This window comes from Roseobacter fucihabitans, from assembly GCF_014337925.2.
In the GTDB taxonomy this organism is placed as follows: domain Bacteria; phylum Pseudomonadota; class Alphaproteobacteria; order Rhodobacterales; family Rhodobacteraceae; genus Roseobacter; species Roseobacter fucihabitans.
In genome coordinates this window covers 1-57,671 of sequence record NZ_CP143426.1, presented here as the reverse complement: position 1 = coordinate 57,671, position 57,671 = coordinate 1, and the positions used below count along the sequence as shown (strand labels likewise).

Sequence of the window (57,671 nt, the reverse complement as noted above, 5' to 3'; positions counted from 1 at the left end):
TTCCATCCAGTCGCGCGCGGCCGGACTCTGGCACTTGGGACAGTGCCGGTTCTTGCAGCTATTGTACGCAATGTGCATGTGGTTGCATTTGGTACAGGCCGCCACATGCCCGCCGAGCGCCTCAGTTCGGCAGGCTTCGATTGAGGACATCACTTTGAGCTGGGACAGGTTGACATGGCCCTTATTGACCTGCCGCCACGCAGGACCAAACTTTCGGAAAATATCCGCAATCTCCAGTTCTGGCCGGGGCACCCGGCCTCGGTTATTCCCGTCTGCGCTTGCGGGTCTGTACGTTCAGCCTTTTGAGAGCTTCAAACGGGCTGGGCGTATCCCGGATTGTTTTAGTCGCAACATGGGTATAACGCGCTGTCGTGCTCAGCTTGGCGTGACCCAGTAAGACCTGAATCACCCGCACATCCGTTCCAGCCTCCATAAGATGGGTGGCAAAGCTGTGCCGCAAGGTATGCAGCGTGGCTGGCTTTGAAATACCAACCAGATGTTTGGCCGAGTTGAACGCCCGACCCAATTGCCTCGACGTGACCGGATTGATCTTCGGCTTGCCCGGAAAGAGCCATCCCTCGGGGCGCGCTTCGCACCAATAGTCACGCAACAAGTCCAAGAGATCGGGTGACAGCATGACCTTGCGGTCCTTGCGCCCCTTGCCTTCATCGACATGGATTAACATCCGGTCACTATCGATATCGCTGACCTTGAGATTGCAAACCTCAGATGCCCGCAGACCCGCACCATAGGAAATACTTAGCGCCGCCCGATACTTCAGACCCGGGCCGGGTGCCGCAGCAAGAAGCTCCGAAACATCTTCGATACTCAGCACTGTTGGCAGCCTGCGTGGCTGCGTGCGGAACTGCATGTACTTCTTCATGTCTTCACGGTTGCAGGTTGTACCGAACAGGAACCGCAGCGCCATGATCCGCGCGTTGAATGTGGGCGGTGTCACTTCCGTATCGGTCATATGCAACTGATACGCCCGAAGATCATCTGGCGTGGCGGTATCGGGCGAGCGCCCAAGAAAACCAGAAAAGTGTTTGATCGCCCGAATGTGCGCCTTCTGAGCCTTGTCGCCCATCCCGTGGATGCGCATGTCTTCCATCATCCGCTCCCGAAGCGGGGTCATCTTCTCATGTGTCATGGGGAACTCCTGTCCGTTGATTGAGAAGCCTCAATCGTCAGACAGGTTCGTTAAATCTCAAAATCCACACGGCTAAAGTCAGCGCACAACACCCGCAACAATCGCCATTGCCGCGGCAGCGGCTTCGTCCAAGTCCCGCACTCTGTAAGTTAATGGCTGTCGCAGCGAACGGCAGCGCCTTGCTCTTATGCGAGTCGGGTTCTTAAAAAGCGACGCCTATCCCTGCAAAGCTGGTGTCGTGGTCATCCTATTCATAGGACTCGCGGTTGATTTTATTGTTTAATTACAATTGGCCATTGGTAACGTCATTCATAGGATGGTAACCTAATTCGTGAGATGGTAACGTAATTCGTCGGACTGTCCGACTTGTGGATAACATTTGACGGTGTGAAGTTTGGAAGATGATGCCCAAGGAGTTGCAATAAAAAGGGCGGAGGTTCTTCGACCTTTGTTATTATTGCAGACTGAAGGGAAAGAGATTGGGCTGCCATTGGAGTCCGCCGCGGCGCAACTTGGCGTTTCCAGGAGTACGGCCTGGCGCCTTTTGGGTCTTTTGCGTGAGAACGACGGGCGCGTGAGTGCATTGTTGCCCAAACGCAGCGGGCCCAAGCGCGGAATGTCGTGTCTGGATCAGCAAGTTGAAGATGTGATCGATCAAGTCCTCCGCAAGCGCTACCTCGTCTTGGAGAGGCCTAGCTTTAGGAGGATCGTGGGCGAGATTCGCGTGGAATGCCATGCCAAGGGTTTTCAGCCTCCATCACGACAGACCGTCAAAGCAAGGCTCGATGCAATGGATCAGCGTGAGGTGCTGCGGAAACGGAAGGGCGCGAAAGCAGCGAGGCAGGTATTCGAGGCGAGGGCAGGGGGCTTGGACGTGGAGCGTCCTTTGGGGATCGTCCAGATAGACCACACCTTGGCCGATATCATTCTTGTAGACCAGGCGGACCGCAAACCGCTAGCACGACCATGGTTAACGCTTGCGGTTGATATCGCAACCCGGGTCGTACTAGGTGTTTACGTCAGTTTTGACGCCCCAACGGTTCTATCCATTGGTCTGTGTCTAGATCATTGCGTGAGACCGAAGTCGATCCGCACGCCAGAGTCAATGGAAGCCCTGTATTGGCCAGCATCCGGCATCCCGCAGGCTATTCACGTTGATAATGGGCGAGACTTTCGTAGCGACGCCTTCCAGTCGGCCTGTGCTGAATGGGGTATTGTGATTGAGTACCGGCCACCAGGTCGTGTGCATTATGGGGGCCATATTGAGCGCCTGATTGGGACGACCATGGGAGCGGTTCATGTGCTTCCAGGAACAACGCAGTCCTCGCCAAAAGACAAGGGTGAGTATGACAGCACGGGCAAGGCAGCGTTGACGCTTGAGGAGTTCGAGGACTGGCTGCATTTGGAGATTTGCCGATATCACAATACCCGGCACAGTGGGCTAGGGCGGGTGCCGTTGGCCGCTTGGGCCGATCTCGGCGGTGACGTCGCTGGCAGACAAGTTGTGGACACTGACGCGTTCCGGATCAGTTTTCTTCCCTCCGAGCGTCGGCAGTTGGCGCGCACGGGGATCAATTTGTTTTCGATTGGCTATTGGAGCGACGCGTTCGGTCCGATGATCGGTCGCGGGGCAGGGAAAGTCTTGGTCAAATATGATCCCCGCGACATGTCTCAGATTTGGGTCATCACGGATGATGGTCGCGCCGTTGCTGCGCGATACAAGGATCTGTCACGGCCCCGGATTTCACTTTGGGAATCGCGACGCGCCAGAGCTATTTTTCACGAACGACATGGAGGAACGATTCCGGAGGCGATGCTGTTTCGGATTATCGAAGAACAGCGCCGTATCGCATACGCGGCACGGCAACAAACGTTGACGGCCCGGCTGGAAGGTGAACGCCAGGCCCGGCTTCCGAGCGACAAGCCAAAGCGTGATCCCTCACGCGAGATGTTTGCAATTGATACTAACAACCCTGACCTTCCCACTTACCCGATTGATGACTTTGATGGATATAAACGAAAGAATTGACCTCATTCGTAGCGATCGTTGGATTGCATTTGATCGCGCGACAATTGTTCTCAATAGATTGATTTCTCTTATGGAAATGCCTAGGCAATCCCGGATGCCAGGGCTCATGGTTTATGGCAGTTCCGGGATCGGCAAGACCATGGTCGCAAAGCGGATGGAGAGTCTGTATCCGTCACAATATGCATCCGAGATAGGTGTCACGCGAACGCCAATCTTGCTGTTGCAAGCACCACCTGCGCCAGATGAACGACGGTTCTATCAGCACATTCTCGCGTCGATTGGGGCCCCGATGTGGGGCAGGCACACTGTGTCCGAACTAGAGGTGCGCGCCCTTAGTCATTTGCGGGACATGGGCCTCAAGATGATTATGATCGACGAGGTTCATAACTTGCTGGCGGGCAGTTATCGGGAACAGCGGCGCTTCCTCAACATGCTCCGTTTCCTCGCCAACGATCTTTGCGTGGCTCTCGTCGTGTTCGGCGTCAACGAGGCCGTCGATGCCATTCGTGGCGACGAGCAACTGGCCCGTAGGCTTGATGAACATTTTCTACCGTTCTGGGAAGATGACGTTGAGTTTTCACGTCTTGTCCAGACTCTGATTTCAGCCATGCAGTTGGAACGCGGATCTGGGCTCAACGTCCAATCACTCCGAACTATCCTGGGTGTTACAGGCGGCGTCACGTCACGCGTGTTCACCATGATCAAGGCGTTGGCCATCGAGGCAATCGAGACTGGCGAGGAACGGATTACCGATGAGGCCATCCAAACTTGGCAGCCGGTCTGGGCTAAACATAGCTGGACCATCCGGCGGCAACCACTGCCGGCTTTTCAGTGACCATCCGACCGCTGCCGAAGCGCCCGGCTCCGCTTCGAGATGAATTGCTTTCAAGTTGGATTGCCCGCCTTGCAGTTGCCAACTACTGTTCCGTGCAGGAGTTCTGCGGTTACTTGGGCCTGGCTGACGAGCGTCTGCCGGAAACGAGAAGCGAACTGCAGGGCGTGAACCTTGAACGGTTCGGCACAATAACGCGGCTGTCGCCGAGTGCTATGAACAGCATGCTGATCAGGCGCTGCCCAAGGTTTCCCGTAGAGTGCATTTCCCGGTCGGACTTTCAGGTTTGCTCGACATGCAACAACGAAACGCCTGGGGTTTCGTTGCGCCATTGGCGCTATGCTTGGTCTACTATATGCAATTCATGCGGTCTCGAGTTGCGTAAGCGTCCGGTCTGACCGCCCTATGAGGCAGTTTTCCATGGCAGCAGGTCATCGACGCGGTTGATTTTGTAGTCTGGGATGCGTGCCAAGGTGTCGGCCAGCCAAGCCTGCGGATCGATGCGGTTCAGTTTGGCCGTTTCGATCAAGGTGTAGGCGATGGCGGCAGCGCGGCCGCCGGTTTGTGATCCAACGAACAGGTAGTTTTTGCGCCCGATTGCAACAGACCGCATGGCCCGTTCGGCGGTGTTGTTGTCCAACTCCAGGATGCCGTGGTCGAGATATGGCCGGAGCCGCGCCATGCGCGTCAGAGCGTAGCGGATCGCACCCGCAAGCGGCGATTTGCCAGAGATACTTGGGAGTTGGGTGTGTAGCCAGACTTCCAGATCATCGAAGATCGGTTTTGCATGCGCCTGTCGGAGACCGGCGCGTCGATCTGGTGGTGACCCGCGTGCCTCTTTCTCGACCGCGTAGAGCTGCGCGATGCGCTGGATGGCCTCATTGGCGATGGCAGAGCCTTGGGCGCGATGAACATCTACGAACTTGCGTCTGACATGCGCCATACAGGCGACCTCGTGGATGTCGCCGGAACGATAGAGATCTTCGAACCCGGCATAGCCGTCCGCGTGCATCCAGCCCCGATATTTTGCGAGATGATCCTTGGGGTGCTGCCCTTTGCGATCCGGCGAGAACTGATACCAACTGGCGGGAGGGGCATCGCCGCCCCAGGGCCGTTCATCTCGACCGTAAGCCCACAAACGCGCTGTCGCTGTTTTGCCAGTGCCGGGGGCCAACATCTTTACCGGCGTGTCGTCTGCAAAGATAGCCTGTCCAGCCAACACATGCCGCCCGATGGCATCAGCCAGTGGTTCCAACAGAGCTGTGGATTTGCCAACCCAGTCGGCCAGCGTTGAACGGTCAATGTCGATCCCGTCGCGCTCGAAGATGCCGCTTTGGCGATACAGCGGCAGGTGGTCAGCGTATTTGTTGACCAGAACATGGGCCAGCAGGCCCGGGCCGGGACGGCCCCGTTCGATTGGGCGCGAAGGTAACGCTGCTTGTGTGAAGGCCTCACAGCCAGAACATGCAAAGCGTGGACGCACAATGCGGTTCACGATGAAGCGTCCAGGAACATACTCAAGCTCTTCGGTCACATCCTCGCCCAGACGGCGCAAGCCACCACCGCACTGAGCGCAATCATCATCACCGGTGGTCAGCTCAACTTCCATGCGCGGGATGTGATCGGGGATCGGGCGGCGTTTTGGTTTGTCTCTTGGCTCCTCATCGGGAAGGCGTAGCTTCACGGTCATCTTGGCAACCGCGATCTCGCTTGTTTCCAAGGCCAGTTGTAGTTGTTCAATGCTTTCTGATGACGACCCAAAGCGGCATTGGCGTTGACCGGCCAATTGATGCCGCAACTTCTCGATCAAAACAGCCTGCGACCTCACCTCGGCCAGCAAAATCGCCGTGAACTGCCTGAGTTCATCAGGGTCTTTCGGCAGTGATTTATCGACGTCCAGCATGGCCAGACTATAGCAAAACAACGATCCGGCGGGAATCCCACACGCGCATTTATCCTGCCTTGAGCGGTGTCCAGCTGCGTTGTGGTAAACGCCAATCGATCCCTTCGAGCAGCATCGCCAACTGGGCCGCGGTCAGAGCGATCTTGCCCTCTTTCGCCGACGGCCAAACAAACCGACCTTTCTCCAGGCGCTTGCTGAACAGACATGCACCTTGCCCGTCCCACCAGATAATCTTGATCAGATCACCTCGCCGTCCACGAAAGACAAACAGATGCCCGGTAAACGGATCTTGCTTCAATGTCTGTTCAGCCTGCGCAGCCAACGTCGTGAACCCACGACGCATGTCGGTCACACCGGCAGCCAGCCAGACGCGCGTGTTCGCCGGGACAGGGATCATGCAGAAAGACCTCGGATGAGCCGAGCCAATGCTTCGGGATCGTAGCTACCGACAATCCTCAGCTGATGACCGCCCGCGATGTCGATCTCAATCGCGCTATGGCCGGATGTGGCATTTGCCGCAAGCGCGGGAACCGGTTCTTCAGCACCTGGCCGGTCAACAATCTCCACAGGCAGAAAACATGGCGCTTCACCAACCTCGTCTTCGATGATCTCCGGATCAGGTGCAAACTTGGGATCACGTAGCCATTTGTGGATCAGGTTGGTGTTCATCGCGTACCGCCGCGCGACCTGCGCTACCGATACCCCCGGCGCACATGTTTGCGCACAGATCGACACCTTCTCCTCATCAGACCAAAACCGCTTCTTTTGACCCTTCTTACCCGCCATATCTGCCCTCAAGATGTCCACTATCGTTAGTGGACACTATCAACCCACTCTATGAGGCGTCAGAGCAGCGTGGCCGCACGCTTACCGAGTTGCTGCCTGTAAGCACCGACCAAAAAGACACAATCAGATTTCCTCCTCGGTCAAGAACACGCGCGCTCTTGGGAGCCGCGCGACTGACGCAAGCCTATCAGCGAGGACACCAACAATCCGGTCGGCGCGTTGATTTGACCATACAGGTTGTCCAAATTCTCGCACCAGAACTTCGTCACGCTACGCTGTTTTCAAGAGACCTCAGTCAGCGCTTTGCAATGCTGGAAGCTCTGCATCTTGGATTGTTCCGTCCCATGCTCGGGGTTGCATTCGCCGTGCGCAATGATCTGACTGCTGGAACAAGACTTCACATTGCCTTTCCATATAAGCGGAAACTTCTGGCTCAAGTGATACGGCTCGCTGGCAGCTTGCCTAACTATCAGAGCCAAGATGCCGGGAAAAAGAGCGATCAATCCCCCGCGTACAAGTCTGCCAGTCCCAACGTCGCAAGGTCCGAATATCTGGCTGCAGCGAAGCAGGCGATTAGCCAACTCGGCGAAACCGCGGACCGAGGGGAACTACTGCGATGCGCAGAAATGATCTTGGAAACCACCCGTCTGCAGTCTGTGAGTATCTCATGAATGGCGTTACCAAGTCGACCAAAATAGTAGTCAACACGAAAGAGTCCGGCGAATAACGTTACCATGACAGGTTGAAAGACATCTTTGGCAAGGAGATCAGCCGTGATTTGATTGGGCGGCTGCATGCGCGGGATCTCATTGCTACCGGGCCGCGCAGTCCCCGCAGAGGTGCGCCGTATACCTTCGTGACGACGGAGAAGTTCCTCGTTGTGTTTGATCTCGAAAGCTTGCGCGATCTGCCGGACAGAGAGCAGTTGGAGGATGCGGGGGTAAGCGGCATAGAGGATTAAAGCTCGCTCGATAATAAGGCACTTGACCTTGAAAGAGGTTCAGTGAGGCAGTGGAAGCGCAATATTGATTGACAGAGATTACGTGTTCTTGCGCAGCGCAAAAAACGTATATTTGTACATCAGTGATGACATGTTGGTGCAGTCTTTTGCTTGATGTAGCTTAATACCCTATAAGCCACACAACGTAAAAACCTAAAAATTGATCGACATCAAAACCTAAATACGCTACAGCTTCAAACCCTAGAGGTCGAACGGGCGAGGAGTTTGCCACATGGTGATCGCAGCGGAGAAGCTAGCGCAATCTTTAGAGGTCCTGCATGTTCTACAGTCAAAAGGTGTCATAGCTATTCGATCTAGTGACTTAACCCGGACCCATAGGGAACGGCTTCTTAAGGCTGGATTTATCAAGGAAGTGATCAAGGGCTGGTACATCATGTCCCGGCCTGACGAACGCGTTGGTGAAAGCACCGCTTGGTACACTTCTTTCTGGGCGTTCTGTGCCCAATATCTCTCGGATCGGTTTGGCGAAGATTGGTCGTTGTCACCCGAGCAATCCCTGAAGTTGCATGCAGGCGATACGGCAGTCCCGGTGCAGCTGCTCGTCCGCGCACCCAAGGCAGGGAACATGAAGACGGACTTCCCACACAAGACCTCTATCTTCGAGACCCGTGCGACGTTTGCGAAGGGAGACGCGCTTGTCGTCAAAGATGGGTTACGCCTGTTCTCAATAGAAGAGGCATTGATCCTCGTTCCTGAAAACTTCTTCAAACAGAACGCGACAGATGCGCGGACGATCCTAGCGATTATACCAGATGCTTCTGCCCTCCTGGCCCGGCTTCTGGAGGGCGGGCACACGAGCGCAGCAGGTCGATTGGCAGGGGCGTTTCGAAGTATTGGCAAGACGAGAATTGCCGACGAAATCGTCTCATCTATGAAAGCGGCGTCACATGATGTGCGGATGAGCGATCCGTTTTCGGAAAGCGTGACTGTCCTCAATGCCGGGCGGGAAACGTCACCGCATGTACACCGCATCCGGTTGAAGTGGGAAGCGATGCGCGAAACAGTGATTGCGCATTTTCCTGCTGCTCAGCCGGTCACAAATGATGCCGAAGCCTATCTGACAGCGATGGATGAAATCTATGTGACCGATGCCTATCATTCGCTGTCCATCGAGGGCTATCGGGTCTCACCCGAACTGATTGAGAAAGTGCGCTCAGGAGGTTGGGACCCGGATGGGGACAAAGAAGATCTTGCGATGAAAGATGCACTTGCGGCACGCGGCTATTGGGAGGCGTTTCAAAGCGTACGTGAGAGCGTGCGCGCCGTTCTCGAAGGTGAAGATGTTGGGGACGTCGCAGAGCGTGATCTGACAGCATGGTACCGGGCGTTGTTCACACCATCTGTGGGGGCGGGCATATTGAAGGCGGCGCAGCTTGCGGGCTATCGAAACGCGCCAGTCTACATTCGCGGCTCTCAGCATGTGCCGATGAACGTCGAAGCCGTCCGCGAATGTATGCCTGTGTTTTTCGAACTTCTGCAGGCAGAAACCAATCCCGCGGTTCGTGTGGTGCTTGGTCATTTCATCTTTGTATTCATACATCCGTTCTTAGATGGGAACGGCCGTACGGCTCGGTTCTTGATGAATGTGATGTTGGCTGCAGCAGGACAACCATGGACGGTGATCAAAGTCGACAATCGCGCCGCTTACATGGCTGCGCTGGAAGCTGCGAGCGTTCGTGAGGACATCGTGCCATTTGCCAAGTTTCTGGCAGATGCGTTGAAGGACCAAGAATAGCTTCGATAAGATACCAAGGGCGAAGTAGGCCGTCCACATTATGTAATTCCCAGAAATATAGCATCGTTGCTGCGGCTAGAGACTGGTCTGAAGACTTGCCTGCGCCAGTTTTCGAGATGGCTCAACGCGTGGGACAAGATATCGAAGAGCTTACAAACAAGGTGGCAACGATTACCAAGAAGGGGCAGCGTGACGTCCGACGATTACCTATGACTGACGCATACCAGTGATCAGTGCTTCAGAACAAAAAGAACATTGGCTTGCCAATATGCTGATCTACAGAACTAAGTCATCCGCGTAGAGATCGAGTACCCAATCGGGAAGCTGCGGCAAGGCAAAGGTGAGGGTTCCGTTTGTGAATGACAACGCCCGCACCGGAGGTTGGTTCAGCTGGGAATTGTCAAAGACGTGACCGATATCGCTGGCCAGAATGGCTTGGCGGATCAGGGGGCCGGAGCGATCATATCGATTTCTGATTTTCTCTTCGGGTACGGGATGACCGCCCTCAATGACCCGCTCACCAACACGGGCGACGGATAGGTCAGGATGCGCGACGGAGATATGAAACATCATGACGCGATACCCAAGGGTTTTGGCTTGGGTGATCAACTCAAGCTTTGAGGGATGAGAGAACACGGTTTCCGTGGCAAAGCTCTTGCGATCCACCATCAGGGATGCACGGCGCTCGGTGGCGATTTGTGCCGCTTTATAAGCAGCATTCACATCACCGTCCTTCAGTTCATCGCGCTGGATGATGTCCGCGTTGATGAACGGGACGGCAAAATTTTGCGCGATCCGCGTCTCATAAAGCGTGGATTTGCCTGATCCGTTTGGACCTGCCAGCATCACAAGGGTTGGACGCGGGGCAGGGGCCACGCTCAGGCTGCGGCCTCAGGGTAAACCAATTCGCCTTTGTCATTCAGCCCAACACCACGGCCCAGCTGACGACGTTGCGCAAAAAACGCTTCTTCTTGATCAGACGGCGCGGTCATTTCGTCAGCAAACTGCGCAAACCAGACTTCTTGCTCTTCAGCGCCCAACTCATCCGGAGACAACTCCCCTGCAAGAGCGGCATTAATATGTTGATAGTCAAACGCGCTCGATTGCTCGATGGCGCGACCGATGTTGATCCAATGGGTGATTTGCCCCGCAACGGACCGGCTCTGCAAACCGGACTCACGGCGCACGACTGACATAACATCATCGGACAGCTTGATAGATTGGGCCATAACAACTCCATCCTTCGAAAAGGTAGCAAAATGCCACCAACAACATATATATGGCGATAAACTTGTAAATGTCCAGTTATTAGACTGCGCTACACATTAGTTTTCGCTTCAATAAATGTTAAACTGGCCGTTCGCCCCATACGCCGCAAAGGTCCTCGTCCGCTTGCCAGTCCTCAAGGCATAGGGCTTCACAGGCCACCTAGGAGTAAGGAAGGGATTTTCAGCCTATTCGGCTTTCAGCATTGGAATGGAAGCTGAAGACCAAATTGAGCCATGGCGACGATATTAATTCGCATAAGTGATGGATTGGATGCCCCTCCTGCCGGTTCACAATTGAACCGATCGGGCCAAGACTGGTCAGGAACCAAAGGAGGACGACATGGAAGAACTTCACATCATCGGGGTCGACTTGGCCAAACGTGTGTTTCAAATACACGGATCGGACAGGGCAGGGCATGTTCTGTTTCGCATGAAACTTAGCCGGCCCCAGTTCATCAAATTCCTAGGCGAGACACCAAAGTGCACGATTGCTATGGAAGCTTGTGCGACGGCCCATCATTGGGGGCGTGAGGCGGAAGAAGCCGGTCACACAGTTCGCCTTATCCCACCAAACTATGTGAAACCCTTCGTGAAACGGCACAAGAACGATGCGGTGGACGCTGAAGCTATCGTCGAGGCAGCCTTGCGGCCGTCCATGAGCTGTGTCGCTGTGAAAACGAAGCAGCAGCAAGCGCAGGCGGTTATGTTTCGAAGCCGCGACCTTTACCTGCGTCAACGCACACAGCTCATCAATGCGATGCATGGCCACCTCGCCGAGTACGGTGTCCTTTTGCCCTCATCTCGAGCGAGCGTGGCGCGAATGGTTGCGGCTGCAGTGCAGTGCTCAGAAGACTTGCCTGGGCCAGTTTTCCAAATGGTTCAGCTCATGGCAGAGGATATTTAAACCCTAACAGATAAAGTGGCCACGATTGATAAGACCTTGAAAAAGATTGCTCAGGCGTCGCCTGACGCTAAACGTTTGCGAACGATGCCAGGTGTGGGTCCCATTACAGCAGTAGCAATCGAAGCCTTCTGCCCACCTGCCAAAAGTTTCGACCATGGCCGTGGTTTTGCGGCTTGGCTGGGGCTTGTGCCGCGACAGAATTCGACCGGAGGCAAAGAGCGCCTCGGCAGGATTACAAAGATGGGGCAGCGTGACATCCGGCGATTACTCGTGACGGGCGCAATGTCCGTGATCAGCGCGTCCGAGCGAAAAGGCCGTTGCGATGATCCCTGGCTTGCCAATATGCTGAAGAGGAAACCACGCATGCTTTTTGCTGTGGCGCTTGCAAATCGGATGGCGCGACAACTGTGGGCCATGATGGTAACAGAGAAGAATTACGAAATTCGAGCTGCCGTGTGAGTTAACGGCATCGGATACCGGCAGGACTGAAAGGACGACGGAAAGTTACGGAACACGGATCAAGAGATTGACTCGGAATACCCAGAATATGCGCGTGGCCATGAATGAGGCCGCATAAGTGATTGGGACCCGGATCGCGTATCTCCATAAAGGCCCGCCGCCATGTGTTGCGGCAACGATGAGGCCGGACACCTGACTGCACCTGATCAGTCGTTCCAAGACCAACCGACGCTCAACTCAGCCCCGGGGCATCCACACCCGCGCATATGTAATATTAGCGGTGCATGCGTATCAGGGGACCTAAGCCGCACGACCGGGAATACAATTTCGAATTTCGATAGAGAAAACTGGTGCCCCAAAGACCAGCGCAAAAAAAAGCCTGCCACATCTAGCAGATGTGGCAGGCCATCAGCTTCCGGAAGTTCCAGAATTGAGACAGGGACAATAGTCTCTATGCAAAATTGACGCCAAGCAAAGCGAGATGGTTCCCGAGAACTACAGCAATTTTGGTCCAACTAACGCAGGCAGTCCGAAAACAACTAAGGTGTGGGCTTGATCCGGGAACTATTCAGTCGGTCGAGGCGTTACTCATTATCGGCAATCAATGTTTCTCGCAAAGGAGCCGTCATGGCTGCGTCCTCACAAACGATCGTTGTCATCGGGTTAGGTAATTTTGGCGGAAGTGTCGCGCAAGAATTGGCCCGGTTTGGAAACCATGTCATTGGGATTGATATCGATGAACAGCGCGTTGCGCGCTATGCCGATGACTTGCATCAGGCGATGATCCTTGATGTGCGCGATGAGCAAGCGCTCCGCGAGGCTGCTTTGGGTGACTGCGATATTGCGATGATCGCGATCGGCAGTGAAATTGAAGCAAGCAGTGTCGCGGCCATCAACCTGAAGGTCATTGGTGTGCCCAAAATCTGGGCCAAAGCGACGTCTAAAAACCATCATCGTATCTTGTCACGACTAGGCGTTGACCGCGTTGTGCATCCCGAAAAAGAAGTAGGGCAGCACGTAGCACAGGTGCTGCACAATCCGCTCGTGCGCGATTACATCAGCCTTGGCAACGGTTATCACATCGTCAACTTTACGATCCCCGAACAGCTTGAGGGCAAGACACTCGAATCCTTGCCCTATAAATCGCAGTATAATCTGCGCTGCGTCGGTGTGATGCGCGGCTCAGAGTTTCTGGGCCATGATGGCGCGTCTTGCGAACTGCGCAAAGATGATCTTTTGCTGCTCTTGGGCAAACGCCAAGACCTGCGCGATTTTGCCGGACGGTTTTGATGGCAAGGCTGCGTCGATCTTTCCGGCTGTCAGTCGATAGCCGGCTTCTGAGCCCCCCCGCGATACTGGCGTTTGTTTACGGGATCTTCATTCTGCTAGGCGCAGCTTTGCTGTGGCTCCCGATCAGCAACAACGGCACTGTTACATTCGGCGACGCTTTGTTCACAGCCGCGTCTGCGGTCACTGTCACAGGATTGGTGGTGGTTGATACGGGCAGCGCTTACGCGCTTTTGGGACAGATCATCATAGCGGTTCTGATCCAGTTGGGCGGCTTGGGGTTGATGACCTTTGCGGTGCTGTTGCTGTCGATGCTGGGCATCGCTGTCGCACTGCCGCAACGCATTGTTCTGCGTGACGAGGTGGGGCAAGTTTCCTTGTCCGAGTTGGGGGCACTGGTGCGGATCGTTTTTATCGTCGCCGCAATCTGCCAGACGCTTGGTACAGCCGTCCTTATGTTTGTTTTTGTTCCCGAATTCGGGTGGTCACATGGTTTCTGGCAGGCGCTTTTCCATGCGATCTCCGCCTTTAACAATGCCGGATTTTCCCTGTTCAGCGATAGCTTAAGCGGCTATGTTTGCAGTCCCACGATAAACATCACGATCAGCCTGATGTTTATCATCGGTGGGCTTGGTTTCATTGTCCTGATCGATCTGTTTCGCGTCAGGTCGTGGCACAGGCTGGCCCTGCACAGCAAACTGATGCTGGTAGGGACGGGCGCCCTGATTTTGGCCGGATGGATTGGGTTCGCCCTGATGGAGTGGTCAAACCCCAACACTTTGGCTGGTTTGGACAGCTTTGGCGCGAAACTGCTTGCCAGCTGGTTTCAGGCGGTGACACCGCGTACCGCCGGTTTCAACACGCTTGATTATGCCCAAATGCACGACGGCACCACCATCATGACGATGACTTTGATGATCATTGGCGGTGGTCCCACATCCACCGCTGGTGGAATCAAGGTTACGACATTGATCGTGCTTGCGTTGGCCACAGTGGCGTTCCTGCAGCAAAGAGACCGCTTGCATATCTTCGGGCGCAGCCTTGCGATGGAAGAGATCATCAAGGTTCTGGCCCTGGTGGCGCTGAGCCTGTTCATCATCCTGACGGGCCTGTTCCTGATGTCGCTGACGTATCAGGGCGATTTCCTTGATCTGCTGTTTGAAGTGGCCTCTGCCTTTGGCACGGTCGGCCTGTCGCGGGGTGCGACAGCCGAATTGGATACCTTTGGGCGCATGGTCATCATCATGATCATGTTCATCGGCCGATTGGGGCCGCTCACGCTTGGCTTTCTGTTGGCGACACGCGCATCGCCGCGTGTCCGCTATCCGGAGGGCAAGGTCTTACTTGGGTAATCACAGGAACTATTGCGCGCGTCTCGCGTTGATCGTTGTACCTCTGCGCTTTGCAGGTACATCCCACCGGAGAACGAACAGATGACCAAACAAGCCATTATTTTCGGATCAATCGGCACGATTGTGGAAACGTCAGAAATGCAGCGTCAGGCCTTTAACCGCGCCTTTGCAGAGGCTGAACTGGACTGGGAATGGACCCGCGACATCTACGCGCAAATGCTCAAGCAATCGGGCGGGCGCCAGCGCATCAGTGACTACGCCGACAAGGTGGGCGGTGAAGTCAGCGCAAAGGCACTGCACGACCGCAAAACCGAGATTTTCGGTGAGATGATGATCGCAGATGGCTTAGCCCCGCGGCCCGGTGTCTTGCCCCTGATCCGGTTTGCAAAGGACAACGGCATCAAGATCGGCTTTGCGACCAGTACATCGCGCAATAACATTGAGGCAGTCTTTGGCGCACTGAACGGCGCCCTACACCGCAGCACTTTTGACTTCGTTGGCGACAACGAGAATGTGACCGCCACAAAGCCCGATCCGGAAATTTACCACCGCACTATGATAGCACTTGGTGTGTCAGCGGCTAGAAGTCTGGCGATTGAGGACACAGCCGTTTCAATGCAAGCGGCCTTGGCTGCCGGGATCGACTGCGTCGGTTTTCCGGGCGCTTATGGTGACGAGAGCCAAATCGAAGGTGCTATACGGATCGTGGACAGCGTTGAGCCGTCCAAGTTGCCTTTTCTCTGCGAAGAATAAAGCACCGGCATGCCAACCAAATCGAAATCTCTGTGCGAGGATACCATGCTGACACGCCGCCACTTCATTCAAACCTCAACTGCTCTATTTGCTTCGACTGCCATTGCAACCGGACCCGCCTACGCAGCACGTGACCAATGGGATCGGTGGGACGCACAGGTGACGCCAGCGGGCTATATTCCGGCGATCAGCAATCCGTGGGGTATCCACGCGCGGTTTTTGCCGCGCCGGGTCGCGGTGAACGCGGGGCTTGTTGCCGGTGATATCCATGTCGATCCCGTCGCCCGCTACCTTTACCACATCGAGGCTGGCGGCACTGCTATGCGCTACGGCGTAGCGATTGCGCGGGGCAATTTGTACGAACCCGGGGTTTACCGCATTCATCGCAAGGCACGCTGGCCACGTTGGACACCAACGGCAGATATGATCAAGCGTGATCCGCATTTGTACGAACAATTCAGCGATGGCATGCCAGGTGGCCCAAGCAATCCGCTGGGATCGCGCGCGCTGTATTTGTTCGAAGGCAATCGCGACACATACCTACGTATCCACGGCACGCCGTCACCGCGGTCAATCGGTGGGCGGGCAAGTTCGGGTTGTGTGCGGATGATTATGGCGCATATCAACGACCTGTATGGGGATGTGCGCACCGGTCAGCGAGCCCATTTGTACAGCACCAACGATCTTGTTTCGGCAACAAGCTGACTAGCTTGCGCAAATCGGCCGCCCGTCAATAGCGCGTAAGGGCAGGAGGGTCACTTCAAGTGGGTTCGTATGCTGGTACCAATAGCAGTTGTCTTGCTCGCGCAGTCTTGCGGTCGTCAATTTCTGTCGCGGATCCGCAATGTTAACAACAGCTTGCGGGATCATGACCGTAGCTTCTTGCGGCGAGGTGGGCTGCACTGACGTACACCCAGCTATTCCCAACAAGATTGTTGCGCGCAGGATATGTTCCAGTGTCCTTGAAACGGTTTTATCAATCATATTTTGGGTCTTTCTCATTGACGCTAGTTGCGCTGCGGTTCGCCTAGATTGTCAGCCTTGGCAGCGTCACGTTCACCCATCGGAAGGTCGCGTCCGACGGTTGTATCGTGACGTGTCTGCGCTTCCATCTCAGCATTCAATTCTGCGCCAAGCATCACGATAAAGGCGGAAATCCAAAGCCACATGAGCAGGACGATGACACCGCCCAACGCGCCAAAGCTTTCGTTGTACGACCCGAAATTCGCGACATAAAAGGCGAAACCGGCGGATCCGATCAGCCAGATGATGCAGGCTGCAATCGCGCCGGGGCTGACCCACTTGAATTCAGGCGCATCGCGCGACGGTCCGTACCTGTAAAGGACAGCCAAACCAACCAGAGACAGGGCAAGTATGATTGCAATGATCGCAATGCCCGCAGCGGTTTCGGCGAATGCACCAAAGCTCAGCGCATTCAAAAGTATTGGAATCCCGATCATCGCCGAAAACGCCACCAGCAGCCCAAAGATCAAAAACAGTGTCAGGCCAAGGGTTTCAAGCTTAAGGCGAATGAAACCGCGCTCTTCCTTTTCGTCATAGGCAACGTTCATGCCGTCCATGAGGCTTCCCATGCCTTTCGACGCCGAATAGATGGCGAGGGCGATACCGATCAGTGCGGCCAGCCCCAGTCCACCTTCGCGCGAACCGGCGACTTCGGTTGCTTGTTCGGTGATGATGTTCATGACCGCCTCTGGCACGATGCCTGAAAGGGCGGACAGTTGGTTGATGATCTGGTTCGGCTCGACCAACAGACCGCCAATGGCAAGAACAGCGGTGATGGCCGGAAATAGCGCCAGGAGCCCGTAGAACGCAACGCCTGCCGCGATAAGACCGACCCTGTCTTCGCTGATTTCATCCTTGAGACGAAATGCGATGTCTTTCCAGCCTTTGGCGGGAATATCGGTCGGGCTGTCCGCTTGGCGTCCGCGTGTCATATCCGGGCTCCTGTCTGTCATGGTTTAGGCGGCCGCTTTGTTAATGCCGCCAGTCGCAAGCGCCGTCATCGTGCGGTCGCCGCTATAGGTATTATCGAGGCATTCCTGCAGGATCGCGCCGTCTTCGTCGTGGTCCAAGCGGTTGGCGAATGCGACAAGGCAGCCGTATCCCGCCAGTGCGTAATGCACCATGCGCTGGTACTGTGTGATGATCATGGCATCGCGCACATCATCGTCGGCAAACTCGGCGTCCAGCACATGTGCATGCGCCTCTGCCACAAGCCCTTCCATGCCTTTACAGTGTTCGCCATTTGGCGCGATGTCGTGGCGGTTACAAATTTCGGCGATCTTTTGCAGGCCGTCATTCATTCCGTTTACGCCTGCGATCAGGGCCTCAGATAAATCCTTGTCCTGCGCGGCGCGTCCCAGCTTGGTGACAGCGTCTACTGCTTGGGTGTTCGCGCTCCAAAGATCCTGAAGTTGGTCGTGATAGACGTCTTCGAGATGTGACATCGTCATAATGGTGTCTCCCTTCATTGAGAATGGTTACTTCACCTATCCAACGTCTGCGCGCCCTGTTCGTTCCACAGTGCGCATTGGAACTTACCGGAAACTCGTGCGTTCCATCCCCAACGCAATCTTGAAAAGGAGAAGCCCCATGGAGAGCGGATTTATCGTTATCATGCTCGCGCTGTTTACGCTGTTGGCCTTCGTCGTGATGGCGATCATCAGCAAGCGCAAAACCGAAGAGCGCATGGATGATCCATCAACGACCAAATCGACACTGGCCGCCGATAAGTCATCCACTGGCAAACCAGCCGACGTCTGAAACAAAGGACACTCAACGGCTGTAAAGCTTACCTTAGCCCGCGTTGCTCACACTTTTGAACGGGGGTTTGAGAAAATAAGGCGCGGCCTTGCGCGCGACGATCCGATCATTGACTGCTATGGCGGTTACACTACCCCCGATCACATCGTCCTACGGGGCCGCGTCCTTGCCAAGGCCCGAGCGATCAGCGCGGCAGGTCCACAATCAAACTGGCGCAATTTCAGAGACTTCCTAAGCTTGTTTGCCACAGACGAACTGCGTGATCTTACGATCACAGCACCTTACTACGATCTAACAACACAGTCCGATGAAGAAGGGTTCTTTATCTTGCGCGTTCCGGTCACCGGTGATGTGCCCGCTTTTGTGAATGTCCAAGCAGCGGGCGCAGATGAGGTGCATCCAACACCAATTTTCGACGCTCGCGATGCCACGTTTGGCGTCATTTCCGATATTGATGACACGCTCTTGCGGACCGGTGCTTTTTCACTGGTGCGCAACCTCTGGACCTCTGCGACAGGCAACGTCCATGAGCGCGAGATTTTTGATGACGCGGTGGCCTTGCTGCAGGATCTGAAGGGCAGGGGGGCCGCGTGTTTTTACGTCAGCTCGTCGCCATGGAACCTTTTTGATTACTTGCAGTCGGTCTTCCCGCGTCACTGGGCAATGCCGTCAATCCCATCGGGATCGCGATTGTCACGGCACTAATAGCGGCGTTTGGCGAAGTGGTTGTTGCGGGCTTTGGCGTAGCCACGCGGGTTGAATCACTGGCTGTCATCCCCATGCTTGCCTTGTCGTCTGCCATTGGCCCTTTTGCGGGTCAGAATTGGGGGGCTGGCAAATGCGACCGTGTCGCAGAAGCTTTGCGCTTTAGCTATGCGGTCTGTGCCTTTTGGGCAGCGATCTTGGGCCTGTTTTTTTGGTTTGCAGCCGAACCAATTGTCGGCGTCTTCTCACAAGATGAAAAGGTCATCGGTGCAGCCACGACCTATCTGACGATTGTCCCGCTCAGCATCTGGGGATACGGCGTCGTGATCATCAGCGCTGGTGCATTCAATGCTTTGGGCCGGTCGCACTATGGCCTGGGTCTTTATCTGGTGCGCACAGCCCTCCTTTACGTACCGCTGTCGTTTATTGCCGCCCAGTTCGCAACATCGGACGCCGTTTTCTATGCTATCGCCGTGGCGAACGCTGTAGCAGGCATCGCGGTGGGCAGTTTCGCGCTTTACTGGCTATCACACCACACGGCACCGCAACCGGCCGCTGCCTGAACCGATGGAACCATTTGGTCCGGTGTTTGTTTGTCTTGCAACAATCAGGAGAAGAGCAATGGCGACTGAGATCAAGAACATCTGGTACAATCCGGCAAACAGCGCATTTGAGGGCCGCATCGACATCAGACGCAACGGCAAGTCGTTTCGTTATCCGTGTGCGGTGCAGGGACCCATGGATATGTCGCCCGCAGAAGTACGCGCACGGATGGAAGTGCAAGCGAAACGCATGTCGGACAGCGACCATGATATTTTTTCCTACCTTTAATCACGAATACACAATGACAGGACAATGACCATGGAGACGATCATCTCTTGGGGTGAAACCCTCATGACAACTGAAATTTACGGCGGCAAATCGTTTGCCGACTACGTGACGCTTGATGCTTTGATTGCCTTGGTTGGTAACACGCTCGCGGCGGTTTTCATTATTATCGTGGGCTTCGTGATTGCAGGTTTTGTAAGTCGGCGGATTCATGGCATCGGTGAAAATCATGTCAGCCTTGATAACACATTGTTCGGGTTTCTCGGCAACATCGCCCGCTATGTCGTGCTGGCCTTTACGGGTCTTTTTGTTCTGAACACCTTTGGCGTCGAAACAACATCCGTGATTGCCGTGATCGGTGCCGCCGGTCTGGCAGTCGGTCTAGCATTGCAAGGCACCCTGTCCAACCTCGCCGCCGGGATCATGATCGTTCTCTTTCGCCCCCTCAAGCTTGGCGATTTTGTTGAGATCAACGACACCGTTGGCACCGTTAAAGACATTACGCTGAACTATACGGAGCTTGCGAACCTGACGAACGTCAAGGTCATTGTTCCCAACTCCGAAGTGTGGGGAAACACCATCAAGAACTTTTCCGAATACCCCAAGCGACGCGCCCAGTGGACCTTTGGTGTGGGATACGGCGTGAACCTGAGCGATGCTGAGACTGTCATCCGTGACGCCATTATGGCCGACGCACGGTCCCACAGCGATCCGGAGCCGTTTATTCAGGTCAACAACCTGAACAGCAGCAGCGTCGATTTTCTGGTGCGTGTCTGGTGCGATAGCGATGTCTATTTTCAGTATCAGGCTGACATGAAGCGCAAGGTGAAAGAGGCGCTGGACGCAGCTGACATCAACATACCGTTCCCGACACGTACCTTGGTGCACGAGAACCCAATGCTGGATGTTGCCCAAGATGACGGTGACGACAACCAGCGCTTTGCGGCGGAATAACACCCGCTGCCTAAACCCAAACAGGAGGACCATCCCCATGGCCACACCAGAACGCCCACAATACCCCGAACTTGACGGTTCAGAGCAGCACCATGATCTGAAAAACGATCCTGGCAAAAAAGGTGATCCGGATCATACCAAAGACACTGATCTGAACGACGACGGCGCTAAAAAACCTGATGCTGACTAGCATATGACACACAATGCATATGACAGCATCGTCATCGGCGGCGGGTCCGCCGGCATGGCGTTTGCTACCGCAGCCGCCAAGCTTGGCGCGCGCATCCTAGTGATCGAGCGCGCCGAACTTGGCGGCACGTGTGTTAATCGTGGCTGTGTGCCCAAGAAAATTCTTTGGTCTGCTGGCCAGATCGCGCGCACGACACGGGCCGCAGCGGCACAGAATATCGCGACTAAAACAGTGATCGACTATCAAGCGCTGATCGCGAAACGCGATGCCCATATTGCAGATATTCGCGACATCTACGCGGGTAACCTTGACGATGCGGGCGTAGCGCTTTTACGCGGTCAGGCCGCGATAATCGATGCGCGCACTGTGGACGTAGGCGATACGACATATACAGCCAATCAGATCATCCTTGCCTGTGGCGGACGCCCCGCCGAGATGAATATTCCTGGCGCAGCCTTGCTCAGCAACAGTAACGACGTGCTTGGTTGGACAACGCGGCCGGATAGGATCACCATTATCGGCGGCGGCTATATCGGCTGCGAATTTGCCGCGATCTTTCACGCACTAGGGTCGGACGTGACGTTGATCCATAATGGGCCACATCTGCTAGATACCTTTCCCAAAAATCTGGCGCTTCATGTCCAAAACGGGCTTGCGTCATCAGGCATCCGCATTCGAACAGAAGACGGCGTAACAGCAGTAAAGCAAACCGGTACATCGCTGGGATATACCTGCGCGTCAGGCTTGACCGATACGGCGGATGCCGTTGTCGCGGCCGCGGGTCGGACGCCCAACATTGACCAGCTGGGCCAATTTGCTGAGACGCTTGTCGTTGCTGATACTGGGGCGCTTGCGATTTCTGATCAGTTTGAGACCAGCCAGCCTGGCGTTTATGCCATCGGTGATATCGCTGATCGGCTACCGCTAACACCTGTGGCCACGGCTGATGGGACAGCGCTTGCGCATATGCTGTACGGCAATGGCGCCGAAGCGGTCGATCTTGATCTTGTCGCGACCACGACATTTGTATACCCGCCTGCCGCTTTCGTTGGTGAGACCAGTATAGAAACACTTCGCAGTGGCGATCTAACGCCGTTGGCGCAAAACGTGCTGTCGGACGTAGATCACAACGAGGCTTTTTATCAGATCAACGCTGAGCGTGACATTCTCAGAGGGGCCGCGATCGCAGCCCACGGTGCAGAGGACATCATCGCGATGGCGGCGGCCCTGATTGCCGCCAAAGCGCCTGTGACGTCGTTGACCAAAGCGACACCTGTGCATCCATCATTCGCGGAAGAATATTTCACTGAACAACCAAGGCGGCGCCGGTGAGCCGTGCCTAGTTGGATGATTGATAAAGCGGGATCGTGGAAATAGCCATTTTTGCACTGCCGTCCTGCACCTCGCGCGCGTGCGATACGTAGATCAAAGTGCTGTTTGCCTCATCAAAGATGCGTTTGACGGACAGTGACTTCCAGATGATTGAGCGACGTTCAGAAAAGATGCTTTCGCCTTCGTCACTGCGATCAATATCACCGATGGCAATGGGCCCTATCTGACGGCATGAAATGGCAGAGTTTGATGGATCCTCAAACCAGTTTCCCTTCTTCAGCCGGTCGATTAGCCCACGCTCAAAATAGGATACGTGACAGGTGACACCTTCCACATCAGGATCTGAGAACGCCTCGATCACGATGTCATTGCCCAACCAATCAACATCGACATTCCCGACCTCTTCGGCAGGCGCTGTTGTCGCGAGCAGCGTGGCACAAAACATTGCAGCGAGGCGGTGTGTGATTGTCATGACATTTATCCTCGTGAAATACGAAAAGCGGCCAACAAAGGACCGCATTGGAGTGGGGCAAGGCAAGCTACCTCGCCCCATGAAGTGAGATTAGCCTTCGTATTCTGGCTGCTGTTCCAACGCCTCTTGAGATGCGTCGATATAGACACGCACGTCGTCACCGTCATCCATGCGCATGATCGTCAGCTCGTCCAAGGATACGGCAACTTCACGTTCGCCCAGACCTAGGAAACCACCTACATCGATCACGGCACGATCAAGTGTGCCATTATCGGTGACCAGCAGTTCCCCAATCTCGCCGACTTCTTCATCATTTGCACCAAAGACCGGCGCACCTGTAAGATCTTCAGTCGTCAAGTTTTCGGGCGTGATGCGGGCAAAACCGTCCATTGCGATGTCTGGACCAGTCCACGCACCCATTTCCTCACCGTCGTCCATCGTGTTGGTCAACTGGTTGTATTCGTAAGCTGGCGCATCTTGCACGCCGACTGCCGTTGCTTCGATCACCAAGAAAAAGTCGTCTGTTTCACCCTCTTCTCCTACAAAACGCAGTTCGGACATATTGATTGCGACATCTTTTTCACCGATCCCCAGGAAACCACCGACACCGACAATGACGGATTGTACTTCACCATCGCGGGTCAGCAAAATCTCGTTGATTTCACCGATGTCGTCCCACTCAGTTTCGCCATTCGCAACGATCATCATGTCATTTTCGATGCTGGCCTCTGATGCATAGACACGCATGCCGACCATTTCGGTGGCATTGATGTTCATTGCTTCGTCAAACTGCATGTCCGAAAATACGGCCGTATGTCCGTCCGCATATGCGGCTGTTGAAAGTGCCAGTACGGCGGCTGTTGTGTTCAGAAAGTTCTTCATTGTTTCCTCCTGTTTGAGTGATGGTTGGACGCGCCAACCTTGATGCTGGGTCAACACCAAGCTGTGCGGATCGTTCCGTCAGTTTTTCCTGAATGCCCCGACGGAAAGTCCAAAGGGAACAGATCGACCCCGTAAACGTTGGGATGCCACAAAGCGCAAAGAGGGGAAGAAATCGTGGATGCTATTGATTTCGACAGAACATGGCGCAGCCAACTACAGCCCGATCTGGTTCGGTATCTCAGCTATGCCGCGATTGCAGGCTGCATCATTTTTGCTGTTTCAATCCTGGTTGCGGATTTTGTTGTGCCCGATCATGACTGGCTGGCCGACACAATCAGTGATCTTGGCGCCGGACGATATGAATTCATCGTAGATATCGGCATTTACGCCCTTGCAGGGTCTTTGTTGGCGACTGCGTTATGCGCCGCGCACATCCATCTGGGTGGTCCACGCTGGAGCATTGGCTTAATCGGAGTTGGACTTATGGCGTTGATCGTTTTCCTGATCGGTGCACGCAACGAATATGGCGACAACGATGACGAAGGGGTCGTGATACACGTCTACCTTGTTTACGCGCTTGGGCTCATCATGACCCTTGCGCCTTGGTTTATGTCGGGCGGCGCATACCGGGTCGGGCGCGTGTACGGTCACAGCCTAGTTGCAGTGTCGATCATCTGGACGATATCAGCGCCATTCTTCTTTTTCTTACCGACAGGGATAGACGGAATTTATGAACGCTATCTTGGCTTAATCGCATTTGCATTTCTGGGTGTGCTGGCTCGGATGTATCTTTCGTTGGCCCAAAAAATAGCGTGAACTAAATCGGTTGGTAAACGTTGGGGTTCAACACGCATCATAAGATGGAGAGTTCTGTTGGAGCCAGTCGGCATTTTAATGGATCAATTGCGCGAAATTGGTCGATCTGCGATTGAATTGACGCCTCAGATTCTGGTGGCGCTTGTCGTCCTCACTTTGACAGCGCTTGTCAGTAAAATTATCAAATCCGGTATTTCTAACCTCATGGCGCGGACCAATCTCCGGCAAAGTCTACGGGAACTGGCAACGCTTCTGGCATCGATTTTGACTTGGGTTCTAGGGCTGATGATCGCGGCTGTTATTGTTTTTCCCGGACTGACCCCTGCAAGTATTCTTGCGGGTTTGGGTCTTGGCTCTGTTGCCATCGGATTTGCATTCAAAGATGTGTTTGAAAACTTCCTCGCAGGCATAATTATCCTGTTCCGCCGCGAAATGCGCATTGGCGACCACATTGAATGTCTGGGTATCGAAGGTGAAGTAACGCATATCGCCATTCGCGAAAGCCATATTTCGCGCACTGATGGCCAGCTGGTCATTGTTCCAAATTCAATGCTGTTCAAGAACCCTGTCATTATCCGCACCGACAAGCCGAAACGCCGTGTGACCATTATTTGCGGCGTGGCGTATGACGTCGATGTAGATGAGGCCCGCAGTGTTATCGCAGGCGCCGTTGAGAAGTGCGAAACGGTTGGAAAAGACGATAAACCAATTCAGGTTTTCGCGCAGGAATTTGCTTCTTCTTCGATCAATTTTGAGGTGACCTGGTGGACCGGATCAAAGCCCGTCGAGGTCCGCACATCGCGCGACGAAGTTGTCGCCAATGTAAAGCGCGCGCTCGATGAAGCTGGTATCGAAATCCCGTTCCCTTACCGTACGCTGACATTCAAACAACCTTTGCCAATCGCACATCAGGAAACGGATTAGCGTTGTTTTTTTTGAACGCAATTGGAGCGACATAATCTCTTTGGCAGATGATCTTAGCAACGATGATTGGGCCGTGGCTAAGCTTAGCCAATGTTCCATAGTTCCTGTTTTGACCACTCAGCCATAAGAAGCTTCGAGAACTCGCGAACCCGAAAGGAAAGCGGTCGATTTTCCGGTCTCACAATCCGAGCAACCCGATCATATGTATCGTAGTCCGTAAGCGCTTCGATCAACGCGCCCGATTTCAATGCCTCGCCACAGATGAATGTCGGTTCCAATGAAACGCCAAGTCCGGCCTTTGCTGCTTCGACTAAAAACGCCCCGCTATTTGGTCTTGTCGCGGTTGCGTTCCGGTCTCTCAACTCATTTAGGCAGCCTTTCGTTCGAAGGCCAAGGGGCTTTTGCCACCTAATGACGAGTGCCGCCGTCGTGGATTGTAGAACCCATTGATATACTGGAAAATCGCCCCTTCGGCTTTACGCCTGGTTTCCCAGCGGTTGCGCCAAATCAGCTCTGCCTTGAGTGATTTGAAGAACGTTTCAACCATGGAATTGTCGTAGCAGTTTCCCTTACCGCTCATCGAAACTTGGAAGCCGTGTTTAGACAGCCGTTTCTGATAGTCGCCTGAACAATATTGCGACCCGCGATCCGTATGATGCATGCAGCCCTTCGGCGGTTGCCGCAGTGCCACAGCCATATCCAATGCTCGGATCGCCAGATCCCGCTTCATACGATTGCTAACCGCCCAACCGATGACACGACGGGAATACAAATCAAGGATCACTGCCAGATACAACCAGCCCTCACTGGTCCAGATGTAGGAAATGTCATCGGCCCACTTTTGGTTTGGACCATCTGCAAAGAAGTCCTGGCCCAGCAAGTTAGGGGCGATGTTAAACGCATGATTGCTGTCGGTCGTAACCTTGTATTTCTGGGTCCTGATGATTTTGATGCTATTCTCCCGCATTAAGCGGCCCACGCGCCGGTGCCCAACTTGCAGACCCAGTTCTTGCAGTTCTTCGGTCATGCGAGGCCGGCCATAGCTTTGCAGGCTTAAGCGGTGCTGTTCGCGGATATGCGCCAGGATCACCATATCGTCGCGCTGTCGCTGGCTCATCGGGCGGCTTCGCCACGCGCGAAATCCTCGCGACGTAACCTGCATGACGCGGCAAAGAAATTCGACAGGCCATTCTTCTTTCCAGGCGTCGATAAAGGCGAACCTCACCGACTTTGGCCTGCAAAGAAGATTGCCGCTTTTTTTAACACTTCCCTCTCCTCGCGAAGCAACCGAACTTCCTTGCGAAGGCGTTCGTTCTCTTTCTCGACATCCTCGTGAGGACCCGACATCAGGTTGTCATGCTGATGCTTTTGAACCCACTTGTTCAACGTCGAAAGCCCAACTCCTAAATCCGCTGCCGCTTGCGGTCGTGTCAGCCCACTGGTCGTTGCGATGCGTACTGCATCAAGACGAAACTCGTCTGTGTATCTCGGTGCCATTCTCTATCTCCTTCATAGCAAACATTGCTCGAAAGAGACCGGAACTAAAACGTGGCAAGACCAATTGGCTATGTAGCGTGGCGCGATTGGAATGTTTGTTAGCTTCCCAGACTTGCTGCGAAACTGCCAATGGGTTGGCACTGAACCCGCGCGATATACCAAGGCTGGAAGCCCAACCAAATCCGCAGGCGTTTTGGGAAATCCATGTTTCTTCCAGAATTCCGGGCTGGCGGTGAGAGCATAATGAACTTTGAACAAAATCTCTGTGCCCAACTGAGGTTTCTCATCTCCGCCAATCCGAATGGCCAAGTCATACCCTTCTTCAATCAGATCTACGTGGCGATCGCTTACATTTAGATCAAAACGGATATCAGGATGCATCTCTGAAAACGCGGTCATAATCGGGGCCAAGTGGCGTGCGCCAAACACGCTGGGAACGGTCATGCGGATCAACCCTGACGCTTTGTGCATCTCTCCATTGGCGCGAGCATCTGCTTCGTTCAGGTCGGTCACGACCCTAAGACAGCGATCATAATAGGCCCGCCCTTCCGGTGTGAGCGTGGTCCCATGCGTCGTGCGACGTGTCAAAGCGACACCAAGCCGTGCCTCGAGGTCTTTGATGCGACGATGAAGTGCAGAGACTGCGATGTTCATCTTTTTAGATGCCGCCAGCTGTGATCCTGCGTCGACCACAGCGATAAAACACTCGATTTCTGCTAATCTATTAATTTCTAATTCCGCGAAATATGATTTCTAAAATGAGAGTCTACAACGCATTCTTAGAAATAGGTAGCCTTAGAAACAGCAACCCAATCCCGGAGAATGACCATGACTGCCTATTGCCTGTTTCAGAACCTCGAGATCACGGACATGGATAAAATGCAAGAATACGCCATCACGGTGGAGCCAATCACCCACGCCTTCAAAGGGCAGTACGTGACCAAGGCCGGTCAGGTTGATGTCAAAGAAGGCGATTGGGCCCCGACATATCCAGTCATCATCAAATTCCCGTCGATGGCCGATGCGCAGGCTTGGTACGCATCCGACGACTACGCCCCACTCAAGGCGCTACGCAAATCTGCAGGGACGTTCAGCGCGGTGTTTATCGAAGGCAACACGGAATAACCGGAATTCCGAAATAGGAGGCCATCAGATGGGCCACAAAGACATAATTGGGATGAGCTTCGGCTTCGTCTATTCGGATGAAACCTATGGCATTGAAGTTCTATCACAGACGGCGCTGCGCTGGACAAGGACGGCTGGCAAAAACACAGGCCAAGGCGACACGGAACAATACGTCTTTAGCAAACTCACCGACGACATGTTCATGCTGACTTGGGTCGAAGCCGATGGGCCAGGCCTGAGCAACATTTTGCGGTTAACTGACGGCACGCTTATCACCCACGCAAACATCGGACGAGATGTCTTCATCAACCCCGGCAAGCTGACAGTGACGCAGTGAAGGTTCCCAATGCAGCATAAAGCCACCTATACACAGGGATCAATTTTCAGCCATATCACGGTGCTGTCCACAACGTGGGCGATTGGGCTGTTTGCGATCTTTATCGTTGATCTTGTTGATGTGTTTTTCATCGCATTACTTGGTCAGCCCGCGTTGGCCGCGGCTGTTGGTTTTGCTGGTGTCGGTATTTTCTTTGGCTCTGCTATCTGTATCGGCATCGTGATCAGTATTGGAACGCTGGTTGCACAATCGCTTGGCGAAGGTGCCGAAGCCGCAGCTAGGCGTCTGGCCACCCATGGCATGCTGTATATGTTGGTTTGGTCGATACAAATCACGATCCTGACGGTCGTTTTTGCAGAACACATCATGCAATTTTTGGGCGCGCGCGAAGAAACGCTCGCGTTCGCTGTCACTTACTTCACGATCGTTGGCGCTTCACTTCCGCTGCTAGGGATTGCCATGGCTGGCACTGCGATTTTGCGGTCAGCGGGTGATGCCAAACTGGCGATGTGGTCGACCATTTCTGGTGGCATTGTAAACGCTATACTTGATCCAATCCTGATTTTCGGCGTTGGCATGGGGTTGAGCGGTGCGGCCATTGCGTCCGTGATCTCAAGACTTATCGTTGTGGCCGTCGCAGTCCTTGGATTGATCCGAAAGCATGATTTGCTTGGCCGGATCGATACCTCCCAGATTTGGTCCGACTTTAAGCAATTGAACAAGATCGCTATGCCGTCCGTGATCACGAACCTGTCCGGCCCTATAGGCGCGTCATATGCCACAATGCAGATGGCAAAATTTGGCACCGATGCTGTCGCCGCGGCCTCTGTTATTGGGCGTATTTCACCCGTTGCGTTTGCGGGGCTGTACGGCCTTTCGGGCGCTATTGGCCCGGTTGCATCGCAAAATGTTGGCGCGGGTCAATTTAATCGCGTGCGCGAAACCTTGATTGCAGGTGCGAAGTTCTCGGTTCTCTACATGGTTCCAGTCGCAATAGTCATATTCGCGCTGCAAGGCGCGCTGATATCTGTCTTTCAGCTTGAGGGTGACGCAGCAGATTTGCTTCGTTTCTACGCAACCTTCATTGTCATCACCAATATACTGTTTGCCTTGCAGCTCTGTGCAAATCCGATCCTGACGGCGCTTCACCATCCGGGCCTTGGAACAATCAGTAACTTTGCCCGCGACCTGCTATTGGCGATACCGCTCATGACAGTTTGCGCAGCGTACTTCGGTGCCCCAGGCGTTCTAGCCGGACAAGCGATCGCGAATGCGATTGCAGGTATCGCGACATTTTCTGTCGCACTCTGGCTTTCACACAAAATCGAGAATGGGTGGGGTTTGGATTGGCCACTTCTCTCGACCAACTGCCATCCTGTGCGTGCCATTCCAAGCGGGGTTCAGCACAGGGGATTATGATGGATTCCATGCGTTGACCGCGCCAAGATCAAAATGAACTGAATCAAGGAACAAATATTATGACTTCAGAAACAAGAATCTCTTTGCGCCAGGATGGGCCACTGGTCGTTTCATCGCCGCCAAACCTCCGTGATGCCGATGGTGAAGCAGTCAAGACGAAGGAGGTCGCAGCTCTTTGTCGGTGCGGTGTGTCCAAAAACAAACCATTTTGCGATGGATCACACAGCGAGGCCGGTTTTTCCAGCGCTCCGGATCATAGCAAGATTAGAAACAAAGAGATTGAGTACTCCGGAACCGCCAGTTCGCATCCTGTCACTGTGCACTACACGCCCGTACTTTGTTCACATGCAGGGGAATGCGCCAGATTGGCCAAGGACGTGTTTAACCCTAAGGAGAAACCGTGGATCCAACCAGACGGCGGATCGCTGCAAGACATTCTCGCTGTCATCGCGGCCTGTCCTTCTGGTGCGCTAAGGCTGAGCACTCAGAGCATGAACGCAGCGCACATGACATCCCCAGAGGTCAAGATAGATATAGAACGCCATGGTCCGTATTGGGTTTCTAACGTACCGCTTGATGCCGAATTCAATGGTGTAGGGGCCAGCCCTGCCAAATATGTTCTGTGCCGGTGCGGTGAATCGAAAAACAAACCCTTCTGCGATGGAACGCACTATGATGTTGCGTGGCGAGACGACGATTGAGCACACTGCTATTTTCACCTCAGGAAACTGACGGAACATATTGAAGCCGCGCGCCGCACCTTGCATCACGATGCAAAACACGACGCTGTTTTCGCATTGCAGCCCGCATCGTGGATCAGGCGACGATAGGTTGCGCGCCGACAAAGTCCCAAGCTTGGGTAATTTCGTGCGTGTCAAAGGCGCGTGCTTCGACGGGAATGACTTTATCCATCAGGCCAATCATCTTGGCCGCGCGATCCGGTGCACCGACAACTGCGTAGCGTGCGACATGCTGCAGCGATCTGAAACGCGACTTGATGACGTCACCATCTAGCATGCTATCCCAATCGCTGCCTGTGAATTTGGTCATTTCCAGCAGCATGCTGACTTTGGGATGTTTATCGAAAACATCATTCATAAATTTGGCCAGCGCCTCTGACGCATCGTCATCGATGTGACCATGGATTTGGAATGCAAAAACAGTTTCGTTGTCTGTGGGAATCTGTTGGATTGGACCTTGGTTGAAATGTGTCATAGCGACCTCGCGTGTTAGAATTGCGTGAGTAGAAGAAACACGCCAACACGCCGTTAGTTCCGCATTCTCAGATGCACCCAACAGACTGTCATGCACCTAGCCAATCAAGACCTCACCGCGAGGCGAGCAAATCGTTTGCATCTTCTTCCAACTGATCATCGTCCGCTTGCGGCGGTAGAAGATCGTTTTTCAGATCAGCCTCGGCATGCGTCTGATCGGGCTCTACCGGCGGTTGGTCGGGCTTTGGCAGTGCCGCGACAGAAGCGGCGCTGCTGTCGATGTGTTCGACTTGTGTTTGTACTTGCACGCCGTCGGGGAAAATGACTTCGCGAGCTTCATCTGGCATGGATATGCCTGCTTCGGTCAAATCGGATTTCACCATCCGCAATAGTGCCGATTTTAGTTTGATTGCCGAAATCTCTAACCCGTCAAACCAGTAATAGGTTTTGATATTGATCGTGGATGCGCCAAGCTCGTCGACCAGAACCATCGGTGCGGGATCGGCTAAGACGGCACCATGTGCCTGAAGGCCATTCATGATAACTTCCTGTGCCTGAGCGACCACCGCATCATACCCGATACCAACCACAAATTCGCCGCGTCGTTCAGGCGATGACGTGAAATTCTCAATCACGCTTTTGAAAATAATGGCGTTTGGAACGTGTATCAAATTACCTTCCACTGATCTGATAATGGTGCTGCGCGTGTTCATGCTGCGCACCGTGCCAGAGATACCCGCAACCTCAACATAGTCGTCGCGGCGAAACGGGCGGCGCACACTTAGGATCAGGCTGGACAGAAAGTTCTCTGCGATATCGCGGAATGCAAAGCCAAGAACGATGCCCAACACACCCGCACCGCCGACAAGCGAAATCGCCAGCTGCGTCAGACCTGCCACCTGCAAGACGATGTAGATCCCCAAGAGCAAAACAGGGAACGCGATCGCGCGCGCAACCACCGTGCGCAGAAATGGCGACTGAATACGGGTGGCGAGCGCTGTTTTTGCAAACCGAGACACCAGTCGGGCGACAAACCATGCCAAGGGCAGGACAAGCAGGGCAAGCACGACCAAAGGCATGACGGTGACGGCTTGCCGTACAAGTCGCTGTAGTTCCGCAATGGCTGGGTCAAACGACCAAACGACGGTTTCGTTGACTGTCATGCGATTGACGACCGCGACAACGCCGGTTGTCTTGGCTGCCAACTGTCGTACCCACTCCTTGCGGGCCTCCGTATCCGCAACCCCGTCCAGAAAAACGACACCTTCCTGAACCAGAACTGTGACGTCCTCATACCATCCCGTGGCATCAACGATGGCAGAAATCCGGTTCTGAATGTCGGTATCAGAACTGACCGGATCGACCTCAACCGGAGCTTGCGGCGTAAGAACGTCCGAAGTCTCTAAATCTTGCGTGCTCGTCTGTGCCAGTGCAGGTAAAGCAAGGAAAATTACGGTACATGCAGAAAGAACGAGCGAAAACAGATGTCTAGTGGAAAGGGCCAAGGAGCTATGCCTCACTGTCAAATGGGGGGCAGAAACATAATGGGCCGCACAATGCGGCCCATCGGGATGTAATGATTACTTTCAAGCTTAGAGATCGGCCTGTACGTCACGACTTTCTTCGCTGATCGCAGCGCCTGCGTTCGAAATGTCTTCGCCGGCACCTTGAACAGTTTCACAGGCGGCAAGTGTCATAGCAGCCACGGTCGCGATAATAAGTGTTGTAATACGCATAACTCAGTTCCTTGTGTTAGTTCCTTGGCGATGGTTGCCCGATGGAAACTAAACGTGCAGAAGCCTCTTTGGTTCCGGCATCCACTCAATATCTCGGAACGAAATCTGGTATGATTGGTCTTGCCACGTTTTAGTTCCGGTCTCTTTCGAGCAATGTTTGCTATGAAGGAGATAGAGAATGGCACCGAGATACACAGACGAGTTTCGTCTTGATGCAGTACGCATCGCAACGACCAGTGGGCTGACACGACCGCAAGCGGCAGCGGATTTAGGAGTTGGGCTTTCGACGTTGAACAAGTGGGTTCAAAAGCATCAGCATGACAACCTGATGTCGGGTCCTCACGAGGATGTCGAGAAAGAGAACGAACGCCTTCGCAAGGAAGTTCGGTTGCTTCGCGAGGAGAGGGAAGTGTTAAAAAAAGCGGCAATCTTCTTTGCAGGCCAAAGTCGGTGAGGTTCGCCTTTATCGACGCCTGGAAAGAAGAATGGCCTGTCGAATTTCTTTGCCGCGTCATGCAGGTTACGTCGCGAGGATTTCGCGCGTGGCGAAGCCGCCCGATGAGCCAGCGACAGCGCGACGATATGGTGATCCTGGCGCATATCCGCGAACAGCACCGCTTAAGCCTGCAAAGCTATGGCGGGCCTCGCATGACCGAAGAACTGCAAGAACTGGGTCTGCAAGTTGGGCACCGGCGCGTGGGCCGCTTAATGCGGGAGAATAGCATCAAAATCATCAGGACCCAGAAATACAAGGTTACGACCGACAGCAATCATGCGTTTAACATCGCCCCTAACTTGCTGGGCCAGGACTTCTTTGCAGATGGTCCAAACCAAAAGTGGGCCGATGACATTTCCTACATCTGGACCAGTGAGGGCTGGTTGTATCTGGCAGTGATCCTTGATTTGTATTCCCGTCGTGTCATCGGTTGGGCGGTTAGCAATCGTATGAAGCGGGATCTGGCGATCCGAGCATTGGATATGGCTGTGGCACTGCGGCAACCGCCGAAGGGCTGCATGCATCATACGGATCGCGGGTCGCAATATTGTTCAGGCGACTATCAGAAACGGCTGTCTAAACACGGCTTCCAAGTTTCGATGAGCGGTAAGGGAAACTGCTACGACAATTCCATGGTTGAAACGTTCTTCAAATCACTCAAGGCAGAGCTGATTTGGCGCAACCGCTGGGAAACCAGGCGTAAAGCCGAAGGGGCGATTTTCCAGTATATCAATGGGTTCTACAATCCACGACGGCGGCACTCGTCATTAGGTGGCAAAAGCCCCTTGGCCTTCGAACGAAAGGCTGCCTAAATGAGTTGAGAGACCGGAACGCAACCGCGACAAGACCAGATCGGTTATAGGGATAGGCCACACGCGAAAGCCAAGAACCAGTTTTCCCTAGTGCGCGCGACCGCTTCGATACACAGTCGCAATTAAGACGCCGCGTCACGTAACCCAGAGGAGCAGTCATGAACGAGATATTCAACGCATTGGATATTGGTATGACGGAAGCAGACTGGTTAATGCGGCTCATCTTTGCGCTGGTGGCGGGTGGCATCCTTGGGCTCGACCGTGAAGTCAGACGACGACGGGTTGGTGTGCGCACCTATATGATGGTGTCGCTCGGCTCTGCTATTTTTACGATCACTGCGATTGAAATGTCGCGTAGCATGGGAACCGCAGAACTGGCAGCCGACCCAACGCGTGTTATTCAAGGGCTTATTGGTGGACTTGGTTTCTTGGGTGCGGGCGCGATCATACAAGGCGACAAAAATGTCGGCGGCATGGCGACAGCAGCAAGCCTTTGGGTCGCTGGCGCGCTTGGACTTGCGTCCGGTGTTGGTTTGGGACTGTTTGCAGTCATTTGTGCGATACTCGCGGCAAGCTTGCTCGCGGCAAGTAGGTTTATGGAGCACCGCGGGGCAGACGACCGACCGGATGCTGACTGACTACTAAACCGGGACAAGTTAACCCCAGAGCAGGGCAGGTTGGCACATTCCACTATGTCGGGTTCGTTCGACCGTCACCTGCGTTGTCTTTCCATCAAAACCACCGGATGACCTTCGATGACGCGCGGTCATGCATCGCGCTGGCGGAACCATGCGGGTCGCAATGGGTTGGATACGCAACGTCCCATAAAAGGTGCCTCACATGACACATATATCGACAACCAACCCCGCAACCGAAGAAACAATCGCAACCTATGATGTCATGACGTCAGACGTTGCTTTCGACAAAATCGAAAAATGTCATGAGGCGTTTCTTGAGTGGCGAACCAAAAGCCATGCCGACCGTGCACCCTATCTGCGCAAGATCGCCGCAGCGCTGCGCGACAATGCGGATGCCTTTGCGACCTTGATGACAGAAGAAACCGGCAAGCTGCTGCGTGACGGTCAGACCGAAGTCAAACTTTGCGCACAGATATTTGAATATACAGCTGAACATGGTCCAGAAATTCTGGCCGATGAGGATCGCAAACACAGCGGTGGCGAAAAGCGTGGTATGATCACCTACGCGCCGATCGGTGTCATTTACAGCATCCAACCATGGAATTTTCCGGTCTACCAACCAGTGCGCGTGCTCGCGTCAAATCTGATGGCTGGCAATGGTGTAATCCTCAAGCATGCCTCAATCTGTACAGGCAGTGGCCTCATGCTGCGCGACGTTTGTATGAAAGCCGGGCTGCCAGAAGGATTGTTCGACGTTGTCATTGTGGATCACGATACGTCTGACGCAATGATCGAAAACAAGCTTGTGCGTGGCGTCACCATGACCGGCAGTGATGGCGGCGGGCGGCATATTGGTCAGGTCGCCACGAAAAACCTGAAGAAGTCCGTTCTAGAGCTGGGATCGAATGACGCCTATCTGGTGCTCGAAGACGCAGACATTGAACTGGCTGTGAAAACTTGCGTCCAAGGCCGATTGTATAACAACAGTGAAACATGCGTGTCAGCCAAACGCTTCGTCGTGACAGAAGCGGTCTATGACGCATTCACCAGCGCCTTTGTCGAACAGATGAAGGCCATTCGCCTGGGTGACCCGACAGCCGAAGACACCCAGCTTGGCCCGCTGTCCAGCGCTGAGCAGTTTGATACAATATCTGAACAAGTCAGCAAAAGCGTCGAAGGTGGCGCAGAGGTGCTGTGTGGCGGTTCCGCACCGGACCGCACCGGTTACTATTATCCAGCAACCGTGCTCGCAAATTGCCAACCGGGTACACCAGCCTATGACGACGAAATCTTCGGTCCAGTCGCCGCAATCATCAAGGCAAAAGACGACGCGGACGCAATGCGCATCGCAAACGATAGTCGGTACGGACTAGGCGGCGGTATCTTTAGCAAGGACGAAGACAAAGCACTGCAGCTGGCCCGAGACCACTTTGATACCGGCATGGTCCGTATCAATTCGTTTGGGGCTGCTGATCCGAACATGCCGTTCGGTGGCGTGAAAGATTCCGGCTTTGGGCGCGAACACGGCGGCTTTGGCATGAAGGAATTTGTCAATACCAAAGCGATCTACCTGCCCTAAGAGGTCAAGTTTGCCAGTCGCAAGAACGATAGCTGGAAACGAATACTTACTGACCACAACACAAAGGACATGACTATGAAAATCCTCGTCGCCGGAGCCACTGGGAACACCGGAACACGTCTTATGAACGAACTCGTCGCACGGGGGCACGATACGGTTGCTTTTGGTGCGCGAAAGCTCTGACACCAGTCAACTGCCAGTACAGTCTGAACAGCGGATGGGCGATCTAGCTGATTTGCAAGACGGGGTCTGTGATGGGTGCGATGTCGTTATCTTTGCAGCTGGATCTGGCGGCGATACGAGCGCTGAAATGACTGATAAAATTGACCGTGATGGGGCGATAGACTTAGTGGATCAAGCGGCAAAAGCGGGTGTGTCACGGTTCGTCATGCTAAGCAGTGTGGGCGCGGAAAATCCCGATCCCGACACGGACATGGGACATTATCTGCAGGCTAAACATGACGCAGACGAACATGTGAAAAACTCTGGCATGACATATGCCATTCTGCGTCCTGTCGCACTGACGGATGACAATGGCGATGGGGACATGGTTTTTGGTGACAAAGTTGACCCGAAAGCTAAAGCAGCCCGCGGTGATGTAGCTAAGGCCTTGGCCGATGCCGCCATCAGTGCCGAATGGGCGGGCAAAACGATGCTTATGCAATCGGTCTAGCTACACATGTGTCATTTGCATGGCCAAACGTCTGTGACGACCTATGAATTTACCCCAACAACAAAGGACTTAGAGCCATGAAAGCCGCTATTTTCCGTGACTACGACACCGAAATCGAAATCGCTGACATTGATGCTCCTACACTGAGTGACGATTCAGTCCTCATCAACGTGCATGCTGCAAGCATCAACCCAATCGACTACATCCTGCAATCAGGCGCGATGAAAGATAACATCCCGTTGGAATTCCCCCATGTCATGGGCTTTGACGTAGCGGGTGAAATTACTGAGATCGGTAAAGATGTGACTGGCTTTGACGTTGGCGATGCGGTCTATGCCCGTGCCAACCAGCAAGATGCAGGCGCCATCGCGCAAGTCGCGCGGGTAAAAGCAAGTGAGTTGGCGCTGAAACCCAGTAACATTAGTCACGCAGAAGCTGCATCGGTTCCGTTGGCGGGCCTCACGGCTTGGCAGGCGCTTATTGCCAAAGCGCAGATGAAAGAAGGCGATAAGGTTCTGATCCATGCTGGATCGGGCGGTGTCGGCACCTTGGCAATTCAGATCGCGAAACATTTCGGCGCACATGTCGCGACCACATGCAGCGCGCGCAACGTTGATCTTGTTCGTAAGCTTGGGGCAGATGTCGTGATAGACTACAAAAAGCAAACCTTTGAAAACGAATTGTCAGACTATGATATCGTGTTTGATATGGTAGGGGGCGAAACGCTCAACCGGTCGTTCAAAGTTCTCAAAAAAGGCGGCACGCTGGTGTCAATCAAAGGGCAAGATACCGATAATCTTGCGCCGGACCACGACGTGCGGTTCGAGTGGTTCTTTATGGAACCCGACGGTGCGATGTTGGCTGACCTTGGCAAGTTGATCGAAAATGGTCACGTCAAAACCGTGATTGATAGCACCTACAAGATGGAGGATGTAGTCGCCGCGTACGAGTCCCTGAAAGACGGTCACGCAGTCGGAAAAATCGTCGTCACCATTCCATAGTAGTGTGCAACCCAACATAGATACCGGAAGGCCGCGCCCCTTAAAGGCTGGGCTTTTCACGGAGCAGTCATTGCATAGAGCATAACTAGCTGTTGCAAACGGGAATCTGTTTGGCACTTATAAACAATCGAGATATCTAAAAAAAGCGAACACCTGTTTAGGTTACACCATTGTTAACGTCTAAGATCTACATGGCAGACATTATATGGTTACAAAATTTAACATAATGCACCTTATGCGAATTTGATCAAGTGGTAAAAATACTGCCACCCTTCAACAGACTACCTTCCCTGCTGACTCAAAGCTGCCGTTGGTTCTGTTGAGAGCTAGGTCGGCTCTGCGGACTTGGACGAAGCCGCTGCCGCGGCAATGGCGATTGTTGCGGGTGTTGTGCGCTGACTTTAGCCGTGTGGATTTTGAGATTTAACGAACCTGTCTGACGATTGAGGCTTCTCAATCAACGGACAGGAGTTCCCCATGACACATGAGAAGATGACCCCGCTTCGGGAGCGGATGATGGAAGACATGCGCATCCACGGGATGGGCGACAAGGCTCAGAAGGCGCACATTCGGGCGATCAAACACTTTTCTGGTTTTCTTGGGCGCTCGCCCGATACCGCCACGCCAGATGATCTTCGGGCGTATCAGTTGCATATGACCGATACGGAAGTGACACCGCCCACATTCAACGCGCGGATCATGGCGCTGCGGTTCCTGTTCGGTACAACCTGCAACCGTGAAGACATGAAGAAGTACATGCAGTTCCGCACGCAGCCACGCAGGCTGCCAACAGTGCTGAGTATCGAAGATGTTTCGGAGCTTCTTGCTGCGGCACCCGGCCCGGGTCTGAAGTATCGGGCGGCGCTAAGTATTTCCTATGGTGCGGGTCTGCGGGCATCTGAGGTTTGCAATCTCAAGGTCAGCGATATCGATAGTGACCGGATGTTAATCCATGTCGATGAAGGCAAGGGGCGCAAGGACCGCAAGGTCATGCTGTCACCCGATCTCTTGGACTTGTTGCGTGACTATTGGTGCGAAGCGCGCCCCGAGGGATGGCTCTTTCCGGGCAAGCCGAAGATCAATCCGGTCACGTCGAGGCAATTGGGTCGGGCGTTCAACTCGGCCAAACATCTGGTTGGTATTTCAAAGCCAGCCACGCTGCATACCTTGCGGCACAGCTTTGCCACCCATCTTATGGAGGCTGGAACGGATGTGCGGGTGATTCAGGTCTTACTGGGTCACGCCAAGCTGAGCACGACAGCGCGTTATACCCATGTTGCGACTAAAACAATCCGGGATACGCCCAGCCCGTTTGAAGCTCTCAAAAGGCTGAACGTACAGACCCGCAAGCGCAGACGGGAATAACCGAGGCCGGGTGCCCCGGCCAGAACTGGAGATTGCGGATATTTTCCGAAAGTTTGGTCCTGCGTGGCGGCAGGTCAATAAGGGCCATGTCAACCTGTCCCAGCTCAAAGTGATGTCCTCAATCGAAGCCTGCCGAACTGAGGCGCTCGGCGGGCATGTGGCGGCCTGTACCAAATGCAACCACATGCACATTGCGTACAATAGCTGCAAGAACCGGCACTGTCCCAAGTGCCAGAGTCCGGCCGCGCGCGACTGGATGGAAGCGCGCGCCGAGGATCTGCTGCCCGTGGAATATTTCCATGTCGTCTTCACGTTGCCTGCGCAGATCGCTCGTATCGCCTACTGGAACAAGAAGGCCGTCTATGGCCTACTGTTCAAAGCGTCTGCGCAAACGGTGATGACAATTGCAGCCGATCCCAAACGGCTCGGCGCGCGGGTTGGCATGACCAGCGTCCTTCATACGTGGGGGTCGGCACTTACGCACCATCCCCATGTCCACATGATTGTCCCAGGCGGCGGTCTGTCGTCAGATGGCAAGAGATGGATCGCTTGCAAGCCGGGGTTCTTTCTACATGTGCGGGTGTTGTCACGACTGTTCCGGCGGCTGTTTATCGAAGGGCTGCTTGCCCTGCACCGCGCAGGTGAACTGTCCTTCTTCGGCGATCTGAACGGGCTGTCGGACCCACAGGCCTTCGCCGCATATCTCGCCCCACTGCGCAAAACCAAATGGGTGGTCTATGCCAAACCGCCATTCGGCGGGCCCGAAGCCGTGCTCGCCTATCTCAGCCGCTACACGCACCGCATCGCCATCTCAAACAGCCGTTTGATCAGTGCCGATGCCAACACCGTTGCGTTCCGATGGAAAGATTATCGCTTCAAATCTGGTGACGGGCGATCCGTCATGCACCTTTCCACATCAGAGTTCATCCGCCGCTTTCTGATCCATGTGCTACCGGACCGGTTCCACCGCATCCGCCATTATGGCCTGCTCGCCAGTTCGACCCGTAAGGCTAACATCGCAAAAGCTCGGACCTTACTTGGCGCACAAACCGCCAAACAGGATGACCCACCAGTCGCCGAGGTCATCCCGCTCACACTGCGAGACCCATGCCCCGGCTGCGGCGGGAAAATGCGCATCATCGAGACCTTCCGGCGGGGCCAAAGACCACAATCCCGCGCACCACCCAGAAAGGCCGCAGCATGACGGGGCGCACGTCATCAATCAAAGACCATTCCCCGAACTGCATCGCGTTTTGGGCTGGTATCGGCTTGGGTGAAGGAAAATTGATGGCGTCCAATGCGCCCAAACTGGTGCCAAGCCACTCCGAAAAAGACGCTCAAGGGCACCAATCCATGAGAAATGATGCCAAGCAATTCCATCTCGCAGCATCCTCGGCTGAACCTGATTGGCGCTTCCCCCATAGCGCGCGCCCAGACCCCACGGCTTCCTCCTAGTCATGTTTCCCAACGCGGGCCACACTCACACTAAGCCGAAAAGTCGCGCACAGGCCCGCATCGAAAAACCTTAAACGAAGCGGCCATTGGGCATTTGCAACGCAAGGTCTGCTTTCGTGTAGAACGGTAATTATTAGTTGTGAATTGAGCCATGAGACGCAAAAACGCTCTTAATGAAAATCCCGCGACTTTGGGATGACCCGCACGTTACGTGGGTGGCCCTGGGTGCCATTCGGAATTGCCCTCTTTACTTCGTCTGCGCGGGCAAGTGGTGGCTCCATCGCGTCATTTGATAACCGCATAAGTGCATCGCTCCGGTCTGTTAAATGATGAGCAACGACATGAATAACATCATCCGAGCGTTGCATAGTGCCGCGTACATCAATGATCCGCGACTGCATGATCACTTTACGAAACGCTTCCATCACCTTTGGCCAGACGACAAGGTTAGCGACGCCTGTTTCATCCTCAATCGTGATAAAACACACGCCTTTGGCGCTACCGGGGCGTTGGCGGATGAGGACGACCCCAGCCAATTTTACGGTTTGACCGTTGCGCATATCGTTTAGTGATACGGTTGTGGCATAGCCTTGTTTTGCCATGCTGGTGCGTAGAAATGACATTGGATGCGCTTTGAGGGATAGGCGCGTCGTTTGGTAATCGGCGACTACATGTTCGCACATGGGCATCTTGGGCAAATCAAACTGGACCTCATACCCTTCATCCTGACTTTTTTGGAACAGGGGCAGGTCTGGTGCATCGCGCAATGCCCGCGCGTCCCATAGCGCCTGACGCCGGTCCAATTGCATTGACCGCACGGCATCGGCCGCCGCCAGTTTACGCATTGTTCCCGCATCAAGCCGCGCCCGCTGTTTCAAATCAACCAGATCAGAGAATGGGTTTTGTCGCGCATCTATGATCCGTTGTGCCATGTCTTGACGCACACCATCGACTTGCCGCAATCCAAGCCGCACAGCAAAAACGCCACGTTCTATAGGTTCCAATGTGCTGTCCCAATCGCTGTAATTCACATCTGGCCCGCGCACGATAATGTTGTGTTCGCGCGCGTCACGTACAATCTGGGCCGGGGCGTAAAACCCCATTGGTTGCGCATTCAGCAAGGCGGCACAGAATACATCCGGATAATGGCATTTGATCCAGCTTGAGACGTACACCAGATGCGCAAAACTCGCCGCGTGACTTTCGGGAAATCCATAATCACCAAAGCCTTTAATCTGGTGAAAACAACGATTGGCGAATTCAGGATCATAGCCACGCTTGATCATGCGTCCGACCATCTTTTCCTCAAGCAGTCCAATCGTGCCGCGTGACCGGAATGTGGCCATGGCTTTGCGCAGTTGGTTGGCCTCATCAGGGGAAAACTCTGCCGCGACCATGGCGACTTTCATCGCCTGTTCTTGAAAAATCGGCACGCCTTTGGTGCGTTTGAGGACTTTGCGTAATTCATCAGGGTCGTGGGGCGGTGCTGGCGACGGATAGCCTTCAGCCTCTTTCCCGCTGCGTCGGCGCAGATAGGGATGCACCATATCTCCTTGGATCGGACCGGGGCGGACGATGGCGACTTGAATCACCAAATCATAGAATTCGCGTGGTTTCAGGCGCGGCAACATGTTCATTTGTGCGCGGCTTTCGACCTGAAACACACCCAGACTGTCGCCCTTGCACAGCATGTCATAGGTGGCGTTGTCACCCTCTTCGATATTCGCAAGCGTCAGTTTTCGTCCGTAATACGCTTCGACCATATCGAACGCTTTACGGATACAAGTTAGCATGCCAAGTGCCAGCACATCGACCTTGAGGATGCGCAATTCGGCGATATCGTCTTTGTCCCATTCGATAAAACTGCGTTCAGGCATTGCACCGTTTCCAATAGGCACAGTCTGCGTCAGCGGGTTTTCGGTCAAGATAAAGCCCCCGACATGCTGGCCCAAGTGGCGTGGCATACCGATCATTTGATCAGCGATCTTGATCGTACGCGCCATCAGTGAATCTTTCAGGTCAATACCAGCTTCTTTCGCTTCGCGTGCACCGACTTCACGACCCCATGACCCCCAGATCGTTTTGGACAAGGCGGTCGTGATGTCCTCAGACAGCCCCATGACTTTGCCGACCTCGCGCACAGCCATGCGGGGACGATAGTGGATGACAGTGGCGCAAAGGGCCGCGCGGTCACGCCCGTATTTGTCATAGATATGCTGGATCACCTCTTCGCGGCGTTCATGTTCAAAATCGACGTCGATATCGGGCGGTTCTTTGCGTTCCTCGGAAATGAACCGTTCAAACAGCAGATCATTGGTGGCCGGATCAACCGCGGTAATGCCTAAAACGTAACAAACAGCAGAGTTCGCAGCAGACCCCCGCCCTTGGCACAGGATCGGCGGCTTACAATCATGGCGGGCGAAATCCACGACGTTCTGGATCGTTAGAAAATACTGGGCGAGGTCCATTTTCCCAATCAGAGCCAGTTCCTTGCGCAACACCTTGGTAACACCATCAGGAATGCCATCCGGATAACGCCATGCAGCGCCTTTCCATGTCTGTTGTTCCAAATATGCTTGTGGGGTGTACCCCTGCGGCACAGTTTCTCGCGGGTATTCATATGAGAGTTCGCGCAGATCAAAATCGCACGCATCTGCGACCGCCCGTGTTGCGCGGATCGCATGGGGCCATTGCGCAAATAGCGTCTTCATCTGTGCAGGTGATTTTAGGTGCCGTTCGGCATTTGCTTCTAGCAAAAAACCCGCCTTTTGGATCGTCGTCTTATGTAGGATACAGGTCATCACATCCTGTAAGGGGCGTCGTTCCGGGGCATGATAATGCACGTCATTCGTTGCCAAAATAGACAACCCATGCGCCTTAGCCAAACCGTCAAGACGGTTAATGCGGGCGCGGTCATCGCCGCGGTAGAGGTGGTTAGCGGCGATATGCCTTAGGGTGGGTAATGCGCGTGTCAGGCGGCGCAGGCCCGCGCAGAAATGATCAAGGTCCAGACCGGGCAAAACGATCAACTGCACATCTGCACTATACTGTGCCAGATCATCCAACGTGATGTCACAGGCCCCTTTGATCTGCCATGATCCGTCGGTCGCCTCCATTTTACCCTTGGATAACAACGTGCACAGCCGCCCATAGGCGGCGCGGTTGCGGGGGTAGGCAAGAAATGCCTCACCCGTGACCAATTGCAAACGGCACCCAATGACCGGATGTACGCAAGCTTTATGCGCCTCGGCATGCAAACGGACCACACCTGCCATTGTGTTCAGATCAGCGCAGCCAAGCTTATCATAGCCAAGATTGTTTGCGGTTGTGGCCAAATCCACAGCATCAGATGCCCCGCGCAGAAAGGAAAAACAGGTACTGACACCCAGTTCAACAAAATCGCTGGGGAGGTTGGGTGTGAAGCCATCATCCTCAATCGTGCGCCTTGGGTGCCGGTTATCCATTTCGGGCATTACGCAAACATCCCGTGCACAAACCAGCGCGGATCACCGCCACGCCCGTCTTCGTGCAGGCCTTCGCGATATAGCCACAAACGCCGCCCTGCCTGATCCTCGACCTTGAAATAATCGCGCAAGCGCGTGCCGGGGCGGTCGTGCCACCATTCAGGGGCAATGCGTTCCGGTCCTGAATAGCGGGCCACACGGTGCGTTTGTCTACGCCAAACAAACTGTGCGGGCGGGCCTTCGGGGACGGCATAAAGCACACCGATTTCTTCGGGTTGATCCAGCAGGCGGATGGGGCGTTCTTTCGTCGTGACCGCAGCCGTTTGTGTATGTCCCGCAAGTGCGGCAATGCGGACCTCGGCCCGTTCCGGCACATGACTTTCACGCAAGACAGGGCATGACACAGCACGCGCACCAAACTTTGCCGTCAGCCGGTCCACCAACAACGTGAGATGCAAATCATCGTCTACCCCACCATCCAAGTGGGTCTGAGCAACCTGCACCTGTTCCACATCACTGGCAGTTAATGTGATCAGGTCAAACCCAAAGCCGGGATTGATCCGCTCCACCTTATCGCGAAACAGACTATGCAGATGCACAGGGTCGCGCGTGATGGCAGACGTCGCCACATCGACATGACTGACATCGCCATCCGTGCGATATACAGTGAGGTGCAGACGCCGACATCCCATGCCCGCCTGTTCTAAAGCGTCGCATAATTTCTCGCAGAGTTCGGGCAAATAAGGCGTCGGATCAAAGATCGGTTCGGCCAAACGGCTTTGCACTGAAAATTGTGGTTTGGTATCAACGCTGGCAACAGGTTCGGCCAGTTTGCCCAAGGCCTGATCCAACCGCATCAGCGGGTTGGCAGTCAGCGTCGCTTTCACAAACCGACGCGTCAGCGACAGACGCGGCACATCCATCACCGCACCAATGGTTTTGAGCCCCAAACGCTGCAAAAGTAGCAAAGTATCACCGTCCAACCGTAGCCCTGAAACAGGCAACGCCCCCAGCTTTATCGCCGTTTCATCCGCCGCACATATCGGCCGCACAGGACCGAAACGCGCTAATGCCCATGCAGCCCCCCATGTCGGGGCCATGGCCATGCGCGATGTGAGGCCAAGCAAAGACAATTGCGTTTCCATCTCGACCAACATCGCCGCCTCTCCACCGAACAGATGTGCCGATCCTGTCGTATCTAAAATCAAACCGTTATCACCGTCACGCACTGTCCAAGGGCACCAGCGCCGCGCCCAAAGCACAAGGCGGTCCAGCGCAGCCCTGTCACCAGACTGGTCGGCATATTCAATCTGTAATTCAGGGCAAATCGCCTTCATATCGACAACGCGCGATCCAGTCGCAATGCGCAAATGCCGTGCCGTACGATTGGCCGCATGGATCACTGGCCCGTGCTGTCCCTCGCGCGCCAAGACTAATGGTATATCATCCGATAGCGCGCTGCCCTGACGTTCCATGATCCGCTCCCACCGTTCCATCGCGAAGTGGGGCAACGTGATCGAGACGATCCGCCTGTCGGTCATATGCCACCGTCCATTTCCCCGGTTGCGACCCCCGCGACCGGAACAGATCGAGCGACCAACGCGGATTTCCCGGTGCCTCCGCGTCGTATGGATTCGGCGCAGACGGCAGACTGGCGATCCGCCAACGGTCGCGGGCCGCACTCAGGTTTGGGGTGGCGGCATGACGGATCAACCAGCATGGCACATTTGCAGCCTCTGACCGCATCGCCAGTCTTTTGGTTGCCGTAAAATCGAGGGCGGCTGGGTCGCCCCACACTTCGCCAATAACTGCAGCGAGTGCACGACAGCGAAGCCCGTCTTCCAACGCCCACAGCACATCTGCGGCACGCGAAAGATCGACCGTGATAATGGGGCGTATTATCCCAATACTCGCCAGATAAGGCTGCCCCGTTTCCTTGCGCGAAAGTCGATCCTGCACCCAAAGAATCGGTGCACTTGAGCGGGTTAGCCGTGACAAAACATACCCAATCGCAGCAGCATCTTTGGTGGCATCGGGGAAAATTTCCGATGCTGTGTGTTTGATTGTGGCATGTTGATGTGCCTGACCAAACCCACGTTTTTGAATGCGTACAGACTGCATACACGACATAATGATTCCCAAATGTTCACCATATGTTCTACTTTAGTAAACTAAGCAGGTCAAATTCTGAAACAGTTTCGCACAAACATAAGCAGTCATTCGATCATGACGCAGCATCTGTGAGTCTGGGCTCAGACTAAGCATTCGCTGCATAATGCACGAACGGCTGGTTTCACTAACGTATGGTCCTGACCCCTGCCGGAGCAGCAGCCCTTATTGTACGATTTTTTGTAAGGTGCGGCAGCTACTTGCCAAGCAGTCAAAGACATCCTGCCCATATGACATGAGAAGGTCATCGTGTTAAAAAACATCATACAAGAAACACATCGAGGTAGCCGCGTCATTGGGGGGTGTTGTTTAAGCTGCGCTTACTTCGCATTGCCATGTTGAAACCATTTAGGCTTTACGCCGCAAACGTAAGACACGGCTATAAACAAAAACAAGATCGTCGTAACTACGCCCAGCCAGTGCGACCAACCCGCAATCCATATAGGCAATGCCACTGTTGGAAGCCCGATGACCAAGCCACCAAGGCGATCTGCTACTCTACTATTGTTCATTCTCGGTCACCTCTTTCAAGTCAAATTCTGCAAGGCGCTCACGTTCCATTTGTTTGCCCCACTGCTTCATTTCGTCTGCATCGATAAATCCATACGACATGGCCCAAAGATCAGCCTGCTCTTTGAGAAGAAGTTCCGAGTCTGGGTCAGACATGCTCACCTTCTCCCCAACCTGCCAAGCCTCGCAAGCTGAGCCAGCATTTGCGATCCAGTCCCGGTCGATGGATTGCCCCCCGTCGGTGTCACATTGGCCATTCCCGGCCGTTGTGGCATTTGCTGCGCACCAAAGAACTGGCGGGCTCTTAGTGCTGCATATTCAGCCCCACTTGCGCCACCAACCAGATAGCGATTGTAAGCTTGTTGATTTCCCATGGCCGCCCGCATGAATCCATAGCTTCCACTCAGGCTGCCCGACAGCGCAGGCATCATGATATTCCCTGAGATCGCCCGTACGATGAATGGCGTTGCGACGATAAATCCTTTGGCCATCAGAACCATCATAAAAAACGGGATGAGTGCACCGATGTTTGTTGCCCCTTCGGGATCGCCAAGCTCCCCGATCAATGCGGAGGCAACTCCTGTGATCGTTGCAAATACGCCCGCCACGACAATTGGATAAATGGCAAAGGAGATCAGCGCGGAGAGCCAACGCGTAAAATAGTCTTTGGTGATGTCAAACAGCGTCAAAAAGATCATGATCGGTGCGATGCCAATAAGAAGGGCAATCATCAGACGCGACGCGACCAGTATGAAGGCAGCCAGTCCACCAATGCGAACGTTTTCTGCGTCAGCTATAGCCGCGCCGGCATTGATCCGGGAAGTCCGCGACATGTGAGTTCCTGCACCGTGCGGCGAAAGATCAATTTGAGGTCCGGCGTGGGTGACCAGTTTGAACGGCTGCTCTGGTGAAACCCGCTGCACCGCAAAAAGCGCGCCGCTGCAATTGCGAAAAAATGCTACGTCAGCAACATGCCCAAACGTCAATGTCGGGAAAGTCTAAGGTTTGTGGCTGCTGTCAGCGCGAGCTGCAGCGGCGACAAATCCGACAAGGAGGAAAGCGCGGGCGGGTTTCGTTACTATGGGGATTGTGCGTTACGGCTGCAGCGTTTGATGCGCAGAGCGAGCGGGATTTTGACGACGGGCGGCGTTTGCCGGTTTATTTACCCAGCATGACTTTGCCATTTGGTGCCCCATGATGTCGCCGCAGGCGTGATGTGGCATCGGATTTTTTGAGAGGGCCGCACTGACTGGTCCGACGTCTGCGCAAGGCAAGGTCGGATTTTCTAGTTGTATCATGCGGCGTCCTTCCATGGCGGGGCGCGGCATTTGGGTGTTTGGCCGCGCAGGAAGATCTCAACAATGATCATCGCACCACCGCATTTGGGGCAAGGCTGCTGCACGGGCGGATCGTCGGGTTCAGAGTTTGTGGCCGCGTCCGGCATTTGAGTGCGTTCTGGTTCGGCATCAAGCAAACACCTGATCTTTGCGATCCTGTCTCGGCGTATAACGCCACCGGTCGTTTGCATCATTGGCGGGCACCACGCCCTAACGGCCGCGTGTTGTGCCTCGGTAAGGGTCGCGAATGGCTCGGCGAAGAGCTTGTCACAAAAGGCGACGATCTCTCTCTTGCTCATGGAGGCCAATGTTACCGCCTCCTGCGCGAGGCCGAGCTCTTCGCCAAGGATTTTAAGCAGCCACGCCTTTTTGAAGCGATTGAACAGCGCCGCGTTTGGCGTCCAGTGGGCGCGGATGTCCGGCATGACCTCGATCTCGAAGTCGTGCATCAGGCTATCGCTCTGAACGCTGCGGGAAAAACACGATTGCGTCGTGCTGGCCGTGGCATAGGCGACCAGTTTGGCCTTCTCGCCCGCATCAAGGGCGCGGAATGATGCAAACTGATCTGCCGGAGACTTCGCCTCATCCGCCCAAGACAGATCGAGCGCGTCATGCGCCTCGGCCACCTGTTCCAGCGATGTGCCATCGATCTCATCCATCTTGGCGTGGCTGCGGTATTCTTTTCGGGCTTCGACCTTGATGCCATGGGTTGCACTCATGCCGCCAAGCACGTCCGTGACCAGCTTGAACAAGGTCAGATCAAGCGTGGCCTCCGGATGCAGCGTCATCGCCGCCCCGAGGGCCATTGCCCGCTCTGTCTTGAGGTCTTGGGTCAGTGAGGCGGGATAGACGATTGCGTCCGTGCCCTGCCCTTCTGCGTCACCAGACGTGCCGCCGGCACTGGTCGTTTGAGATGTCGCCTCAGGCTTGTCCTCTGGCCGCACCAGGCCGACATGCAGCGTAATCTTGCCGTTTGACCAAGATGCGATGACGCCACCCTGCGCAAGGTCTTCGGCACTATATGCCTCCTGCAGATCCCGCGCCTCTTCTTCGAGCGCATCTACGCGATCGTAGAGGGCTTTGTAGGCATCCGTCTCGAGGTTTTCGTCCTCCATCTCAAGTTGCAGTTTCTCGAGTTCCTCCGTGATCGCATCCACGCGCTTTTGACCAGCGGCATCAGGCTCGACCGGACCGGGATAGACGCGACCATATTCTGCCATCGTTGCATAATCGTAGCGCACCAACGCCTCGGCCCACGCCAACCCCATTTGGGCCCGTGCCTCTTCGGCGGCGGCGGTGAGTTTTTCGACCATGATCGTTTCGACCAGTGCGATGTCTTCTAACACCGAATGCTCCTCGAGGAGGTCGGCAGCGATAGGACCACCTCGCGCCTCATAGTCCTCACGCACGAAGACCCCGATATCGTCGCTCACCTGCACACCGCGGGTCTTGAGTGCCTGACGCACTGTATAGGCCTGCACATAGCTGTCGCCATCTTTCGTCAGCGCCTCGAACACCTCTACCTGCACAGCCTGACTGGGATGATCCGCAAAAGCCTTCATCGTATCGAGCGTAATCGTCTTGGCTCGGGCGGCTGCCCGGATGTCGGGATGGATGAGGCCATAGCGCAGACGCCCTTTGACGGCGGCAATTGTCGTCCCGAAGGTCTTGGCAATGGTGTCTGGCGATTGTCCATCAACCTCCATCATGCGCGCGAAGGCTTCAAACTCGTCGATAGCGTTCATCGGGGCTTGGGTGATGTTTTCGGCCAACGATAGGGCCGTGGTCACATCGCAGTTGTCTGGCACCAAGCGGCATTCGATCTTGGTTTTGTTGGTGAAGCCTTTGGCGGTCTTGTCAGCGACCAATTCGTTTAGGGCAGCGCGACGTCGACCACCTGCCAAGACGCCGAACTTGCCGTCGATGTTCTGAACCAATAACGGCTGAATAATGCCGAGCACGCCAATGCTGGCTTTGAGGTGAGCAATATTCTCTGAGGCGTATTCCTCCGGTGATTTGCTGCGCACATTGGCTGGGTGGGCGACAAGATCGCCGATGGCAACGGAGACTGATTTGAGAGCATGTGTCATGTGATATCCTTTTGAGATGTTTGCGCCGCCCCGAACATTCGAAAGCGGCCTGACCAATCCCCGGATTTGAGGATCACATGACAAAAGGCCCGCTTTCCCTTTGTAGAGGTCAGCGGGCCTTCAGATAGTGCTTCATTTGCGAGGTTAAGCCCCCTGCTCTACCAGTCAGATGCCATCATGATGGTGAGCACGCGCATGGTGGTTCCGGGATTGTCAGGGGTTTCAGCACCGTAGCGGAAATCGCTATCCGCCTCATAAAGATCGATCTTCCAAAAGACCTTTTGCCCCCTGATATCGACGGCCCCGAAGTCGTGGCATCCGTCAGGATCATTCTCGGGTTCAAAGGTGTCGAACTCACCTGTTGCTTTGACCGCCTCAGCCATGAAGCCATCCTCGGCTTCAGCAAGAGACCGTGTGACATGCATACGGCCTGCAATGGGCTGATCTGGTGCAATGCCAAGGCAGGCAAGTTTGCGGAAGGCATCATTCTGAGCAGCGATTGCTGTGATGTCGGGGCCTTCGGTTTGAGGGCGTGCGGAAGTGGTCATGGGCTTGTCCTTTCGAGGAAATTAAAAACACAAAACCAAAAGCTTGCTTTTACTTTTTGAGAGCCGCCGCCAGGGACAGCACCAGACCTCTCAGGCTGCCTGATCGGTGGCCCCTGCCCTGCCCGCCTCTGAGCGTGCGATCAGGTAATCGCAGGCCTTCTGAGCATCGGCCGCATGTTTGAAAATCGCAGATTTGTCCGAGCGCAGCACACGCAACCAGTGATACTGGTCTTGTCGCGGTTGCGTTCCGGTCTCTCAACTCATTTAGGCAGCCTTTCGTTCGAAGGCCAAGGGGCTTTTGCCACCTAATGACGAGTGCCGCCGTCGTGGATTGTAGAACCCATTGATATACTGGAAAATCGCCCCTTCGGCTTTACGCCTGGTTTCCCAGCGGTTGCGCCAAATCAGCTCTGCCCTGAGTGATTTGAAGAACGTTTCAACCATGGAATTGTCGTAGCAGTTTCCCTTACCGCTCATCGAAACTTGGAAGCCGTGTTTAGACAGCCGTTTCTGATAGTCGCCTGAACAATATTGCGACCCGCGATCCGTATGATGCATGCAGCCCTTCGGCGGTTGCCGCAGTGCCACAGCCATATCCAATGCTCGGATCGCCAGATCCCGCTTCATACGATTGCTAACCGCCCAACCGATGACACGACGGGAATACAAATCAAGGATCACTGCCAGATACAACCAGCCCTCACTGGTCCAGATGTAGGAAATGTCATCGGCCCACTTTTGGTTTGGACCATCTGCAAAGAAGTCCTGGCCCAGCAAGTTAGGGGCGATGTTAAACGCATGATTGCTGTCGGTCGTAACCTTGTATTTCTGGGTCCTGATGATTTTGATGCTATTCTCCCGCATTAAGCGGCCCACGCGCCGGTGCCCAACTTGCAGACCCAGTTCTTGCAGTTCTTCGGTCATGCGAGGCCCGCCATAGCTTTGCAGGCTTAAGCGGTGCTGTTCGCGGATATGCGCCAGGATCACCATATCGTCGCGCTGTCGCTGGCTCATCGGGCGGCTTCGCCACGCGCGAAATCCTCGCGACGTAACCTGCATGACGCGGCAAAGAAATTCGACAGGCCATTCTTCTTTCCAGGCGTCGATAAAGGCGAACCTCACCGACTTTGGCCTGCAAAGAAGATTGCCGCTTTTTTTAACACTTCCCTCTCCTCGCGAAGCAACCGAACTTCCTTGCGAAGGCGTTCGTTCTCTTTCTCGACATCCTCGTGAGGACCCGACATCAGGTTGTCATGCTGATGCTTTTGAACCCACTTGTTCAACGTCGAAAGCCCAACTCCTAAATCCGCTGCCGCTTGCGGTCGTGTCAGCCCACTGGTCGTTGCGATGCGTACTGCATCAAGACGAAACTCGTCTGTGTATCTCGGTGCCATTCTCTATCTCCTTCATAGCAAACATTGCTCGAAAGAGACCGGAACTAAAACGTGGCAAGACCATACAAATACGACGCGTTCAGCTCTAGCGTATGCGCTGTGAACCCAAGCTCCTGCCCCAGAAAGCAGGACGTCAACTCGGCCACGATCTCTTCGCGGGAATAAGCCGTGTTGCCAAACCGGCTGAGACCATAGTCTCGGTTCAGGCGATGGGGCGCCTTCGTGGCATGGGCAAGCTCGTGCGCCCAGACCCCGTAAAAGTTCAGCGGGTTCTTGAAGCGCTCAATGCTTGGCATGAAAACCTTATCGACGGGCGGATTGTAGCGTGCCTCGGTCCCACCAAAGATCGTCGTAATATCGATGGCATCAAAGAACGCCTGCATATGCGGGATAGGCTCGGATTGCGCATGATCGGGGACAGAACAGGCATCCGGGTGGAAAGCAACCGGCAAGCCCTCGATTTGATCTGCATTGAACACACGATATGACTTCTGGAACCGAAACACGCGGGCTTCATCGGCATTGCCATCGTTAGCATCCTGATCATCATCCGACTGCGTTCGGCTCTGGCCATAATAAACAACAACAGACGAGCGTTCGCCCTTCCGTATCTTAGCTCCAAGAGTATTCGCCTGCGGCACGGTCATCCAGAACGGAGAGGTATATCCTGCCATCACCGTGCGCATGGTGAGCAGGAAGTTATTCACGCCCTGATAGGGCTCGCTGTTGTGGCGCAAGGGACGCGCGCTGCCGCCAGCGGTCCACGGTTTGCGCCAAGGAAGACACCCCTTTCGATGATGCGGATAAGTTCATTGGTGATGGCTTCGGATGCGTCGAATTTGGACGTGCGGGAACTTGCCATGACTGGCCTCCTTTCGGTTGAGGTTGATTGGGAAGGTTGGGTTAGGTCGCGCGATCTGCGCGCGGATCGTTGACGATACGAGCGCCAAGGCGTTCGGCAGCGTCGAGATATGTCAGAAGCGATATACGGCTTGAGGCCGTCCAAGGTTCTGAATCGATCCGGCCGTCCATTGTGACCTTCGGCAGGTTTGCCAAGGCGATGATGTCACGGACGGGGCGGCAGTCGATCAGAGGCGTTCCAAGCCGGACGGCCAAGCTGGCGAGCGGGAAGCGTTCAACGGGGGCATAGAGCGAGACTGTTGTCAGCCCGAGGTGAAGAATGGTCCCTCCCCCAACACAACTGACATAGGCGTTGGGGTTGTTGAGAGCCGCACGGAGATATCCAATATCGCGGCTGATTGTTTGGCGTTCCAGCCGACGCGCCTCATCATGGTCACCAGTTCTTCTTAGCTCTCGATGTCGCCATCAAGATCGCGCCTCTGCGCGCAGCACGCGCAATGCTTCTGTTTGCATGGGAACTTCCTTGTCAGGACAGACAGGACGGAAACCGACCCGGACCCGTCAGGAACACTCTACAAGGGTTCCATCAGACAGTCCCAAAACAAGAAGGAAACTTTTACTTTAGGATAACACTAGGCTGCATCTGTAATGGCGGACTGCAAAACAACTCAAAACACGAACGAACTGTTTTTCAGGGAACTATTGTGAGAAATAGTACGCATGTTTCAACTAACACATTGATAATTATATATTTTAATTGAAAAGCGCGTTTTGGCTACCATCCTAGAGTGTTGAATTAGGCTCAATGGCGATTGAGGTAGGCAATGGGCCTAAATGGTGCGCGTAATGTGTCGGCAAAGCTTCGTGGTAGATTGTATATAGACCAGTGGGTCCTGCCCCATCTCTTCTGAGCGCAATAAAATCTGTGCAGCTATCGACCGTAAGACTTGGCACCTCATGCTATCTTTGTGTGGGCGGCCGTTCATCAAAGCCGACGATGCGGCTTAGAAAATTGTCCGCGGACAATTTTGAAATCAAACCGCATATTTTTGCGCCGAAGCCAAACGCCGGATGAGTCTTTCTGGGCTAAAATCTGCGCTCTTTGATCCGGTGGTTATTGATCTAAAATACGCACCAACTGCTTTGATTTTGTCATGGAACTGCATGATGGCCCAAACAGTTGCCGCTGCTCTTAACGCACCCAGTCGCTCATGAGCTGCCTCGTAGCTTTGAGGGCTGATCCCTATCATCGGCGCCAGCGTTCGTGCATGAGCGACGACATCATGAACAGTTTCCATTCTTCTCAGCGAAAACTCGGCTGCCTCCGGACATGCGGATAGCAATTCTGGTATTGTGATTGGAGCATCTGAAGGCACAGGAGTGGTTTGTTTTTTTTGTGAGATGTTCTCTTTATCAATATGTTCTTTATTTGACTTATGATGGTGCCGGACATTTTGACCGTCACTGGCGGTCAATGTAGTCGCTAAACTTGAAGTTTGATCATCTGGTGACTCTGCATCAACTTCTTTGATTGGCAGGGCTGAGAGAATTTTCTCACAGTCTTCCAGTGATAATTTCCGACGGAGGACACGAAAGACGTTCAGAGCCATCGCATCGTTTGGCTTTTCGATCAGGCTTGCATTGGCTGCCGCGCGGATTTTGGCACGAAGATAGTCAATTTGCTCTCGTTCTTTCATGACCTCAGCCGCCATTGAAGCAATCTCATGCAGACGATCGAAAAGCGGTGAGAGGTCAAAGCCAAAGCGAAGGGCTTGGCCGGCGTGGCTGTTGTGTTTTGTGAACCGTTTCCGATTGGGGCTGTCACGGCGAACGAGCAGGCCAATTTCTTGAAGCGTCGCTGCGTGGCGTCTGATTGTTCTGTCTGAGATGCCATTGCGCCGGAACGTGAGCGTTGAGTTTGATGCAAACACGGTGTGGTGGTTGCGCTTTGGAGCGAGGCACGAAAGCATCGCGTCCAATGTTGAAATCACCGATGCACTGAGACCGAGTCGCGGGGCCGCGTTTCGGAGCGTTGCGATAACGATGTGGCGTTCTGGAATGGAATTGTCCGCGGACAATATTTCACTGGTCCGCAGCCCAGTGGGTGCAGTTGCTTGTGTAAATGCCATGTTTTTTCACGACAACCTGATATGAAAGGCTCCGATATCTCAAAAAATTAGAAAAAGGCCGCAAATCTTCAGCAACCGAATCGGTTGTTGTTGACTGGCGCGGAGAAGCTGGTAAATCTGAAAGTGCAAAGAACAGATTGGGCTCTCCTAGGGAAACCTTGGGGGGCTCTTTCTTTTTTGGGTTGTTGGTCGTGCTCCTTTTTTAAGTTTTACTGCTCGGTCGACATCAGTCAGGCTTTTGCTCTGACTGCCACGCCTCATAGAGGCGCGTAAGCTCAGCTTCTGCGTTGTTACGCATCCACTGGGCAAATTCTGGGGCATCAGACTTCGACAGCTTGAATGTCAAAGCACGGGCCGTTTCTTTTACTTCAGCCAAAGCCGTCCCATCACCAAGTTTGATGGAGAGGGTAGGGGGTGCAGCTGGTTTGTTAGTGGCCTTAGATTTTAGCGCTTGAGTAATGGCGTCACTGACCATGCCAAAGCGGTCGTCGGAGCTTTTTGCAACATTAAACTGAAGCGTTGCGGTGACCTGTTCAAGATCGACGCTATCTCTGCGCGACTGGTCTGCCAGCTCTTCCCAACGCCTCCGTCCAATGCCATGAGCGGATCCAATTTGCTCAATGACTGACTTTGGAATAGACCGTGCAACTTTGGTCATGCGGGATAGCATTGGCTTGTCCACAGCGAGGGCATCCAGAATGATTGCTTGCTCGTAGCCGCTTGTAGCCAGCTCGGTGGCGAAAAGCGCTTTTTCAATGAAGCTGGGATCTAAGCGTTGAGTGTTCTCTTGTCCCTGGGCAAGAATTGCCTCTTCATCAGAAAGAGACCTGACAAGTGCTTTTGCGGGGATGCCGAGCGATCGTAAGGCCCGCAATCTGCGGCGACCATAAACGATTTTGTAGTGTCCGGGTTTGTCCGCGATGGGGCGCACCATAATTGGTACTTGTTGGCCGTGTGCCTTAATGCTCTCAGCTAGCGTCACAACATCAGCATCGGTGAAAGAGAGACGGTCCTTGGGGCCGTTCTCTTCAATGACATCAACGGAGATTTCTCTTACCGCGTTGCTCGCGACATCCTTCAAAGTGGATTTGACGCCGCTCATTGCGCCGGTATTCGGGAACCGCGCCTTTTGTTCTCCGGCTGGTGCCGCAGTGCCGGCCGCATCGGGTGGGGGAGGGGGCTGGAATAGGTTTCTACGGGCCATTAGTCAGTTTCCCTTCCCCAAGCTTGCTGGATCGTCTTTTCGAACTCATCCGCGACGCCATTAACAGACTCTAATATGCGTGTTAGTGTCTTCTTTACGACTTGTGAGGGATCCAGCTCATAGATGGTTTGCTGTGTCATCCCAGCGTCTGAGATCGCTGTGGATTTGAGCATCGGGGTGGTCAACACTTGATCCAAGAGAATAGACCTCAAGAAACCCGCCATTTGTGACTGTGGTACGTCGGTTGGTTCATATCGAGCGATCAAGAACTTAAGGAAATTCCAGTCGATGGGCCCTGCCGCCTCCTCGAGAGTTTGGACAGTTTCTCCAGCCATTTCAAGGAACTGCGCCATTGATGCAACATCCAACATGCTGGGAACAACCGTGATTAGAAGGCCGGTAGACGCCAACAAAGCGGTCATTGTTGTGAAGCCAAGTTGAGGCGGGCAATCGATGATGACGAGATCGTAGTCTGCTTCGACCTCGTCGAGAGCGATCGCAAGGCGTTGTGTGAATGGCGGGTCGATCTTGTGCTGAAGCGCATACGCTGTTTCGGTCTCGTACTCCGATAGCAAGAGACCTGCCGGAGCGAGGTCAAGGTTGTGAAAATATGTCTTTCGGATGACTTGGCTTAGCGGCACAGGGTCTTCGTATTTTAGCGCGTCATAAACGGTGCCGCTTTCAGTAAACTCGATCTCAGGACGGTACCCGAACATCGTGGTCAAGCTCGCCTGTGGGTCCATGTCGATCGCAAGTACCCGATAGCCTCGCAACGCATAGCGTTGAGCCAAGTGGATGGCGCTGGTTGTCTTGCTGGATCCGCCTTTGAAGTTCACTATAGAAATAACCTGAAGGGCATCGTTCTCGCGCCGTCCGGGAAGGTATGTTTGGCCATTCCGACCGGTCTTTGCCATCACATGGCGGATTTGGTCAATCTCTTGGGCGGTATAGAGCCTGCGACCTCTGGAATCCGTCTCTACATCAGGGAAATCACCTTCCTGATGCCGCGTTCGAAGGTTCGACATACTGATGCCGGTGAGTTCCGATACTTCCGCAGGATGAAACTTACGTAGCGCTTTTCTACTATCGGGCTGGAAGCTATTGCGCATATGGTTGTTAAGCGCTTCCGACAGACGGGCAGCGTTTGACGCAATAGATGCAGCGATAGAACTGGTTTGCGTGATATTTCCGTCTGAATTCATGCTGCCCTCACGACCTCTTAGTGGGTCATCTGTGTTTCGTCGCTAAACAG

Annotated in this window: 54 protein-coding genes and 7 pseudogenes (1 of these 61 running past the window's edge); 31 read left to right on the top strand and 30 right to left on the bottom strand. The window is 54.3% G+C overall.

Annotation, left to right across the window (positions count from 1 at the left end; translation table 11 throughout):
- Positions 1 to 252, bottom strand: the start of a protein-coding gene (locus ROLI_RS23380) for an IS91 family transposase (RefSeq protein ID WP_187431424.1). 942 nt of this gene lie to the left of the window's left edge; 252 of the gene's 1,194 nt are visible here — the first part of the coding sequence; it begins with the start codon at positions 250 to 252; its stop codon lies off the left edge, out of view.
- Positions 253 to 262: 10 nt separating this feature from the next.
- The gene (locus ROLI_RS23375) at positions 263 to 1,150 is read right to left on the bottom strand and encodes a site-specific integrase (RefSeq protein WP_187431423.1); all 888 of its coding nucleotides are present in this window, start codon (positions 1,148 to 1,150) and stop codon (positions 263 to 265) included.
- A 394-nt stretch (positions 1,151 to 1,544) separates the two neighbouring features.
- Here ROLI_RS23375 and ROLI_RS23370 point away from each other — a divergent pair, with 394 nt between their 5' ends.
- From ROLI_RS23370 to ROLI_RS23910, 3 genes are read left to right on the top strand one after another with little or no spacing between them, the layout of a single operon-like run.
- Positions 1,545 to 3,179 carry a Mu transposase C-terminal domain-containing protein gene (locus ROLI_RS23370; protein WP_187431422.1) on the top strand — a complete coding sequence of 545 codons (1,635 nt, stop codon included), beginning with the start codon at positions 1,545 to 1,547 and terminating at the stop codon, positions 3,177 to 3,179.
- A complete protein-coding gene (locus ROLI_RS23365; RefSeq protein WP_262386618.1) occupies positions 3,157 to 4,014 on the top strand; it encodes a TniB family NTP-binding protein in 858 nt (285 codons plus the stop codon). Before ROLI_RS23370 ends, ROLI_RS23365 begins: the two co-directional genes overlap by 23 nt.
- Positions 4,011 to 4,409, top strand: a complete 399-nt coding sequence (locus tag ROLI_RS23910) for a TniQ family protein (RefSeq protein ID WP_187431420.1) — start codon at positions 4,011 to 4,013, stop codon at positions 4,407 to 4,409. The genes ROLI_RS23365 and ROLI_RS23910 overlap by 4 nt, the downstream gene beginning before the upstream one ends.
- 5 nt (positions 4,410 to 4,414) lie before the next feature.
- On the opposite strand, the gene tnpC is transcribed toward ROLI_RS23910, so the two are convergent.
- From tnpC to tnpA, 3 genes are read right to left on the bottom strand one after another with little or no spacing between them, the layout of a single operon-like run.
- Entirely contained in the window at positions 4,415 to 5,914 is a 1,500-nt protein-coding gene (gene tnpC / locus ROLI_RS23360; protein ID WP_187431419.1) for an IS66 family transposase, read from the bottom strand.
- 49 nt (positions 5,915 to 5,963) lie between these two features.
- Entirely contained in the window at positions 5,964 to 6,311 is a 348-nt protein-coding gene (gene tnpB, locus ROLI_RS23355; protein WP_085828814.1) for an IS66 family insertion sequence element accessory protein TnpB, read from the bottom strand.
- Entirely contained in the window at positions 6,308 to 6,700 is a 393-nt protein-coding gene (gene tnpA / locus ROLI_RS23350; RefSeq protein ID WP_187431418.1) for an IS66-like element accessory protein TnpA, read from the bottom strand. The genes tnpB and tnpA overlap by 4 nt, the downstream gene beginning before the upstream one ends.
- A gap of 224 nt (positions 6,701 to 6,924) precedes the next feature.
- On the opposite strand from tnpA, the gene ROLI_RS23345 reads away from it, so the two are divergent.
- The 3 genes and pseudogenes from ROLI_RS23345 (at position 6,925) to ROLI_RS23335 (ending at position 9,456) form a co-directional block, all read left to right on the top strand.
- On the top strand, positions 6,925 to 7,371 hold the full coding sequence (locus tag ROLI_RS23345) for a hypothetical protein (RefSeq protein WP_187432046.1): 447 nt from the start codon (positions 6,925 to 6,927) through the stop codon (positions 7,369 to 7,371).
- A 65-nt stretch (positions 7,372 to 7,436) separates the two neighbouring features.
- A pseudogene (locus ROLI_RS23340) lies at positions 7,437 to 7,661 on the top strand (SMC-Scp complex subunit ScpB); the annotation flags it as partial.
- Between the two features lie 271 nt (positions 7,662 to 7,932).
- Entirely contained in the window at positions 7,933 to 9,456 is a 1,524-nt protein-coding gene (locus tag ROLI_RS23335) for a Fic family protein (RefSeq protein WP_187432047.1), read from the top strand.
- A gap of 276 nt (positions 9,457 to 9,732) precedes the next feature.
- Here the strand turns inward: ROLI_RS23335 and ROLI_RS23330 are convergent, their stop codons facing one another.
- Entirely contained in the window at positions 9,733 to 10,332 is a 600-nt protein-coding gene (locus tag ROLI_RS23330; RefSeq protein WP_316247502.1) for a zeta toxin family protein, read from the bottom strand.
- A gap of 2 nt (positions 10,333 to 10,334) precedes the next feature.
- A complete protein-coding gene (locus ROLI_RS23325) occupies positions 10,335 to 10,685 on the bottom strand; it encodes a TA system antitoxin ParD family protein (RefSeq protein WP_187432049.1) in 351 nt (116 codons plus the stop codon).
- 379 nt (positions 10,686 to 11,064) lie between these two features.
- Between ROLI_RS23325 and ROLI_RS23320 the strand changes: the two are divergent.
- From ROLI_RS23320 to ROLI_RS23300, 5 genes and pseudogenes are all read left to right on the top strand, one after another.
- Positions 11,065 to 12,087: pseudogene (locus ROLI_RS23320) on the top strand (IS110 family transposase).
- Between the two features lie 627 nt (positions 12,088 to 12,714).
- Positions 12,715 to 13,377, top strand: a complete 663-nt coding sequence (locus tag ROLI_RS23315) for a TrkA family potassium uptake protein (RefSeq protein WP_187432050.1) — start codon at positions 12,715 to 12,717, stop codon at positions 13,375 to 13,377.
- Positions 13,377 to 14,726 (top strand): TrkH family potassium uptake protein, encoded by a 1,350-nt coding sequence (locus ROLI_RS23310; protein WP_187432051.1) that lies wholly within the window; start codon positions 13,377 to 13,379, stop codon positions 14,724 to 14,726. Before ROLI_RS23315 ends, ROLI_RS23310 begins: the two co-directional genes overlap by 1 nt.
- Positions 14,727 to 14,807: 81 nt before the next feature.
- Positions 14,808 to 15,479, top strand: a complete 672-nt coding sequence (locus tag ROLI_RS23305; protein WP_187432052.1) for an HAD family phosphatase — start codon at positions 14,808 to 14,810, stop codon at positions 15,477 to 15,479.
- Positions 15,480 to 15,524: 45 nt separating this feature from the next.
- Positions 15,525 to 16,184 carry a L,D-transpeptidase gene (locus ROLI_RS23300; protein WP_187432053.1) on the top strand — a complete coding sequence of 220 codons (660 nt, stop codon included), beginning with the start codon at positions 15,525 to 15,527 and terminating at the stop codon, positions 16,182 to 16,184.
- 302 nt (positions 16,185 to 16,486) lie between these two features.
- On the opposite strand, the gene ROLI_RS23295 is transcribed toward ROLI_RS23300, so the two are convergent.
- Together ROLI_RS23295 and ROLI_RS23290 are read right to left on the bottom strand one after the other, a co-directional pair.
- On the bottom strand, positions 16,487 to 17,434 hold the full coding sequence (locus ROLI_RS23295) for a YihY/virulence factor BrkB family protein (protein ID WP_187432054.1): 948 nt from the start codon (positions 17,432 to 17,434) through the stop codon (positions 16,487 to 16,489).
- Between the two features lie 24 nt (positions 17,435 to 17,458).
- Positions 17,459 to 17,953 (bottom strand): ferritin-like domain-containing protein, encoded by a 495-nt coding sequence (locus ROLI_RS23290; RefSeq protein WP_187432065.1) that lies wholly within the window; start codon positions 17,951 to 17,953, stop codon positions 17,459 to 17,461.
- A gap of 139 nt (positions 17,954 to 18,092) precedes the next feature.
- Here ROLI_RS23290 and ROLI_RS23285 point away from each other — a divergent pair, with 139 nt between their 5' ends.
- The 7 genes from ROLI_RS23285 to ROLI_RS23255 all read left to right on the top strand — a co-directional run bounded on the left by ROLI_RS23285 (position 18,093) and on the right by ROLI_RS23255 (position 22,272).
- On the top strand, positions 18,093 to 18,263 hold the full coding sequence (locus tag ROLI_RS23285) for a hypothetical protein (protein ID WP_187432055.1): 171 nt from the start codon (positions 18,093 to 18,095) through the stop codon (positions 18,261 to 18,263).
- Positions 18,264 to 18,500: 237 nt separating this feature from the next.
- Positions 18,501 to 18,968, top strand: a complete 468-nt coding sequence (locus ROLI_RS23280) for a phosphatase domain-containing protein (RefSeq protein WP_187432056.1) — start codon at positions 18,501 to 18,503, stop codon at positions 18,966 to 18,968.
- Positions 18,920 to 19,531 (top strand): MATE family efflux transporter, encoded by a 612-nt coding sequence (locus ROLI_RS23275; protein ID WP_262386689.1) that lies wholly within the window; start codon positions 18,920 to 18,922, stop codon positions 19,529 to 19,531. The genes ROLI_RS23280 and ROLI_RS23275 overlap by 49 nt, the downstream gene beginning before the upstream one ends.
- 58 nt (positions 19,532 to 19,589) lie before the next feature.
- A complete protein-coding gene (locus ROLI_RS23270) occupies positions 19,590 to 19,799 on the top strand; it encodes an orotidine 5'-phosphate decarboxylase (protein ID WP_187432057.1) in 210 nt (69 codons plus the stop codon).
- Between the two features lie 30 nt (positions 19,800 to 19,829).
- Complete coding sequence (locus ROLI_RS23265; RefSeq protein WP_187432058.1) at positions 19,830 to 20,750, top strand: mechanosensitive ion channel family protein; 921 nt, start codon at positions 19,830 to 19,832, stop codon at positions 20,748 to 20,750.
- A gap of 37 nt (positions 20,751 to 20,787) precedes the next feature.
- Positions 20,788 to 20,940 (top strand): hypothetical protein, encoded by a 153-nt coding sequence (locus tag ROLI_RS23260; RefSeq protein WP_187432059.1) that lies wholly within the window; start codon positions 20,788 to 20,790, stop codon positions 20,938 to 20,940.
- A 3-nt stretch (positions 20,941 to 20,943) separates the two neighbouring features.
- Complete coding sequence (locus tag ROLI_RS23255; RefSeq protein ID WP_187432060.1) at positions 20,944 to 22,272, top strand: FAD-dependent oxidoreductase; 1,329 nt, start codon at positions 20,944 to 20,946, stop codon at positions 22,270 to 22,272.
- 7 nt (positions 22,273 to 22,279) lie between these two features.
- Here ROLI_RS23255 and ROLI_RS23250 read toward each other — a convergent pair whose 3' ends face one another.
- Positions 22,280 to 22,744, bottom strand: a complete 465-nt coding sequence (locus ROLI_RS23250) for a CreA family protein (protein ID WP_187432061.1) — start codon at positions 22,742 to 22,744, stop codon at positions 22,280 to 22,282.
- A gap of 90 nt (positions 22,745 to 22,834) precedes the next feature.
- A complete protein-coding gene (locus tag ROLI_RS23245; RefSeq protein ID WP_187432062.1) occupies positions 22,835 to 23,626 on the bottom strand; it encodes a PRC-barrel domain-containing protein in 792 nt (263 codons plus the stop codon).
- Positions 23,627 to 23,800: 174 nt separating this feature from the next.
- On the opposite strand from ROLI_RS23245, the gene ROLI_RS23240 reads away from it, so the two are divergent.
- Together ROLI_RS23240 and ROLI_RS23235 are read left to right on the top strand one after the other, a co-directional pair.
- On the top strand, positions 23,801 to 24,442 hold the full coding sequence (locus ROLI_RS23240; RefSeq protein WP_316247503.1) for a DUF998 domain-containing protein: 642 nt from the start codon (positions 23,801 to 23,803) through the stop codon (positions 24,440 to 24,442).
- Between the two features lie 57 nt (positions 24,443 to 24,499).
- On the top strand, positions 24,500 to 25,366 hold the full coding sequence (locus ROLI_RS23235) for a mechanosensitive ion channel family protein (RefSeq protein ID WP_187432063.1): 867 nt from the start codon (positions 24,500 to 24,502) through the stop codon (positions 25,364 to 25,366).
- Between the two features lie 83 nt (positions 25,367 to 25,449).
- On the opposite strand, the gene ROLI_RS23230 is transcribed toward ROLI_RS23235, so the two are convergent.
- The 3 genes from ROLI_RS23230 to ROLI_RS23220 form a co-directional block, all read right to left on the bottom strand.
- Positions 25,450 to 25,728: a LysR substrate-binding domain-containing protein gene (locus ROLI_RS23230; RefSeq protein WP_262386687.1), complete on the bottom strand. Its 279-nt coding sequence runs from the start codon at positions 25,726 to 25,728 to the stop codon at positions 25,450 to 25,452.
- 5 nt (positions 25,729 to 25,733) lie between these two features.
- Positions 25,734 to 26,863, bottom strand: a protein-coding gene (locus tag ROLI_RS23225; RefSeq protein ID WP_338469243.1) for an IS3 family transposase whose coding sequence is annotated in 2 segments (ribosomal slippage) — positions 25,734 to 26,617 and positions 26,617 to 26,863 — 1,131 coding nt in all. Because the reading frame shifts where the segments join, the coding sequence is not laid out codon by codon here.
- 12 nt (positions 26,864 to 26,875) lie between these two features.
- On the bottom strand, positions 26,876 to 27,574 hold the full coding sequence (locus ROLI_RS23220) for a LysR family transcriptional regulator (protein ID WP_316247520.1): 699 nt from the start codon (positions 27,572 to 27,574) through the stop codon (positions 26,876 to 26,878).
- Positions 27,575 to 27,691: 117 nt separating this feature from the next.
- Between ROLI_RS23220 and ROLI_RS23215 the strand changes: the two genes are divergently transcribed.
- From ROLI_RS23215 to ROLI_RS23200, 4 genes are read left to right on the top strand one after another with little or no spacing between them, the layout of a single operon-like run.
- Complete coding sequence (locus ROLI_RS23215) at positions 27,692 to 27,988, top strand: DUF1330 domain-containing protein (RefSeq protein ID WP_187432338.1); 297 nt, start codon at positions 27,692 to 27,694, stop codon at positions 27,986 to 27,988.
- Positions 27,989 to 28,016: 28 nt separating this feature from the next.
- The gene (locus ROLI_RS23210) at positions 28,017 to 28,325 is read left to right on the top strand and encodes a MoaF-related domain-containing protein (protein WP_187432336.1); all 309 of its coding nucleotides are present in this window, start codon (positions 28,017 to 28,019) and stop codon (positions 28,323 to 28,325) included.
- Positions 28,326 to 28,334: 9 nt separating this feature from the next.
- Positions 28,335 to 29,744 (top strand): MATE family efflux transporter, encoded by a 1,410-nt coding sequence (locus tag ROLI_RS23205; RefSeq protein WP_187432335.1) that lies wholly within the window; start codon positions 28,335 to 28,337, stop codon positions 29,742 to 29,744.
- 59 nt (positions 29,745 to 29,803) lie between these two features.
- Entirely contained in the window at positions 29,804 to 30,445 is a 642-nt protein-coding gene (locus ROLI_RS23200) for a CDGSH iron-sulfur domain-containing protein (RefSeq protein WP_187432334.1), read from the top strand.
- A gap of 115 nt (positions 30,446 to 30,560) precedes the next feature.
- Here the strand turns inward: ROLI_RS23200 and ROLI_RS23195 are convergent, their stop codons facing one another.
- From ROLI_RS23195 to ROLI_RS23185, 3 genes are all read right to left on the bottom strand, one after another.
- Entirely contained in the window at positions 30,561 to 30,959 is a 399-nt protein-coding gene (locus ROLI_RS23195) for an STAS/SEC14 domain-containing protein (protein WP_187432333.1), read from the bottom strand.
- A gap of 112 nt (positions 30,960 to 31,071) precedes the next feature.
- Positions 31,072 to 32,463, bottom strand: coding sequence for a mechanosensitive ion channel family protein (locus tag ROLI_RS23190; protein ID WP_262386714.1), 1,392 nt, complete (start codon positions 32,461 to 32,463; stop codon positions 31,072 to 31,074).
- A gap of 87 nt (positions 32,464 to 32,550) precedes the next feature.
- Positions 32,551 to 32,694, bottom strand: coding sequence for an entericidin A/B family lipoprotein (locus ROLI_RS23185; RefSeq protein WP_187432332.1), 144 nt, complete (start codon positions 32,692 to 32,694; stop codon positions 32,551 to 32,553).
- Between the two features lie 178 nt (positions 32,695 to 32,872).
- Between ROLI_RS23185 and ROLI_RS23180 the strand changes: the two genes are divergently transcribed.
- The 7 genes and pseudogenes from ROLI_RS23180 to ROLI_RS23150 all read left to right on the top strand — a co-directional run bounded on the left by ROLI_RS23180 (position 32,873) and on the right by ROLI_RS23150 (position 40,462).
- Positions 32,873 to 34,002 (top strand): IS3 family transposase gene (locus ROLI_RS23180; RefSeq protein ID WP_338469156.1). Its coding sequence is split into 2 segments (ribosomal slippage): positions 32,873 to 33,119 and positions 33,119 to 34,002, totalling 1,131 coding nucleotides; the frame shifts between segments, so codons are not numbered across the junction.
- A 158-nt stretch (positions 34,003 to 34,160) separates the two neighbouring features.
- Complete coding sequence (locus tag ROLI_RS23175) at positions 34,161 to 34,640, top strand: MgtC/SapB family protein (protein WP_187432357.1); 480 nt, start codon at positions 34,161 to 34,163, stop codon at positions 34,638 to 34,640.
- 202 nt (positions 34,641 to 34,842) lie between these two features.
- Positions 34,843 to 36,219, top strand: a complete 1,377-nt coding sequence (locus ROLI_RS23170; RefSeq protein WP_187432358.1) for an NAD-dependent succinate-semialdehyde dehydrogenase — start codon at positions 34,843 to 34,845, stop codon at positions 36,217 to 36,219.
- 75 nt (positions 36,220 to 36,294) lie between these two features.
- Positions 36,295 to 36,892, top strand: a pseudogene (locus ROLI_RS23165) (SDR family oxidoreductase).
- Positions 36,893 to 36,969: 77 nt separating this feature from the next.
- Positions 36,970 to 37,893 (top strand): NADP-dependent oxidoreductase, encoded by a 924-nt coding sequence (locus ROLI_RS23160; protein WP_187432359.1) that lies wholly within the window; start codon positions 36,970 to 36,972, stop codon positions 37,891 to 37,893.
- Between the two features lie 477 nt (positions 37,894 to 38,370).
- The gene (locus ROLI_RS23155; protein ID WP_187431423.1) at positions 38,371 to 39,258 is read left to right on the top strand and encodes a site-specific integrase; all 888 of its coding nucleotides are present in this window, start codon (positions 38,371 to 38,373) and stop codon (positions 39,256 to 39,258) included.
- A gap of 10 nt (positions 39,259 to 39,268) precedes the next feature.
- A complete protein-coding gene (locus ROLI_RS23150; RefSeq protein WP_187431424.1) occupies positions 39,269 to 40,462 on the top strand; it encodes an IS91 family transposase in 1,194 nt (397 codons plus the stop codon).
- A gap of 14 nt (positions 40,463 to 40,476) precedes the next feature.
- Here ROLI_RS23150 and ROLI_RS23145 read toward each other — a convergent pair whose 3' ends face one another.
- The 13 genes and pseudogenes from ROLI_RS23145 to repA form a co-directional block, all read right to left on the bottom strand.
- A complete protein-coding gene (locus tag ROLI_RS23145; protein ID WP_187431425.1) occupies positions 40,477 to 40,638 on the bottom strand; it encodes a hypothetical protein in 162 nt (53 codons plus the stop codon).
- Positions 40,639 to 40,883: 245 nt separating this feature from the next.
- The gene (locus tag ROLI_RS23140; protein WP_187432283.1) at positions 40,884 to 44,186 is read right to left on the bottom strand and encodes an error-prone DNA polymerase; all 3,303 of its coding nucleotides are present in this window, start codon (positions 44,184 to 44,186) and stop codon (positions 40,884 to 40,886) included.
- Positions 44,186 to 45,652, bottom strand: a complete 1,467-nt coding sequence (locus ROLI_RS23135; RefSeq protein ID WP_187432287.1) for a DNA polymerase Y family protein — start codon at positions 45,650 to 45,652, stop codon at positions 44,186 to 44,188. The genes ROLI_RS23140 and ROLI_RS23135 overlap by 1 nt, the downstream gene beginning before the upstream one ends.
- A gap of 1,195 nt (positions 45,653 to 46,847) precedes the next feature.
- On the bottom strand, positions 46,848 to 47,012 hold the full coding sequence (locus tag ROLI_RS23130) for a hypothetical protein (RefSeq protein WP_187432284.1): 165 nt from the start codon (positions 47,010 to 47,012) through the stop codon (positions 46,848 to 46,850).
- Positions 47,013 to 47,014: 2 nt separating this feature from the next.
- Positions 47,015 to 47,629: pseudogene (locus ROLI_RS23125) on the bottom strand (type IV secretion system protein); the annotation flags it as partial.
- A 740-nt stretch (positions 47,630 to 48,369) separates the two neighbouring features.
- Positions 48,370 to 50,283, bottom strand: a pseudogene (locus ROLI_RS23120) (ParB/RepB/Spo0J family partition protein); the annotation flags it as partial.
- Positions 50,284 to 50,441: 158 nt separating this feature from the next.
- Positions 50,442 to 50,831, bottom strand: a complete 390-nt coding sequence (locus tag ROLI_RS23115; protein WP_187432285.1) for a DUF3768 domain-containing protein — start codon at positions 50,829 to 50,831, stop codon at positions 50,442 to 50,444.
- 90 nt (positions 50,832 to 50,921) lie between these two features.
- Positions 50,922 to 51,056, bottom strand: a pseudogene (locus tag ROLI_RS23110) (antirestriction protein); the annotation flags it as partial.
- A 39-nt stretch (positions 51,057 to 51,095) separates the two neighbouring features.
- A protein-coding gene (locus ROLI_RS23105) for an IS3 family transposase (RefSeq protein ID WP_338469255.1) occupies positions 51,096 to 52,225 on the bottom strand; the annotation gives its coding sequence in 2 pieces (ribosomal slippage) (positions 51,096 to 51,979 and positions 51,979 to 52,225; 1,131 coding nt in all).
- A 62-nt stretch (positions 52,226 to 52,287) separates the two neighbouring features.
- Positions 52,288 to 53,087 (bottom strand): annotated as a pseudogene (locus ROLI_RS23100) (ArdC family protein); the annotation flags it as partial.
- A gap of 1,033 nt (positions 53,088 to 54,120) precedes the next feature.
- Positions 54,121 to 55,215 (bottom strand): plasmid replication protein RepC, encoded by a 1,095-nt coding sequence (gene repC / locus ROLI_RS23095; protein WP_187431451.1) that lies wholly within the window; start codon positions 55,213 to 55,215, stop codon positions 54,121 to 54,123.
- Positions 55,216 to 55,441: 226 nt separating this feature from the next.
- A complete protein-coding gene (repB, locus tag ROLI_RS23090) occupies positions 55,442 to 56,419 on the bottom strand; it encodes a plasmid partitioning protein RepB (protein WP_187431450.1) in 978 nt (325 codons plus the stop codon).
- Positions 56,419 to 57,621 carry a plasmid partitioning protein RepA gene (gene repA, locus ROLI_RS23085; RefSeq protein WP_187431449.1) on the bottom strand — a complete coding sequence of 401 codons (1,203 nt, stop codon included), beginning with the start codon at positions 57,619 to 57,621 and terminating at the stop codon, positions 56,419 to 56,421. The genes repB and repA overlap by 1 nt, the downstream gene beginning before the upstream one ends.
- Positions 57,622 to 57,671 lie beyond the last annotated feature (50 nt).

Coding starts and splice junctions, on each gene's coding strand:
- ROLI_RS23375 (WP_187431423.1), bottom strand. CDS start 1,150: ATGACACATGAGAAGATGACCCCGCTTCGGGAGCGGATGATGGAAGAC.
- ROLI_RS23365 (WP_262386618.1), top strand. CDS start 3,157: ATGGATATAAACGAAAGAATTGACCTCATTCGTAGCGATCGTTGGATT.
- tnpC (WP_187431419.1), bottom strand. CDS start 5,914: ATGCTGGACGTCGATAAATCACTGCCGAAAGACCCTGATGAACTCAGG.
- tnpB (WP_085828814.1), bottom strand. CDS start 6,311: ATGATCCCTGTCCCGGCGAACACGCGCGTCTGGCTGGCTGCCGGTGTG.
- tnpA (WP_187431418.1), bottom strand. CDS start 6,700: ATGGCGGGTAAGAAGGGTCAAAAGAAGCGGTTTTGGTCTGATGAGGAG.
- ROLI_RS23335 (WP_187432047.1), top strand. CDS start 7,933: ATGGTGATCGCAGCGGAGAAGCTAGCGCAATCTTTAGAGGTCCTGCAT.
- ROLI_RS23325 (WP_187432049.1), bottom strand. CDS start 10,685: ATGGCCCAATCTATCAAGCTGTCCGATGATGTTATGTCAGTCGTGCGC.
- ROLI_RS23315 (WP_187432050.1), top strand. CDS start 12,715: ATGGCTGCGTCCTCACAAACGATCGTTGTCATCGGGTTAGGTAATTTT.
- ROLI_RS23310 (WP_187432051.1), top strand. CDS start 13,377: ATGGCAAGGCTGCGTCGATCTTTCCGGCTGTCAGTCGATAGCCGGCTT.
- ROLI_RS23305 (WP_187432052.1), top strand. CDS start 14,808: ATGACCAAACAAGCCATTATTTTCGGATCAATCGGCACGATTGTGGAA.
- ROLI_RS23300 (WP_187432053.1), top strand. CDS start 15,525: ATGCTGACACGCCGCCACTTCATTCAAACCTCAACTGCTCTATTTGCT.
- ROLI_RS23295 (WP_187432054.1), bottom strand. CDS start 17,434: ATGACACGCGGACGCCAAGCGGACAGCCCGACCGATATTCCCGCCAAA.
- ROLI_RS23290 (WP_187432065.1), bottom strand. CDS start 17,953: ATGACGATGTCACATCTCGAAGACGTCTATCACGACCAACTTCAGGAT.
- ROLI_RS23285 (WP_187432055.1), top strand. CDS start 18,093: ATGGAGAGCGGATTTATCGTTATCATGCTCGCGCTGTTTACGCTGTTG.
- ROLI_RS23270 (WP_187432057.1), top strand. CDS start 19,590: ATGGCGACTGAGATCAAGAACATCTGGTACAATCCGGCAAACAGCGCA.
- ROLI_RS23265 (WP_187432058.1), top strand. CDS start 19,830: ATGGAGACGATCATCTCTTGGGGTGAAACCCTCATGACAACTGAAATT.
- ROLI_RS23260 (WP_187432059.1), top strand. CDS start 20,788: ATGGCCACACCAGAACGCCCACAATACCCCGAACTTGACGGTTCAGAG.
- ROLI_RS23255 (WP_187432060.1), top strand. CDS start 20,944: ATGACACACAATGCATATGACAGCATCGTCATCGGCGGCGGGTCCGCC.
- ROLI_RS23250 (WP_187432061.1), bottom strand. CDS start 22,744: ATGACAATCACACACCGCCTCGCTGCAATGTTTTGTGCCACGCTGCTC.
- ROLI_RS23245 (WP_187432062.1), bottom strand. CDS start 23,626: ATGAAGAACTTTCTGAACACAACAGCCGCCGTACTGGCACTTTCAACA.
- ROLI_RS23215 (WP_187432338.1), top strand. CDS start 27,692: ATGACTGCCTATTGCCTGTTTCAGAACCTCGAGATCACGGACATGGAT.
- ROLI_RS23210 (WP_187432336.1), top strand. CDS start 28,017: ATGGGCCACAAAGACATAATTGGGATGAGCTTCGGCTTCGTCTATTCG.
- ROLI_RS23205 (WP_187432335.1), top strand. CDS start 28,335: ATGCAGCATAAAGCCACCTATACACAGGGATCAATTTTCAGCCATATC.
- ROLI_RS23200 (WP_187432334.1), top strand. CDS start 29,804: ATGACTTCAGAAACAAGAATCTCTTTGCGCCAGGATGGGCCACTGGTC.
- ROLI_RS23195 (WP_187432333.1), bottom strand. CDS start 30,959: ATGACACATTTCAACCAAGGTCCAATCCAACAGATTCCCACAGACAAC.
- ROLI_RS23185 (WP_187432332.1), bottom strand. CDS start 32,694: ATGCGTATTACAACACTTATTATCGCGACCGTGGCTGCTATGACACTT.
- ROLI_RS23175 (WP_187432357.1), top strand. CDS start 34,161: ATGAACGAGATATTCAACGCATTGGATATTGGTATGACGGAAGCAGAC.
- ROLI_RS23170 (WP_187432358.1), top strand. CDS start 34,843: ATGACACATATATCGACAACCAACCCCGCAACCGAAGAAACAATCGCA.
- ROLI_RS23160 (WP_187432359.1), top strand. CDS start 36,970: ATGAAAGCCGCTATTTTCCGTGACTACGACACCGAAATCGAAATCGCT.
- ROLI_RS23155 (WP_187431423.1), top strand. CDS start 38,371: ATGACACATGAGAAGATGACCCCGCTTCGGGAGCGGATGATGGAAGAC.
- ROLI_RS23145 (WP_187431425.1), bottom strand. CDS start 40,638: ATGGAATTGCTTGGCATCATTTCTCATGGATTGGTGCCCTTGAGCGTC.
- ROLI_RS23140 (WP_187432283.1), bottom strand. CDS start 44,186: ATGCCCGAAATGGATAACCGGCACCCAAGGCGCACGATTGAGGATGAT.
- ROLI_RS23135 (WP_187432287.1), bottom strand. CDS start 45,652: ATGGAACGTCAGGGCAGCGCGCTATCGGATGATATACCATTAGTCTTG.
- ROLI_RS23130 (WP_187432284.1), bottom strand. CDS start 47,012: ATGTCTGACCCAGACTCGGAACTTCTTCTCAAAGAGCAGGCTGATCTT.
- ROLI_RS23115 (WP_187432285.1), bottom strand. CDS start 50,831: ATGACCACTTCCGCACGCCCTCAAACCGAAGGCCCCGACATCACAGCA.
- repC (WP_187431451.1), bottom strand. CDS start 55,215: ATGGCATTTACACAAGCAACTGCACCCACTGGGCTGCGGACCAGTGAA.
- repB (WP_187431450.1), bottom strand. CDS start 56,419: ATGGCCCGTAGAAACCTATTCCAGCCCCCTCCCCCACCCGATGCGGCC.
- repA (WP_187431449.1), bottom strand. CDS start 57,621: ATGAATTCAGACGGAAATATCACGCAAACCAGTTCTATCGCTGCATCT.